Origin of the sequence: uncultured Slackia sp., from assembly GCF_934630525.1 — a bacterium.
Taxonomy (GTDB): Bacteria; Actinomycetota; Coriobacteriia; order Coriobacteriales; family Eggerthellaceae; genus Slackia.
Genome location: NZ_CAKTVX010000002.1, coordinates 1 through 57,671 on the forward strand (window position 1 = coordinate 1; position 57,671 = coordinate 57,671).

A 57,671-nucleotide genomic window follows, 5' to 3' on the forward strand; every position below is an offset into this window, starting at 1 on the left:
CGCAACCGCACTCGGGGCATGCGCGCTCTCCTGCGGGAATCTCATGGTCGATTACCAAGGTCTCGAACTTGGAGTAGCCGATGGTCGTCTTCCCGCCGCGCTTGCGGGGCTTTTTGGGAAGAGCCTCCTCGATGCCGGGCTCAACAGCGTCAGGCTTGGCTGGTGCCCGTCGCCAGCGCGACGCTGCCCGTGATGGCCGCCGCCCTGCCGTTCTGGCTCGCGGGCTTCTGGCGGCCCTTCGACATGAAGCTCGAGGAGTTCCTACCCCTGCTCGCCGACCACCGGCTCAACGCCCAGCACATGCAGTAGCGCCCCTGCGGCGCCGTCATCTGGCCTGCGCCGGCGGCGAAGAGTCCCAAACAGAAGTGCGGGCAGCGCAGGAGCTTCAAGAAGAAGGGAGGCGAGCTCTATGAGCCGAGCAAAGAACAAACGATAGCAAGGGCGACGCACCAGAAAGACATGTTCTCCGAAGACCTTGCCTCACTCGTACAGGGCATCCTGGAAAACGGGGTCCTTCACGGCAGCGTTGACAGGAAATAGACAAGACGGGATAGGCAAGACGCGAAATAGGCAGGAATTGATGCAAATCCATTCGGGGGCGACTCTTTTCCCCCGATCGTGCAATATATTAATGCTTACATATCGAGAAGAGTGAGGACCAACAGCAAAGAGATGCAGCACATGAAGGTGTTCTTCTTTACCGCGACGGTGGCCCTTGCTGCCATCGTCGCGCTTGCAATATCGGTTATTCGGAAGGCCTCGCAGGAGCTGCGCGGTTAGCGAAAGGTTCCGTCGATGTCTTGAGGGGTTTCGCAGCTAGCTAGGCAGACGGCCCTGCTTACGGCCTCGCGGGAGCCCCGTCGCAGGCCTCGCAGCTAGCGTCACAAGACCTCCGCCGCTAGCTGCCAGCCGCCTTGTGCCGTCTACTTGCGGTACACCCCGGGCACGATGTCGAGCTGAACCTGCTCATGGAAGTACTCCAAGATGCTGTCTCTCATGGGCATGGTCTGCTTGATGGAGATGGCGCCTTCCGGGCAACGTCCGCGGCAGTAGCCGCAGCCCTGGCAGGTCTCCTGGTTCACCACCATCTTGCCGTCGCTCTCGCGGAAGTGGATGGCGTCCTGTGGGCAGTAGGAATCGGTGCAGTGGCCGCAACCCGTACACAGGTCGTGGTTCACGGTGGCGGTCCAACCGCTTGGCATGAAGCCCCGCTTGATGTTGCGCGGCCCGTTCTTCGAAAGGTTCATGCCCACGCAGCAGCAGGGGCAGCAGAAGCATATTTCCAGGAACGAGTCCATCTGGTCGTTCCTGAAGCCCCAAATCAGCTGCTCGACCTGCACCCACAGCGATTGACAGGTAAGGCCCAGGGCAGCGGCGCGGTCCACGCGCTCGTAGGCTTCCTCCTTCGTCAGTTCCACCGCCATGCCGTGGTCCACCACCACATGCCCGCCAAGGTTCAGGAACAGGCAGGCCAGGTCGTGGGGGTACGTCTGACAGTCGCCGCCGGCCCGGCACAGGCACTCCTTCATGCCGCCGATGAACTCGGCTTCGTCGATGGCCTTCTTCACCAGGTCGATGGGCAGCGTGACAGTGGCCATGTCGTGGGCGACGTTCTTGCTGACCACCTTGTTCAACGTGATGGTCTTGGGCTTGTCGGCTGCATCGGCCGACGCAGCCTGGGTGCCCGTGGTCCCCGCAGCCCCTGCCGCGGCCGCCGCCTGACCCGATGCGCTTGCAGCCTGGCCCGACGCGACCTCAGCGCCGTCCGCGCCTTCGGCCTCAAGCTGCATATGCTTGCACGCGAACTCTTCCTGAGCATGGTGGGGGTTCTTATGCACGACGAAGTCGTTGTACTTCGCCGTTCCCGGAACGTCTTCGGGCACGTCCACGTTCAGGTTGAACGTGAAGCCGGCCGAATACGACTTCTCGGGCGGGTCAAACATCATGGCCTTGCGGTACAGGCGGTCGCCGAACGTCCCGGGCTTGCTCAGCACCTTCGAGGCGCTCAGAATGGCGGCGAACACCTTCAGGACCACCTTCCAATTCCACTGGCGCGCAGAGGTATGCACGACCAGGAAATTGAAGAAGCCCAGGCCGTTCGGCTTGTTCCTATACACGGGGCGCTTGCCTGGGAACGAAGACTTGCGCAGGGCGCGGTCCTCGTCAAGAAACAGGACGTTGCCCTGCTCGTCGATGTTCGTGAAGAAGGCAGGCTCCTCCCCTTCTGCCGGCAGCGTGCCATCGTAGTTGCGGGCGAACGCATTCCCCTCGTCGAACCCGTATGCCTTGAGGTACGCCTCCGTGGCGTCGGCCCCCATGATCTTCAGCAAACGCTCCTTGAAAGCCTTCTGGCTTTCTTCCTGGCTTTTCGTAGAAACGGCTGCATTCGTTTCTGCCATCGTCAATCCCCCTTCAATCGAAGTTATCCCAGCCCTCCGAGTTGCGCAACACGACCGTCGGCCCTGCCAGCACGGCGGTCTGCTGCAAACCTGCACTACGCGACCGCCGCCCTACCGGCTCTGCCGGCGCAGCGGCCTGCTGTAAATCCGTGGCCGCCAGCTTTACCGACGCGACCCGCGACGCTTGCGGGCGTCTGCCTCTGCCAAGTGCCCCATCTTGCGGGCCATCCCATGCATCATGAAGTTCGAGGGAAGGCCCCATTCCAGCGCAAGGCGGGCAACCGTCAGCTTGCTTGTGTTCTCAGGCCACCATGCCTGCAGGTAGCTGATGAAATGCGTGCCTTCGCCGCCGTTCGTCGGCTGCAGGACGAAGTTCCAGGTCCAGGCGAACCCGTTCATCCACTTGGGACACCAGGCGATGGCCAGATCCTGCGTGGGCTTGTAGCGCGTGTCCGAATAGGTGGTTATGTACTCGTTGCGCTTCACGTCCACCACGCCCGTGCCTGCGCCGTTCTGATGGTAGTACATCCAATCGCCCGGCTGGATGGTCTGCCATTCGGGCCTGATGGTGTAGTCGTTGCGAATGTGGAACCCGAAAAGGCGCTCCAGGTGCTGGAAGCTGTAGAAGCCGGCCTTCGTCAGGTTCATCTGGGCCAGGTAAGGAAAAAGGTCGGAGGGCGCGCAGTCGAAGTCGAACGACTGGCCGCCCGTCAGGCGGATGTCCTTCTTCGCAAAAATGTCGTGGCCGGGAAGCTCCTCCTCGCACAGGCGCACCTCCTCCTTGCCGCAGGCATGCTTCAGGCCGAAGCCCAAAAGGAACGCGATGCCCACGACGGCAACCACGATCACGCCGATAAGCGTGGGCATGCCGCCGAAATAGTTGGCGCACAGGGCGACAATCGCCACCACCAAGATGATGCAGGCCCAGGTGGCAGGCCAAACGCGGGCGCGGGACTCGTCGCGCTTCTTGGCATCGGCCGCCGTCGCTGGAACACGGAAGTTCACTTGTTTCATTGCAACCCCCTACGCCAACCCGAGGATTCTGTTCGCCGCATAGATGCCGGAGATGCAGGCGGGCTCCAGGCCAAGGCCGTTCATGTCGCCTGCAATCCAGCAGTGGTCGGCCCAGTCCTGCTTCAGCACGGTGTCGCCGTAGGTGTACAGGGCGCAGGGCCACACCTTGTATTTCAACACGTCGTATTCCGTGAAGAAATCGCCCAGGTCGATTTCCTTACGCGTGTACACGTTGTAAAGCCCGTCGGGACGCTTGCCGATGGCAATCACGTCGAACACGTCGTCGTAGTAATGCGCGCCCGATTTCGCGATGTCCGCGTTGGGCGTGGCCTTCACCAGATAGCTGACCAGCACGGTTGGCTGGCGGATCTGGGGGATGTCAAGCAGCTTCTGGGTGACGGTTGCCGTGGTGGCCACCACCAGGTTCTCGCACGTCAGATCTTCGCCGTCGGCCGTTTTCACGTGCCACACGCCCTTCGTCTGGTGCACCTGCTCCACCGTGGCAGTCTTCACGCGGCCGCCCAGCATCTTCGTGAATTTTTCGCCGTCAAACGTGAAGTCGCGCAGGGCAACCACGGCGCCTTGCGTCACGTTCAGGAAGTCCAGGGCGTTCAGCTGGTCCACGCGGCTTCCCGTGCAGGCGTAGGCGAACTTGTTGATGAAGTTGTCGGCCGCCTTCGCAATGCCAAGCTCGGCAATCGCGTCGCTGGCCTTCATGCGGTAATAGCGCTCGATGTTCGGGTACTTCTTGAACGCCTGAGCAACCGAATGGGTCTCGCAATACTTCTTGTATTCGGCGTATTCCGGCATGAAGGTCTTGTTCATGAAGCTGCGGAACTTCAGAAGCTGCGGAACGCCGCCAAGGAACGTGGGGCTTAGCACTTTGAATTCCTTCTGGGGAGAGGTATGCAGCATCAAGTCGCCCAGCGAAACGGGCAAGGGGCCGTTGTCGTCAAGAATCTCCAGGCTGTGCTTGTAGTTGGCCATGCAGAACACCGCCCCGAAGTTGCTCTTCAGCTTCGGGTCGTAGTACACCCGCCCGCCCAGGTGCTCCGTTACCAGCAAAACGTCCTGACCGTTTTCCCTCAGGCGTTTCGCGCAGCTCATGCCTGCCATGCCGCCGCCTACGACAATGGTTTTCGCGTCCATTCGAATCTCCTTCTCTAAGAATTCGACGAACATTGTAATTGGGCTGAAATGCGTGTTTGTACATTGGACCCCGTATCGTCTACCATGTATTCTTGCGAATATTTCTTCGCCGGTTCATCCGTTCCCAGAGAGGTGGTTGCATGGTCCGCGGCGACTATACGAAGCAACGTTTCGTCGACACGTTTTTACGCATGTGCGATACGCAGAAGCTGTCGGACATCACCGTGACTTCGCTTATTGCAGAGGCCCACACGGCGCGCCAGACCTTCTATAACCATTTCGAAGACATCAACGGCCTGGTAAGCTACATCCCCATCAACTTCATGGAGGAGTTCTGGCGCCCCGCTTACTACGTCGAAACCGTACGCGAGGCCTATTACTACGCCTACGAGCACAAAGGCTTCTTCTGCCAGCTGCCCCAGCATGCCGGGCAGAACAATTTCCGCGACACCTTCATCGAGCATTACCGCGAGATTCTGCACCGTACGTTCGTGACCGACGACCTAAGCCCCGAGGAGCAAATCTACCGGAGCGTTGCTATCGAGCAGCTGGTGATAGGCGTTGTGGACACGTTCCTGGAATGGTGCCGGCAACAGATGTCCTGGCCGATTGACGTGCTGGTACGCGTGCAGCACGATGCCACGCCGGCGTTCATCCGCCAGATGCAGCACGGCAATGCCGAGCCGCCTGCGATGCACCCAAGGCCGAGGGAGATTCGCTAGGCAAGCGTCCGCCGCCCCGACAGACACGTCGGCAAGCTCCGGCCGACGCGCCCGCGCGGTTCCAGCTTGCAAAGTAGATATTCGCCCGTGAATTGTCCACGCAGGCTAGAAAGCCCGCTCGCCCTGTCTGTTGGAACGAGACCGCATCTTCCTTACTGTTTTGTATGACTCGAAACATACTGAAACAGGAGGACGTAAGATGCGAACTGAACCAGCTCGACTTTGCACGACCGATGCAGACTACAAGAGATTCGGCATAGCTAAGGGAAATCCGCAGCCTTTCGAGGACGACATGCGCTCGCCGGGCGGCAAGGGGTCGTTCGAATGGTGGTACACCGACGCCAACTACGACGATGGAACCACGGTAGTGGCCATCTGGTTCACGAAGAACTACTTCGACGTCGAAGGCCCTGCGTGGCCCACGGTGGACATCGAGATCACCGAGAAAGACGGCACCCGCATCAACCACAGGATGCAGGGCCCCAAGGGCGTTCCGCTGAAGAAGTCGGGCGCCGCGTGCGATGTGAACATCGAAGGCAACACCATCCGCTACGTGGACGGCACGTACCAGCTGCACTACGACGACGGCTCCATCCAGTACGACGTGACCATGACCCCCACCATGCCCATGTGGCGCCCTGACTGCGGCATCTGGCTGTTCGGCGAAGGTTCGCGCGAGATCGAGTACGGATGGTTCGTGCCCTGCCCGACTGCACGCATCGAAGGCAGGCTTGTGGTGGACGGCGTTGAGCGCAAGCTTACCGGCAAGGGCTACCACGACCACAACTGGGGCTACACGGGCATCCAGAACATGCTCAACCATTGGTACTGGGGCCGCGCCCAGGTGGGAGACTACACTGTCATCGCCGTACAGAACGTCGCAGAGAAGAAGTACGGCTACAAGAGCCTGCCGGTGTTCATGATTGCCAAGGACGGCAAGATCCTGAACGACGACTCGTCCTCGGTGAAAATCGAACGTTTCGAGACTCACATCAACTCCTTCACAAAGAAGTTCATGGACGACGTGCTGGTGTACACACAGACCGTCAGCCCTGACGAGGAGTATGTGGTGAAATTCGTCCGCAAGCGCGACATCATGCCGCGCAGCCTTCTGGAGGTGGTGTCGCCGGCCAAGCGCTTCCTGGCGAAGCTGGCGCGCATGAACCCCACGTACATGCGGGTTATGGGAGACGTCACCGTGACCGTGAAGCGGAACGGCAAGACCGACACCGTGACGCGGGAAGGCCTGTGGGAGCAGTACTTCATGGGCAGCAACAAGCTGGCCACCATCGAAGGCGTCACCTACCCCTTGAGCAACTAACGGGAGCACGCGTTTACGAGGAAGGCGTTCGTGCACTCGATGCTGTCGGCCTTGAACCGCTCCTGCGCCGAGTTGCTGCGCGGCTCCCACGGTTCGTTCTCGCCGTAGCCCAGGAGTCGCCAATCGAGTATGAGGTCGATGTCCTCCGAGAAGCGCTCGATGAGCCCGAAGGCCTTCGACAGGCTCGTACCGCCTTTGAACACCATGGACTCGGCGAAGCCGCTTCTGTGGAAAAGGTGGTCCAGGGTGTAGCACACCCAGAAGTCCTTCTCGATGACGGCCGGCGCAAGCGCCATCCTCTGCGCGGCGGCCTCGAAGACCAGTCTGCGCTCGCCGGTCGAGGCCCTAGCGATTCTGTCCATGCTTCGCCTCCCATATCTTCTTCGCGGCGTCGGCGACCCAGGAGGTGAGCCCCGCCGACTCTTTCAGGAACGCGCCGGCCTGCTCTTCCGTGAGGTTGCGCGCGAGCGTTCCGATCTCCTCGTCGCCCACGTTCTCGCGTCCGAGCGCCTTGAGGGCCTGCACGATGGTGCAGGTGATCTGCGAGCAGTCGAGCAGGTCGCGGTTGGCGCGGTGCCGGAGCTCGATATCGTACGGCCCGTACTCGTAGCGCTTGTACGGGCCGCTGCTGACGTAGACGAGCTTTGCGGGCACCTGCGTGTCGAGGCCCAGCGCATTGAGCGCCGCGTCGCCGGACGGTGCGACGATCCACTTGTTGGCGCGGGCGACGGCGCGCACGACCTCGTCGGCGCTGGACGGCACCTCGGTGCCCATGAGCGCGCTGCGCTCCGGCACGTAGTAGACGCCGCGGATGGCGCGGGCGACCCCTCCCTTTGCATGCAAGCGCCCGAGCGCGTTGGCGGCATTGCGTCGGCCTGCGACGTCGGAGAAGTCGGCGGCCGTGAAGGCCCTGCCGGCGCCGAAGCTCTCTATGCGCTTAGCGATGGCCTCTGCCTCTGTCATACATTCCTCCTTTTTGATGAAAATAGTATATACCTTTTTCATCAAATTGCCTCTGATCGCCTTGGTCGCCCACGCATCGCGCCTGCGATCCCTCGCCGCGCCGGCACGCGCGCGTGCGCCCGGAAGCGGTTGCGCCTTGCAATCGCGGCCTGGGATCAGCGCCGCGACATCCCGAAGAGGTCGTCGCTGGGCCCTTTCTCGCGCGCTGAGCGCTTTCCCGATGGCGAGGCCTCGCCGAGCCCGTTGAATATCTCCATGACCAGGGCGAGCTGCCTTTGGAGGTCCCCGTCGAGCTCGTCGGCGTCGCACACGGCGAGGAGCCGCTCCGCCAGGCCCTTCATGGAGTCGCGCAGCGCCCGCTGCACCCGCGACGACGGCCTTACCGTTATCTCGGTCCCGGTCAGCCTCGCCATGATGTAGTCCTGCCTGCTCATGCCGCTCCAGGCGGCCATGTTGGCGATCAGCTCGTACTCCTCCGGGGTGCAGCGGAACGCCATCGTCTTGCTGCGCTTGCGGGCGCTGTTCTCGCACGGCATACTATTCGCCCCTCAGCTCGGAGAGCGCGTCGGCGATCTGCGCGCGCTTGGCGGGGAAAAGGTGCGCGTAGCGGTACGTGATGTCGATAGCCTCGTGTCCCACGCGCTCGGCGATGTCGAGGGCGGAGAAGCCCATGTTGATGAGCAGGCTCACGTGGCTGTGGCGAAGGTCGTGGATGCGTATCCGCTTGACGCCCGACGCCTTGCAGCCGCGGTCCATCTCGTGCACGAGGAAGTGCTTCGTGAAGCCGAAGAGCCGCTCGTCGGGCGCCACGTCGTCGCGCATCTCGATGAACTCCGCCATCTCGTCGCGGAGGAACGCGGGCATCTTGATCGTGCGCACCGACTTGCGCGTCTTCGGCTTCGTGACCACGTCCTCGCCGCGCAGCCGCTGGTAGGACTTGTTTATGCGCAGCTCCGACGTCTCCAGCAGGAAGTCCGAGGGCGTGAGCGCCATGAGCTCGCCGCAGCGTATGCCCATCCAGTAGAGCACCTCGAACGCGTAGAAGGCGAGCGGTTTGTCGGAGATTGCGTCTGAGAAGCGGAGGTACTCGTCCTTGGTCCAGAACTGCATCTCGCCGGCTTCCTTGCTGCCCATCTTGTCCACCTTGTGGACGGGGTTCTTCTCCAGGTTGTAGTAGCGCTCGGCGTGGTTGAAGATGGCGTTGAGCTGGTTGTTGATGATCCTCAGGTAAGTGGGCTTGAAGCCGTCTCCGTCCGCCCTTGTGGACCCCGTGAGGGAGTTCTGCCACCTGACGATGTCGACGGGCCGAATGTCGCACATGCGCATGTCGCCGAAGAACGGTAGCAGCTTGCTCTGGATGATGTTCTCCTTGGTGAGCCAGGTGTGCTCGCGGACCCTCGGCCTCACCTCCGCCTCGTAGACCTTGCAGAAGTCGGCGAAGGTCATGTCCATGGCGTCGTCCTTGAGGGCCTTGAAGTTCTTCTCCCACAGGAGCGCCTCGAGCTCGGTCTGGAAACCCTTCTTCGTCTTGTGCCGCTTGGCCCCGCGTACGTCGCGGTAGTAGAACTGCACGTAGAAGAGGCCCGTCTTCTTGTCCTTATAGGCTGGCATCGTTCACCTCCGGGAAGTAGCGGGACTCGAACAGGTCGCTGCGGACGCGCCCGCGGATCACCACGCGCCCGAGGGCCTCCTGCTCCTTGTTCATCTGGCGGATGACCTCGTAGGCGCTGCCTTTCTTGATCTTCAGGCGCTCCGCCACCTCGTCTGCGGTGAGCATGCTCGGCCTCGGCGTCCTCGCAACCGGTTGTTCCATCTTGAACCTCCTGTCTATCCGTACATATCCGTACGTTGATATTCCAGAGAATAATCGTACGAATCTGTGCTGTCAATAGAATTGCGTACAAACCCGTACGCTGATAGAATGGTCGCCGACGAAATCTATAGGAGGGCACATGGCGACAGGCGACAACATTCGGCGGCATCGCAAGGCGAAGGGCCTGACGCAGGCCCAGCTCGCCGATGCCGTGGGGCTCACCGAGGGCGCGATCAGGCACTACGAGAGCGGCATCCGCGCTGTTAAGCCGGAGCTGCTCGAGAAGATCGCGAAGGCGCTCGGGGTCTCCGAGGGCGCGCTCAAGGACTACGGCGTCGAGACGTCGCAAGACCTCATGGCCCTGCTGCTGCAGTTGGAGGGGGGCTACGGCCTCGTGCCCAGCGAGGACGGCATGGGCCTGACGGTCGACCCCAAGGCGCCGCATGCCCCCAAGCTCGCGCAGTCGATCAAATCCTGGGCGGAAAAGCGCGCAGAGCTAGAGCGCGGCGAAGTCGACGAGGACGCTTACGCCGGCTGGAAGGCCTCTTTCTGACATCTTCCCAGGTGAATTGATACTTCCTTGCGAACAGCCTCCGGTTCTCCGGAGGCTGTTCCATTATTCCCGTATGAAATCGGCGACGCAGAAGCCCCGTTCGAGGAATAATTGCGCGCTAAAATACAGCAGGATACACGGCGTTATTCGGCGGCATTCGGGGTTGTCGAAACTGCGGAAACCGATTTTCGCGTTTTATTATTCCCGTTTGTTGACCTGGGTAAATGCAATTGACGAGGGCTTGAATCCGCCTCGCAGTTTCAACTTAGTTTCGGCCGCGCGGAATCGCCCCTCGGGGGATCCGAATTGTGAATTATTCCCGCAGGACCCCATTATTCCCGTACCGCCGAGTACTCCGCCGTGCCGCCCAGTAGGGGCATGCGGGAATAATTGTGACGTTTTCCCAGGTAGGAATGCAAAAAGAAAGCCTCCAAACCAGAGGATTCGGAGGCCGTTATTCCCACTATTTCGCTGGTGGCTTTGTCCTGCGGCGATGCCGAAACAGTACCAGGCGGTACTCGGCAGCACCAAAATGCGAGTTCAGAAGCCAGTTCCTGCTATTCCCACTCAATCGTCGCGGGCGGCTTGGACGTGATGTCGTAGCACACGCGGTTGGCGCCAGGGACCTCGGCCACGATGCGGCCGGAAATTTTGGCCAGCACATCGTAAGGCAACTTGGCCCAATCGGCGGTCATGGCGTCGCTCGACTCAACAGCACGCAAAATAACGGGTCGCTGATACGTACGCTCGTCGCCCATAACGCCAACCGACTTAATGTCGGGCAGCACGGCGAAGTACTGCCAGCAGCTATGCTCGGAATTGCGGTCGCCCGTCTCTTCGAACAAACGCTGGTTATACGCATCGAGCTCTTCGCGCACAATCGCGTCAGCGTTCTTCAGAATCTCGAGCTTTTCCTTGTCGACCGCGCCGATGATGCGGATGGCCAGACCCGGGCCCGGGAAGGGCTGACGGAACACGATGTGACCCGGCAGGCCGAGCGCCAGACCAAGCGCGCGGACCTCGTCCTTAAAGAAGTGGTCGAGCGGCTCGATGAGGTCGAAGTGCACGCCCTCGGGGAACGGGATCAGGTTGTGATGACTCTTGATGGTGGCCGTCTTGCCGCCCGTCTTGCGTGCGCCCGACTCGATAATGTCAGGATAAATGGTGCCCTGCGCCAGGTACTTGACCGGCTTGCCATCGGTCTCGAGCTGCTGAGCCACAGCGAAGAATTCTTTCCAGAACTGCGTACCAATAATGCGACGCTTCTCCTCAGGCTCAACAACGCCAGCCAAAAGCTCGGCATAGCGGTCTTCGGCATGCACATGAATAAAATCGACGTCGAATTGCTTGGTGAAAACTTCTTCAACCTGCTCGGGCTCACCCTTGCGCAGCAGGCCATGGTTAATGAACACGCAGGTCATCTGCTTACCGATGGCGCGCGCGCCAAGAGCGGCAACCACGGAAGAGTCAACGCCGCCGGAAAGCGCCAGAATAACGCGATCCTCGCCCACCGTCTCGCGGAAATCGGCCGTCATGCTCTCGACCAGGTTATCCATGGTCCAGTTCTTCTCAAGACCGCAAATATTGAACAGGAAGTTCGAAAGAATCTGCTGGCCATACTCGGTGTGCTTCACCTCGGGGTGGAACTGCGTGGTGAAAATCTTCTTTTCCGCGTTCTCCATCGCGGCCACGGGGCACACGTCGGTCGACGCGACAACGGTAAAGCCCTCGGGCACATCGTTCACAGCGTCGAAGTGGCTCATCCACACGGTTTGGTCGGCGGGAGTGCCCTCGAAAAGAGCACCGCCGCTTACGTGCAGCTCAGCCGCGCCATACTCGCCCACCTCGGGATGGAAAACGCTGCCGCCAAGCGTCACGGCAGTAATCTGGTGGCCATAGCAAAAACCGAGCACAGGCACGCCAAGCTCGTAAATCGCAGGATCGACGCGCGGTGCATCCTCAGCGTTCACAGACGCGGGGCCGCCCGAAAGAATAATGGCGGAAGGCGCCATTTCGCGAACCTCGTCGGCCGTGATGTCGCACGGCACGATTTCGGAATACACGTTCAAATCGCGCACGCGGCGAGCGATAAGCTGCCCGTACTGGGCGCCGAAATCGAATACGAGAACTTTCTGGCTAGAAGACGTTGCCTGGGTCACGGCTTGCTCCTTCGTGTGATCTGTCAACCGCGCGCGGCACAGGCCAGCGACCTTTCCGCAACGCGTTTTTACATGTCTAACTGGCTATCTTACACGAAACATCGCACACGCGCGCGAACGCATCCTCAAACGCGCAATGCCCACACGACAAAACGCGCGAACTTACTGCAAAACTCGAGGAAGAGGAATCGCCGAGCCAATTGCGGCCGCAGCGAGCATGCAAACAACGCCAGACGGCGGAAAGCACATGAACAGCAGCAGCACAACCATCACGGGCTGCCGCATAACCGCGCCCATAAGCGACGCAATGCATACCGCCACGCAGAAAACCGCATCGACGCCCGCGATGAGCGCGAAGCCATAGCCCAAACACACCCCCGAGAAAATAACGGGGAAGAAATGCCCGCCGCGCCAGCCGAAATTGATGCACGCCGGCGTGAGCGCCGCCTTCACAAACGCCGTCGCGATGAGCGCCGCGGCCCCGAGCGTCGCATAAGACCCCATGACCATCTGCGTCTGCGATTCACCGGCGAACAGGGAAAACGGCAGAATCGTTCCGCATACAGAAAGCATGAGCCCCGCGAGCAGCGCCTTAGCCACGGGGCGATCGCCCATCGAGCAAGACACCGCAGCGCTCGCTTTGTCGCTCGCACGAAAGGCCCATCCGCACGCGACGCCCGCTATCACAAGGGGAATGAACCACGTAAGCTCCGCCCCGCCAACGACAGCCGCTTCGAAACGAGGCATGCCCATGCCTCCGCCAAAAAGCGCACCCAAGCCAAGAAATGCGCCGAGCGCACCCACGATAGCGCACGCGTACACAAACGCCTTCTGCGCTTTCGGCAGCTCAATCGTCACGGCCTCAGCATCGCTATCGCCATGCTTCCCATCGCTCGAAAGGGGCGCGGCGAAGCCATACAAAGGAGCTGTGAACAGCGCCGTGAGCGCCGCTTGACAACCCAGAACCGTTAACTCGCGAAAATCCGAGCCGAAGCGCCTCATGCGGTCGCCCACCCAGGTGCACAACCCTGCTATCACCCCAGTCAAACCAGCTTCGGGACCCACGCTGCCACCAAACAGCAGCGGCAAAAGCGCGGCGATGGACAATTTGCCCAAGTGATCATATTCATATCGACCGGTGCTTTTTACCTTGGCCATAACGTCAGGGAGGTCTTCGGTGGCAATGCCGGTCTTCTTTTCATAGAGCCCAATTACCACACCGCCGAGCATGCAAATAAGGAAAGGAAACAACGCCACGCCAAAGGGACCGCGAGAAAGCCCTGGCGCAACGTTATCGAGCCAACCAGAAAGCGCGAGACGGCCATCGTTCCACAACAAGCCGAGCCCGGCATCCATCAAAAAGAAGAACGCCCAGACGAAAGCGCCCGCAAGCGCCCCCGTCAGCACTACGCACGCCACAAAGAGCACGCGGTTCGCAGGCTTCACCAGGTTTGCCACTTCGATCCCTTTCCATTCATCCAAGGCGCATCGCACGAATCATGCTCCGATATGCATATACGCTTTTATATGCGGCGTGACGCCATGCTCGTTCAAAAGCCAAAACAGCCCCTTGTCCCACATGCAGTCGCCGCAAAATGAGATACATAAAGAATGCGCGCGGGCATGTTGCAATACAACCCGCCCACACACTGGCGAAAGCCGCACGTGCGCAAGCCCGCAGCGTTACGAAAGAATCTGCCAATCGGGAGGCGTCTCCCCTGCCCCAAGCAGCAAAGCGTTTGCCTTCGAGAAAGGATGCGATCCTATAAACGCAGGCATCCCACCCGCAGCTCGCGATGCGGAAAGCGGCGAAGGGTGCGTGGACGCGAGCACGAACTTGTCAGTGCCAAAAACAGACAAGCCGCACAACGCCGAGCTATTTCCATCGTCAGAACCCTCGCAAGACGAGCAGCCCTCGCGCAACGGGAAGGCATCCAAAACGTCGCTCGAAGCACGCAGCGCGGCTTCCTCCGCGAAATCGCGATTCGCACCAGCCGAAACAGCTGCCTTTTCTATAAGCTGCTGAGCATGGCGCCCCCACGCGAAAAATACAATGGGCTGGGGCATTTCGAAACATGCCTTCACCACGTGGCTCGTAAGCACGTCCCAGCCGAGTTTGGCATGGCTGGCCGCCGCATGCTCTCGAACGGTGAGCGTGGTGTTCAGCAGCAGCACACCTTGTTTCGCCCATGGCGTGAGGTCGCCCGATTTCGGCATATCGCACCCCAAATCGGCGGCCATCTCTTTATATATGTTGCGCAAGCTCGGCGGCAGTTTTTCGCCGACGGGCACGGAAAACGAGAGGCCCATTGCCTGATTGGGCCCATGGTAAGGGTCCTGACCCAAAATCACCACGCGAACATCGCTCGGGGCACAAGACGCAAGCGCGTTCAGAATATCGCCTTGTGGTGGATAAATCACCTGTTCAGCGCGCATTTCTTCAACACGCGCGAGTAACTCTTCCGACTTCTGCACAACTTCGCTCGGCAACACCGAACGCCATCCGTCGATTCCATCCTTGCTTTTCACATGCGACCCTTCAGCTTGTTTGCAAACGAAACGCATTGTATCGAAACCGAGACGCAATAACGATGACACGCCCACACGAAAGCCCCAACGGGCGAAAGAGTGCTCTTGGAGAGCTATTCCGAGGCGTCATTGCGCGCTTCCATTTTGGCTCGCTTCTCGGCTCGCCGGCGCAGCTTCAGCGCCACATAGGCTGTCCCAATCGCGGCATACGTCAACGCGTTCACCACGTAGCCCGCAAACCCATCGCCGCCCGGTTGCGCATACACGGCATGGCCGACCGAAAGCAGAATGCCTTGGGCCACCAAAAGCGCCATAAACGGATACGCGAGCTTTTGCACCTTTTTCCACGTCGAGTGCTCCATAATGCCGCGCACCGTGCGAAACGAGGTAATCCAAGGCACGAAGAAGCACACCGTGAGCGGCACGCCCACAACGCTCGCCGCGATGAACATGATGACGGACGTGGCGCCGTCGCCCCAGGCTTTATCCCAAATCGGAGTAAACGAAAGCGGCACCATTACGATCACCTGAATGACATGCGCAAAAATGATGAAGCCGCCGATAATCGACATCTCGGTGCGAACGGAAAGCAGCCGCTTGGTAAACCACCACTTCTTCGGGAGCGCACCCGCGAACATCACGAGCACATAAAATGCCACGCCCGTATAGCAGCTCGCGAAAATCTGCACCACATAATAGAGCCACGGAATCCAACGGACGATGTCGACGAATGTGGCCATGCAGGCGGCGACCCACACCGCGTAAAACACAACGGGGCATTTGCGCAACGCCGGAGCGAAAGCCACCACGAAAGCGGTGACAATCACGAGCGCAATAACAATATTCGGAACAACGTCTGGGATATATGGCAGCATAGGCTTCCCTTCTTCAGAGGTACGGCGATTCAGTATAGCCGCTCACGGCGCAATTGCTACCATTTACAACACATATAAGCCGTATAGCGTACGCCCGCACAAAACAAGGAGCACCCGCATGGGGCACCCCTTGAAACACAACGCCGTGACGCCCCTTGATACACGACGCCAAACGTACCTTGATGCGCGACGCGATGACGCGCCGAAATGAAAGGCGCCAACGTGTGCGCGATGACGCGCTGATTCGAAACACGATCGAGCGGTGCGGCCACTTCCGCGCCACACGATTCAAAAAAACGTTTAAACAGCCATAACGAAGCCCGCACCCAGGAACAGCACGCAGGTCACACCGGCGACAATGCCAATGTAAGGCAGCTGCGCCACAGCATAATCGACGTTGTTGATTTTGCACGCCGACGCACTCATAAGCGTGACATCGGAATAGAAGCACGCCTGCGCGCCGAAGCATGCCGCAGAAATAATCGCACCAAGCGTCAGCGGAATGGACGCGCCGCACGCCGCAGCCAGCGGCAGAATAATCGGCGTGCACACGGCGGGAATGCTCCAAATATTCGCGGTGGCGAAGCACACCAAGCCGACCAGCACAAACGTAATCACAGGCAACCACGCGGCGCTCATAAACGGCGTAGCAACCGAAATAAGGTAGTCGGGCAGGCCAATAAGATTGATGGCATTGCGGAAGAACAACGACGCAATGAGCACGGCGGCGATGAACAGCATGTCCTCAAGGCCCTTGTAGCACGCGTCACAGAACTTGCCCAGGCTCATGATCTTCGTAGGCACATACAGCACAAAGCACACCACGATGGCGCAAATCACGCCGTACAGAATGTCGTCCATAGCGATAGTCACCGCAATAACCACAGCCATCGGCACGAGGAACGCCCACAAATGCGGCGTCGCCTCCTTCTCGTCTTTCGCGGAGCCGTCGCTAATGGCGCCAAGCACCTCGCCCATTTCATCCTGGTTCATCACGTCGGAGGAATCGGGCCACAGCTTGCCGGTTTTCTCAACACGCTCGTATGCCTTCTTGATACCGCCCATTTTCGGCACTATGCCGAAAATCACGAGCAGCACGAACAGCACGCACAAAAACGGGTAGAAGAAATACGGCATGATGGAATAATAAATGCCCATTGCCGAATCGCCCAGCACGGCAGCTTCAGGCTGCTCGGCAAAGATGCCGCTGAAAAACACGACCCACGCAGAAATGGGAATAATCAAACACACGGGCGCAGACGTGGTGTTGATGATGTAGCACAGCATCTCGCGCGGCGTTTTCTTCTCGTCGGCAATTGGCATGATGGTATTCGCCGTAACCAAAATGGACAGGTAATCATCGATGAAGATGATCACGCCGCACAGCCAGGTAAGAAAAAGCACCTGACGCTCGCTTTTCACGTATTTGCGCGCCCAGTTCGCCATAGCCGTAGCACCGTTGCTTTGACGCAGCAACTGTACGAAGCACCCGAACAACAGGCAAATAATCACGATATAGTTGTTGTCGGCATCGCACGCCGCGTCGAGCAGGCCCTGGACCGTGGGTTCGAAGAAGTCGGCCCCGTAGTAGAACAAGAAGCCCAAAATGCCCGAAAGCAGAATGCTGAAAACGCATCGGCGCGTGATGAACGCGAACACGAAGAAGCTCAGCATGGGAATCAACGTGATGATTCCTAGATTGCCACCATCCACTGTTTTCCTTCTATGTATTGATGGTTGGTTCTATCATTCAAAGAAAACCTTAGAGTCTCCCGAGCACTTCCGTCCTCACTCCGATGTCATCTTCGAAATACCGTTTAATCTCGGCGACCCGCTCGTCACTCGGCGCAGTGAATTCTTGCTGCTGCGAACCGATGTTGCGAGCTTTAGCGATGCCGAGCGCGTGATAAGGGAGCAGTGCGACGCGGCGAATGCCGCATTCGCGAACGATATCGCCCGCCGCTTGAATGGCTGTTTCGCCATCATTCACTCCGGCGATAAGCGGCATGCGCGCCGTAATCTTTGGCAGGATCGCCTCGTCGGCCGAAAGCAACCGCACATTCGCGAGAATCGGCTCAACCGAAACGCCCACGAATTCGCGATGAATCTCATCGTCGACGGCCTTGATGTCGAACAGCACATCGGTCACACCGGGACGAGAAACAAGGTCGAGCAACGCGCGCGACGAGCCAAAACCTGACGTGTCCACGCAACTCGAAATACCTCGAGCCGCAGCGGCATCAATGAGCGCGCCGGCGAATTCCGCGTGAGCGAGCACTTCCCCACCGCTCACCGTGAGGCCGCCGCCCGTGTTGTCGTAGAAACCCTTGTCCTTCTCGACCTCGGCAAGCACCTCGCCGACAGTCATGCGGCGCGCAACGGGACGCAGCGCATTCGCAAAACAGCCATCGGCGCAGGCCAAACACATCGTGCACCGCGAGCGATCGATCGAGATGCCAGCTTCGCCGAGAGAAATAGCATGAGTCGGGCACATTTCAACGCAATGCCCGCAGCCAATGCAATTCGAGGGGCTCACGATGAGCTGCTGCTCATTCTCGATGAGCTCAGGATTGTGACACCATGCGCACTTCAGCGGGCAGCCCTTCAAAAACACCGTCGTGCGGATGCCCGGCCCATCTTCAGTCGAAAACTTTTGAATGCTGCCGACAAGAGCCGAAAGCCCCCCTTCTCTATTCAATTTCGCATCGATACCGTCGAAACCCACGAGCCGGCCTTCGTCTCAGGCCGACAGATGCGCGGTACGCGCGATAATCGCATCTTGCGCAGGGCGGTCGAGTTCGGTGAAGTACGCCATGTATCCAGCGACGCGCACCATAAGGCCACGATAATGCTCCGGGTTTTCCTGAGCCGCAAGCAGTGTCTTATTGTCGACGACGTTGATTTGAATATGCTCGCCGCCATGCTGGAAGAACGTGCGAATCACGCCTTCGATGATGCGGCGACCGCCTTCGCCCTGCACGCCCTTGGGATCAAAGCGCAGATTGAACAGCGCGCCCTCCTGCAAATCGGGCTGGTCGATCGCGGCAACCGACTTCACCGTAGCCGTGGGTCCGCAAACATCGCGGCCCATCATGGGGCTCGATGCGTCGCAGAAAGCCTCGCCCGCCAAGCGGCCATCGGGCAGCGCGCCAGTCACTTCGCCATGCGGGATGTTCATCGTTTGCGAGTCAATGCCAAACGCGTAATGGCCGCCGCGCGCATCGGGCCAGCTTTGAACTTCGTCGGCCACGAAGTGCATCATTTCGCGATAGATGCCATCGACATGGGGCGAATCGTTGCCGTATTTCTCGGGCTTGTTGAGCAGCAGCTGGCGCAGGCGCTCATGGCCCTCGAAATTCGCGTCGCAAGCTGCGATGAGCTCATCCATCGTCACGTCGCCGTCTTCGAACACGCACTTTTCAACGGCAGCGATGCAGTCGGCCAAATTCGCCGCACCGGTCACATACATGCCGCAGGTCGAAACGCGTGCGCCGCCCTGCTGCACCGACTTGCCGCTTTCCACGCAGCCCGCCGTGACCATGCTCGCAAAAATCACCGGATAGCGATTCATGTGAATCGACTGCATGAGGTTGTAGCCAATGCGAATTTGGTCATACGCATGAATGATTTGCTTCTTCAAAGCGTCTTTGAACTGCTCGATATTGGTGAATTCGCGCGGGTCGCCCGTGCGCAAGCCCATGAGCTTGCCCGTGCGCGGGTCGACACCATCGTGCAGCACGAACTCGACCATCTTGCCCATGTTCACGTATCCCGCATCGGGGCTGCCGTCGGTTCCGCCGCCGCCAGGGCCCGCCTGAATGCAGCCGACAATGGTCCAATCGCGCGCGTCTTCGAGCGTGCCGCCTTTGCCAAGCGCCATTTTCATAGCGGTTTCGTCATTGAAGAAACCAGGGTTGGCCTGGCCTTCCTGAATCATTTTGCACCCGAAGTCGATGAGCTCGTGCGGCGTGGTATCGCATACGCGCAGCGCCATGACGGGCTGCGTGGTTTGCAAATCGTCGGCCGCTTGCAGGCACAGAAGCGACAAATCGTTGCTCGCATCGCTTCCGTCGCGCTTCATACCGCCCACCACGAGAATCTGCCACATGGGATAGCCCGCGAACGCCGTGACGTACCACGTATCGCGCACTTCATACACCTCGCACGCCTTCAAATACAGACATTCAACGAGCTCGAGCGCCTCATCGCGCGTGAGAACACCCTCGTCGATAACGTCTTTTTTGTAGAAGGGCCACATGTACTGGTCGAAACGCCCAAAACCGCATGCCGTGGTGCATACCTCAATATGGAACATCACGTGCACGAACCATACCATTTGCACCGCCTGGGCAAAGGTTTGCGGTGGGTTTTCGGGGACGACGCGGCAATTCTCGGCAATGCGGCGCAGCTCAGCAGCGCGCGCTTCGTCAGAACATGCCGCAGCCTGGCGCTCCGCCTCGTCGGCCATACGGTGCGCATACGTCACAAGGCCCTGCGCCTGGATAATGCATGCGCGCCAGAAATCGACCTTCGCAGCATCTTCTTGGGTTTGCGGCACGCACGAATCGATATTACGCTGACATTCCTCGATATATCCGCGCATGCCCACACGCAGCACCTTTTCATGGTCGCATGTGGTTTCGCCCGATACGCCGTTTTCCAAACCCACGCAAAGGATATCGTCGGCCTCGAGCTGTTGAATATATTCAGGCATCACCGCATCGGAAATGTCTTCCATCGATTTGCCCTGCCAATATGGCAGCGTTTCCAGAATAGTTGCCTTGTCCTCGGCAGAAATGCGATAAGGATCTTTCGGGCGCGTGCTGAACTCGTCAATATCGCGCACGTACCAACTGCTGCTCTGGAAATCGGGATGCAGGTTCGCGCCGCGATAGGCATTCGTCGGCGTGCCCACAATGAGTTCATCGTCGAAAATCATACAGCTCATGCGCTCGAGGATATGGTTCACGACCTTCGCGCGGAACACAGGCACCGCATCGCCGGCAAACTGCTTATAAGCCTGCGTTTGCAATACCAAATGCTCGGCCGTAATGCACGGCGTGGTGCTGAAATGACGTTCCCTCATGCGATCGATACGCGGCGTACGCATTGCATTCCTCCATATAACGAAAAAGGCGGCCGTGGACGAAATGCCACAAGCCGCCGGACGCATGCGCAATGCGCCAGCCTCGATAGCACTCCGCGTTTCCGCGACAGTGCGACAGGTATTCCCCGCCGCCCCAAGACGCCGCACGCGAACCCGCGCGGTCCCTTCGGCTTTCGGCCTTCGCCCTCACGGCAAGCTGGTTCGGCTTACCACCGTGATCGAATGCTCGAAAGCGGCCTCTATCAAAGCGATAAAATTGCAGATGACAGGGTAACGCACTTGCTGAAGCTTTCGTTTCAAAAACGTTAACAAATTCGTTTTTTCATATCGAAGGCTGGCTCAAAACCCTGTAGATGAAGCTAGGCGAACATCATGAAGATTTTCGCAAGCAAAAAGCCAATAAAGCCGCATGCCGGGAACGTGATGATCCACGCCATGAGCATGTTCTTCGCAATGGACCAATTCACGCGCTTGATTGATTTCGCGGCGCCCACGCCCATGATGGCGGACGTGTTGCAGTGGCCCGTCGACACCGGCATGCCGGTAAGGCTCGCGACCAGAAGCGTAAACGTCGTGGAGAAGTTCGCCGCACAGCCCTGATACTTCTCGAGTTTCACCATATCCATGCCGACCGACTTGATGATGCGCTTGCCGCCCAAAATTGTGCCAAGCGAAATTGCGGCGGAGCAGATAATCATGATCCACAGCGGAAAGCCGCTCGAGTCGGGCGTAGAACTACCGAACGAAAGCGCGATACCCAGCATGGCGATAGACATGAATTTCTGCCCATCTTGAGCGCCATGCAAGAAGGAAAGCGCCACCGCTGCGATGTCTTGAATGACGGTGAAAAGCTTATTGGCCGCCTGGCGTTGCACGAATTTGAAAATCCACTCGATGAGACGCGTGAAAAGCCAGCCGAGTATGAAACCGGCGACCAGGGAGAAAACCATGCCGTAAATGACCTTCGCCCATTCAGCGGGAACGACGCCCGCCCAGCCGTTCATGGCGATGGCGCCACCGGTAATGCCGGCGATCAAGGAGTGCGATTTCGAGCACGGAATGCCGAAATACCAGCACGCGATGCCCCACAAAATGGCGCCTATCATAGCCGCAACCAGAGCATATAACGCTGAATTTGTATCGCCTGAAAAGTCGACCATACCAAACATGGTCTTCGCCACGGCGGTCGAGATGTAGGTCATGCCCACAAGGCCTACGAAATTAAACACTGCAGCAAGCGCAATTGCGACATTCGGGGAAAGACAACGAGTGGAAACGACCGTCGCGATAGCGTTCGGGGCATCGGTGGCGCCAGAAACTGCAGTTACGCCAATGACCAAAATCAAAATGACGAACAAAATGGGCTGGGCCATTGCGTGCGACAAAAAATCAAAAAACGTGAGAGCCACGAAGCACCTCGTATGTAAAAGCGGCCAAATGCATGACGCGGCTTATTGTACCGAAGTTTTACCAATGTTTTACGAACACGGTCAATCTGGGGAAAAGTCACGAATGCGGCACAATTTCCTTCTTGGCACGACTCACTAAAAAGTTGCTATACGCGCATATGGCATTTCAACGGTTCTAGGCCTCGCTTTTTGACGCGAACGCATCGTTGCGCGCCTGCGGCAACGTTAATGCGATACGATGCAACCAAAACAAGAACCGAGCCAATGGCACGTTCTTTGATACAGCGAAATGGAAGGAACGAAATGGCCCCTCAATCTACCATGGGCATTATTGGCGCAATGGATGTCGAAGTCGCACTCCTCAAGGAACATATGCAGAAATGCGGCGAAGTGCGCACGACCGCGATTTCCGGCATGGAATTCGTCGAAGGCACCATTGGCCAGACGAGCGTCGTCGTGGTGAAGTGCGGTGTAGGCATGGTCAACGCAGCCACCTGCACGCAAATCCTCATCGACCGTTTCGGCGTGGAAGCAGTGCTCAACACCGGCATCGCCGGCTCGCTCGACGCGACCATCGAAATCGGCGATGTGGTTGTGGCGACCGATGCCGTGAACCATATCATGGATGTAAGCAACCTGGGTTATGCCCTGGGCCAAACGCCGGGCACCGACACGCTCGCCTTCCCCATGGACGAGAACCTCTGCCACGCCGTCGTCAACGCTGCGGCCGAAATCGGCGTGACGACGCATAGGGGCCGCGTCGCGTCGGGCGATCGTTTCGTATGCAGTGATTCCGAAAAGCAGCGCATCACGGAAGCCTTCGACGCCAAGTGCTGCGAGATGGAAGGCGCCGCCATCGCGAACGTGTGCTACCTTTCGAGCATCCCCTGCGCAATCGTGCGCGCAATTTCCGACAAGGCCGACGGGTCGTCGAGCGTCGACTACCCCACCTTCGAAGCCCAGGCGGCGCGTCATTGCGCCGAACTTGTGATTCACGCAATCTCGAGCCTCGCATAAAAACAGGTTCGCTCTATCAAGAAGGCCGGACGAGCATGAAGCGCGTCCGGCCTTTTCATTTCACGTCTAGGATTCCCGCACGCCCACTACAGCAATTAAAGAGCGAATACCTGGATGGGAGAAAACGATCCTACGACTTTTTCCGCTCGGGAATGTCGCCGTGGCGAAACGCCGCAAGCAGACGCTCCAAATCGGCAACGTGCGCCTTGAGCTTCGTGCCCGTATCGGTGTCGGCAACAAGCGTGCGCACGCCTACGCGTTCCACCACGCGACGCGAAGAATGAATATCGAGCTCGCGTTCAACCGCGGCTTGGGCCGATTCGAGAGGCTCGTGCGCGGCGAGCACGAAGCCGTGCGAATTCGAGATGAGCGTATAGCCCGCAATGCCCGTCGTAGGCTGGTACGCTTTCGAGAAACCGCCGTCGATCATGATGACCTTGCCATTGCACTTCACGGGATCTTCGCCGTCTTTCACCTTCACGGGCACATGTCCACAAATGATATGAGAGGTTTCGGGGTCAAGGCCAAAATCGCGGAAGATATTGACGAACACGTCTTCGTTATCGAGAAGCGTATAGAAGGGGTTCTTCACTTCCTTGCGCGCAGCCTTGTCGGCAATAAGATAAAGCTCGAAGGTCGCCATCTTGCTCTTTGCAAACAAGGGAGACCCCTCGCCCAGCCACAAATACCACAGCATATCGGCGCCGCGCTTGCGCATTTCGGCGTCCTCGTCGAAGAACGCAATGCGCACCCAGCGCTCCATTTCGTCATAGAGCGCGCGGCCTTTAAGCTTCTTGCCGAAAACATCGACTTCTTTCAAACTGCCATCGGCATTCAAGGGGACGCACGCATGGAACAACAGGTTGCCGTTATCGATCTTATAAAGACTGCCCGCCTTCAGGAAGAAACGCATATGGCGCTGCAGCTTTTCGCACCCCGTGAACGCGGAAACCAAACGGTCCATGACATCCTGCTCGCCGGGCGTGAGCTTATAGGGATCGCAAGGATCGATGGTCGGGAACACCTTGTCGGTCAGTTCGTATTCGACGCCATCGCATACCACGGTACCGCGCTCGTAATCGATCTTATCGAGCAACTTGCGACTTTGAAGGCCAAATGCCGGGTTCTCATCGATAAGCGCGCCCTCGACTTTGAATTGGATGATAGCCATCGCCTTTTGGATTTTCACGTTCATCAGAATCTCGGCTTCTGACATGGTGTCGGGGTGCCCCTTCAGCGCGAAGCCAACGCAGGGGTCGTCCCTATACGCATCAAGCGCGAATCGAGCCAAAGGCAGAATATTGATTCCGTAGGCATCCTCGAGAATCGAAAGGTTTCCGTAACGTGCACAATTTCGCACAACATGGGCGATGCAACCGCGTTGGCCAAGCGAAGCGCCCATCCACACGATGTCATGATTGCCCCACTGGATATCGACCGAATGATGATCGATAAGGGCTTCCATGATCGCATCGGGATGAGGGCCGCGGTCGTAAATGTCGCCAATGATATGCAATCGCTCAATAGCCAAACGCTGAATCAACCCGCACAACGCCTCAACGAATGCAGGCCCCCTACCAGTTCTCACAACAGCGTCGACGATGGCGGCGTAATATGCCTCTTTATCAAAGTTACGCGCATCGGCGTACATAAGCTCTTCGATGATGTACGCGAAGTCTTCAGGCAAGGCTTTGCGAACGCGGGAACGAGTGTATTTACGCGCGGCGCGTTTACAAACGGCAATCAAACGCGGCAGCATTTTTCCGTACCACGCAGCCTCATTAGAAACCTTCGAAAGCTCCAAACGGGTTTTCTCCCGGGGGTAATAAATCAGCGTTGCGAGCGTGCGCTTTTCTTCCTTCGAAAGCTCATCGCCAAACACGTCATCGATCTTCAGGCGAATCGAGCCCGAACCATTTCGAAGGATATGGGAGAACGCCTCATATTCGCCATGAATATCGGAAGCGAAGAATTCCGTGCCCTTCGGCAAATTAAGAATCGCGCTCAGATTTATAACCTCGGCGGACGCTTTTGCGACCGTGGGAAACGAGCGAGAAAGAAGTTCGAGATAGCGCTTTTCAGCAGCATCCATACACAGGCCTCCTTGACTAATCGCCTGCAACAGCAGCTCGATTTTCAAACAGTTGGTTTCATGGTACCGCGAGAAAAGGAATCCCGCCCTTATCGAATACCAAACGGCATTTTTCATCGACGAAAAGGCGAGACGGCACACGGAACATATGGCCTTATCTGTTCGAGAGGAACGCGGAAGCCGCCATTCGGCGCATTGATGTTACAGACCATTCTTTTCGTATCATGCCTAACGGCAGCGTAAAGTTACTGATATGCTTACGCATTATCAATTTCAATTTACCTTGTAAAGCTCCGCCGTTCACACATTGTTCTTTTCTACAGTGGAGCAATTCAAGGCAAAAGGGCTTTTCCTGAACGAACCGCACGGAATCGCCCGATTCAGGTACGCTGTCCTCATGAAAGAAAATGGCAAACATGCATGAGGGAGAAGACATGGCACCGAAATCGGTCGAGCTACGCGAAACAGATGCAGGACTAACCCTCGTAGGCGACAACATGGAACTGCGCTGCGATTTCGAAGAGATGCTTCCTCGTATAAAACCTGGACGGCTTCAGCAAGAGCTGCTTGTAAAGGCAGCCAAAATCAAGGGCGCGCAATCCCCTACCGCCATCGATTGCACAGCTGGCCTTGGCCAAGACTCCTTCTTGCTCGCCGCAGCTGGCTTTACGGTACGCATGTTTGAACGCGACGAAACTATCGCGGCGCTTCTGGAAGATGGCCTTATGAGGGCCGGTAATAACCCGATGATTTCTAGCGTGGCGAAAAGAATGTCCCTCGATCACAGCGACAGCCTTCAGTACCTCGAATCGCTTGCTCAGTCGAGCGAGCAGGCGCCTGATGTGATTTATCTTGATCCGATGTTTCCCGCACGCCAGAAGAGCGCTGCGGTAAAGAAGAAATTCCAACTTCTACATGTGCTCGAAAAGCCATGCGATGAAGCTGAGGAGGACGCACTCATCCGAGCCGCGTTCACGGCTGGTTCGCGCAAAGTCGTTATTAAGCGTCCCGTGAAGGGGGGCCACCTTGCCGGCATAAAGCCAAGTTATTCGATTACGGGCAAAGCCGTGCGTTACGACGTGCTCGTTCCGCCAAGCACGAAGCTGCAATAAAAAAGCGATGCGCTCCATGCCGCGCATCGCTTTTCAACCGATAGAGAGTAGACACAACTGAGACCGCGTTATTCATCCCAGGGGTGCGACGTCAGATGCCAACCATCACAGTAGGGGCACTGATAGACAGACAACCCGCGCTTGCCGTTATGTTCACACCATGCGAGATTTTCTTCAGCTTCTGCGCGCGAAGCATAGCGGTTCTTCGACTCACAAGCCTTGCGGCGACGCGCCGCCTCGTGATCGGCACTGGCCTTTTCCCGATGTGCCTCTTCCCGCGCGAAAATATCATCCATGCCCGAAAAATCATCCAATCCAGCAGCAAACTCCGCTTTCTGTTTCGACCATGATGAACGTTTTTTGCTGCCCATGACGCCCTCCTCGAATGCGACCGATGATTCCGTCTATCCCATTTTCCCGCAAAGCGCGATACGTTCTATATTTCCGACGCAATACCACGCACAGCGCTTCTCGCGATTCAACCTACCACTATAATAGCTAACCGCTCCGAAACAGCGACAGAAAGACCACCGTGCAAAGCATTGTCCCAAACCACAATAACCAGAAAAAGATCGCCCTCATCAACGACATCACCGGCTTCGGCAGGTGTTCCGTCGCTGTGCAATTGCCCATTATTTCGCAGCTGGGCGTGCAATGCTGCGTGCTGCCAACATCGATCCTGAGCAATCACACGGGCTTTCCGAGCTACAGTTTCCAAGATTTCACACCCCATATGCAAGAGCATATTGACGAGTGGCGCAAACTCAATCTGCGATTCCGCGGCATATGCACGGGATTTCTCGGTTCGGCCGAGCAAATTTCGATCGTGCGCGACTTCATTGATGAATTTGGCGGTGACGACTGCGTAACGCTCGTCGACCCCGTTATGGGCGATGAGGGAAAGGCATACGGCACCTACACATCCGAAATGTGCGAGCGCATGGCGGAACTCGTTGCCCATGCCGACATCATCACGCCCAACATCACCGAGGCGTGCATCCTCGCCAACGTCGATTACGACCCGCACATGAGCTTCGACGATGCGTTCTCGCTCGCCCAAAAGCTGTGCGATATGGGCCCATCCAAAGTCGTTGTGACAGGAGTCGAACACGGATCAAGCATGTCGAACGCATGCCTTGAACGAGGGCGGGAGCCCTTTACCGTCACGGGTGAGAAACTCGGCGAGCAGCGTTCGGGAACGGGCGATATTTTCTCGGCAATCATCGCGGCCGACGCCGTAAATGGGATTCCGTTCAAGGAGTCAATCGAAAAAGCAACGAAGTTTGCCCATGACTGCGTGCAAGCGAGCATCGATTTGGGCATTCCGCGCACTGATGGCCTCGCATTCGAGGAGAAGCTGCACACACTCGCCCGCTAGCACCACACCATCACGACAAGGAAAGAGTAAGGTTGTTCGCGTCGGGGCGGCCCGACGGAGATGTTCGGTTTCTCAATTTCCTCAAAAACCGAAAACTGCGGCGGCGCATAGCGAGCAAAGCAAGTAGTTGCGCCGCGGGCATCTCTGCCAGGCGGCCCCGACGCGAACAAACGCAAGGTCGAAAGAAGCTATCATGCAAAAAGCCGAAACCATCGTCTATCCCGTCCACAATGGGCTCTACGTCAACCTCACGAATCGTTGCAGCTGCGCGTGCGCGTTCTGCATTCGCCAAACCGCAACGGGCGTCGGCAAAAACGGCGAAGGAGCCAATAACGTGCTCTGGCTCGAACATGAGCCGTCTTTCGAGGAAGTCATGGCAGCCTTCGACAAGCAAGACATGGGCGCTTACGAAGAAGTCGTTTTCTGCGGGTTCGGCGAGCCCACATGCGCATTCGAAACGCTCAAACAGGTCGCAGCCGAGGTGAAACGCCGCTACGATGTACCGATTCGAGTAAACACCAACGGCCAGGGCAGCCTCATCAACGGGCGAGATATCGCGCCCGAGTTCGAGGGCATCGTTGACACGGTCTCCATTTCGCTCAATACGCCCAACGCCGACGAATATCACGAACTCGTTCGCAGCCAATTCGGCGACGCCGCATTCCAGGGCATGCTCGATTTCGCGCGCGAAGTTCGCAAATACGTGCCAAACGTGATCATGACGACCGTCGATACCACCATTTCGCACGAGGACGAGGCGAAATGCCAGGCCATCTGCGACGACCTCGGCGTGCGCTATCGCATTCGCGCCTGGGTCGACTAGTCCAAACAGCATCGCGCATTCCGACCTGTGCATCAAAGTCCCCAAAAATGAAAGCTCTCCCATGGCCGCCGCTCGAAAAGAAGACAAACTCGTCAATTACCTCTGCATGACTGGGCATATTTGCTCAGACATCAACCAAGGCGCGCTTTCGGCAACGCTGCCGTTTTTGGTCATGTACGATGGCTATTCCTACACCGCGGTCGCCGGGCTCATATTCGCCGCGAATATCGCATCGGCAATTATTCAGCCCCTCTTTGGCACCATCGGCGATCACAAGGCATGTCCTTGGTTCATGGCACTCGGCGTATTCCTCGCCGGCCTTGGCATGTGCGGCATCGGCTTCTTAAACAACTATTGGGCGGTGCTTGCCTCGGCCATGGTTTCGGGCATTGGCGTCGCGATGTTCCACCCCGAAGGCGGGCGCCTGTCGAACCTCGCCGCGGGCGCCCGCAAAGCGAACGGCATGTCGATTTTCGCCGTAGGCGGCAACATCGGCTTTTTCGTGGGCCCGCTTATGGCCGCCATTTTCCTTACCAGCTTCGGCATGCATGGAACGCTCGCGTTCCTCTTCCCCACGACCATCTGCGCAATCGTGCTGCTCGCGTTCAACAAACGCTTTCTTTCGCTGGGAATCGCCAAGAACTCAGCCGCGAGCGATTCCGACAAACCCGAACGTTGGGGGAATTTCACGCTCGCGATGGGCGTGCTTTCCTGCCGCTCGATCGTCGAATACGGCCTTATGGCGTTCATCCCGCTGTTCTTCGTGAACGTGCTCGGCCAAGGAGAAACGTTCGGTTCGCTCATGCTTTCGGTATTCGCGATTGCAGGCGCCGTTGCCACGGCGATTTCAGGCCGCGTCACCGAGCGCGCAGGCGTGTTCAAAATCGCCTATCTCTGCTTCAGAGTGCTCGCGATATGCCTCATCGCATTCGCATTCAATCGCTCGCTCGCACTGGCCGTGGTGCTTGTATGCCTGCTCACGTGCGCGGCGAACCTGTTCTACCCCTCGTTCGTGGCACTCGGCATGAGCTACGTGCCACGCCACCTGGGAACGGCATCAGGCATTTCATACGGCGTGGTCATTTGCGTGGGAGGCATCGTCGAGCCGCTCTTGGGCATGGCCGGCGACGCCTACGGCCTACCGCTCGTGATGCTCATAATCGCGGGCGTCACCGCAGTCGGCCTTGGCATGGTCGCCGTTGTGAAACGACACAACTAAGAAGCGCGGACAAAAACGCCGACCGCAAAAAGAAGGGACGCCGCATAACCAGCGCCCCTTTGCGTATCCCAAGGCCCGTGGAAACCCGCAAGCGTCTTTGCTCCGTTGTTTGCACACGAGGCTGTTGGCGTTATTGCTCAACAGCAGGCTGCGCAGGTGCGCACGCCTTCATTTCATGCGGCTCGATTTCCGGCACGACGTCGGTCTTTTCCGCACGCTTCTTCAGCATGAAGGCGACAGCCAAACCGCACACGGCAAGCACGAGGGTGAAAGCGAAGCCCCAGTGGCAGCCGTTCGCGAATGCGTCCGCCGCAGAGGCGCCATGTGCCGCGTAGTAGCTCGCCTGGCCCAAACCGAGCATGCTCGTGGCAACTGCAGTTGCGATGGCGCCAAGCACCTGCTGCAACGTGTTCAAAGCCGTGGAACCGTCGGCCGAAAGACGCGGCGGAAGCGAGTTGAGCGCGCTCGTTTGGCACGGGGACATAGCCAAAGGCACGCCGACCATAAGCACGATATGCGCCGCAATCACATACGCGACGGAGCACGTTACCGGCGCAACCAGCAGCATGAGGGCGCCCACGATAGACAACGCGAAGCCCACGCGAGCAGGAATGCGCGCACCCACGCGATCATACAATCGACCCGCAGCCATCGAAACGACCGCGTTCACGATGCCGCCGGGAAGCATGATGATGCCCGTCATGGCAACGGGAATACCCATCGCATTCTGAATGAACTGCGGCAACAAAAACATGGCCGAAAGCGTGATGCCGAAATTGAGCATCACGCCGGCGGCGCCCACGCGAAAGCCGCGAAGCGAAAACACACAAACATCGACAACGGGCACCTCGATGGAAAGCTGGCGGCGCGCATACAGCGCAAGCGCCACGATGCCGCACGCCAAAGGAACAATGACTTGCGCCGAAGCCCAGCCACACAGGCTCGCCATGCCCGCACCCAGCACGAGTCCGCCAAAACCGATGCATGAAAGTACGCACGAGAGGCCGTCAACTGCGGGACGCGTGAGCTCGTAGGGGTTCACGAGCGTTTTTGCCGCAAAAACCATGGCGATCGCAAGCACAAAAGCGAACGAGAAGAAAATAGCGCGCCACGAGAACACTCCCAGCATAATGCCCGAAAGCGTAGGACCTACCGCCGGCGCGAACATGATGATAAGCGCGGCAATGCCCATAGCGGCGCCGATTTTGCAGGGCGGAAACACCTCGAGCACAACGGCGAACATGACAGGCAAAATAAGGCCCGTGCCAATGCCTTGGATAAGGCGGCCAACAAGCAGCACGTCAAACGTCGACGCAAAACCGCTAATAAGCGAGCCCACGAAAAACGCGCCGAGAGCGCCGAGCGTAATTTTGCGAACCGAGAACCACTTCATAAGAATACCGGCGAAAGGCATGACCAAACCGATGACGAGCATATAGCCCACAACGAGCCACTGCGTGATGGCCGTATCAACCCCAAAAGCGGCGCCGAGCTGCGGAATTGCGATATTCAGGGACGTTTCGCTGAACATGCCAGTGAACGCACCCAAAAACAAGCCCATCATCGTGAGATACGGATGCGCAACCTTCACGCGCGCTTCGTTAAAACCATGAGACATAAATTCGCGACCAATTCCTTTCTGTAGAAACCAACATGCGTGGCAACCAAGCAATGGCGACGGCATCGCAAAATTCGCCGCCTACCTTTTCGAGGCAACAAAAAAGCCCCGCAAGGAAGCTAAGCTTTCATCCTTGCGGGGCTTTTGAACCCGTGACTACCACTAATTGATTCTTTTATAGCAGAAAAGCGCGCTGCTTCGTAAGCGTTGAAATTGTGAATTTAACCCCTTGGCACGAGGATGAAATATACGGGGTCAAGGAAATCCATTTGCTCACCTGGGAAAACAATGCTTCCCACCCCGAGAGAGCACAGAATGCGCACGGTGAAATGAGCATCGGCCACTTTCCAATGCAGCAGAGGTGGCCCGAACTCGAAAGGAAGCCCCACTCAAAACATCACGAATACCCAACGCGATTCAACGGTCGAGCAACGGGCGCCGAACAATGCCCCAACCGCCCTTGCTCACCCCAATATGTCGTCGCATGATGAATGGGTCAAAAGCAAACGGAAGGAGATTCACATGTGCACAGCAGTTCGTTTTTCAAACGAGGAAGGCTCCCCTTTTCTAGGTCGTAATCTTGACTGGAGCTGCGGTTATGGCGAAAAAGTCCGCATTATGCCAAAGGGCTTCATGGTGCCTTGGGCATTTAAAGAATCGACCCCGGCGCGCCATGCCGTCATCGGAATGTGCGTCGAATTCCAGAACTACCCCCTGTTCTTCGACTGCGGCAACGACGCAGGACTTGCCGTGGCCGGCCTGAACCACCCGGGGTGCGCCGAATACGCCCCGAATCCCACCGAGGGCAAAACGAACATCGCGGCATACGAATTCCCCACCTGGGTAGCAGCCAATTTCGAAACCGTCGATGAAGTTGAAGCCGCGCTCGCAGATTCGATCATCATCGAAAAGCCCTTTAACGAGCACTTCCCCGTTTCGTATCTTCATTGGATCATTGGCGACGCCACACGCTCAATCGTTGTAGAGTCGCGCGCCGACGGCCTGCATGTGTTCGATAACCCCGTCGATGTGTTGGCGAATCACCCGAACTTCGAATGGCACCTCACCAACCTTCGCACCTACATCACCGCAACGCCCGACATGCCCGCGCCCGCTACATGGGGCCGCGCCGAGCTTGCGCCCTTCGGTGCGGGCGCGGGAATGAGAGGCATTCCCGGCGACGTGTACTCGCCCTCGCGCTTCGTGAAGGTCGCTTACCTCAACGCCAACTATCCCGCGAAATCGGGCGAACACGACAACGTGGTACGAATGTTTCACACGCTGAGCAACGTTTCGATGGTCGAAGGCGCATCGGCGATGTCGAACGGCGAATTCGAGAAAACCGTCTATACGAGCTGCTTCTCTGGCGCGACAGGTCGCTACTATTTCAATACCTACGACGACTTCACCATTCGCTACGCCAGCCTTGAAGATGCCGAGCGCGCCGACGCCAGCGCGCTTATCGAATGCGAGATGAAGGAATTCGCTTAAACAAGCGCCTTCGATAAGCACGTTCACAACCAGCACGGAAACCGCGCTCACGAATCGCATCGCAACCTGGTAGAATGCAAGGGTTGAAACCAATCCGAAAGGCACATCATGATTAAAGAGCTCGTTTTTGACGATGCCATTCTGAGCACGCCCTGCGAAGCGGCCACCGCCGAAGACGCCTCCGTGGCGCAAGACCTCATCGACACGCTCGCATCTATCGAAGGCGCAGCATGTCTGGCCGCAAACCAGATCGGCGTGACTAAAGCGCTGTGCGTTTACCTGGACGAATCCGACAAGCCCCACGTGATTTACAATCCCAAAATCATGTTGGGCCTTGCCGCGTTCAAAACCGAAGAAGGCTGCCTCACGCGCCCCGAAGACCAGCTGAGCAAGGTCACCCGCTACGACCACATGAAGCTCGCTTTTGACGAGCTCGTCGATGGCGAACTCAAGCATCGCAAGCGCGACTTCGCCGGCTGGGAAGCGCAAATGATCCAGCACATGGTCGACCACTGCAAGGGCAAGCTCGTTTAAGCGATTCCGCAGCAAGCTCTTGAAGCGCGCCGGCTTTCCCCGCATGAACGAGCGGGAATCCAAACGCGCTGCTTTAAAACGAAAAGGCCTGTCGAACGACAGGCCTTTTTCTGTGAGAAATCCCGTTTCGCTAGTCTTGAGGAACAATCACGGTCGGAATCGTGAGGTTCAACAGCGTCGAGTGCGTTACCGACCCGAAGAGCGCACGACCAAGCGCCGCGCGCGAACGCGTTCCCAAAACAAGCACGCCGCGGGTTTTTGCATATCCCTGCAGAACACGCGTAGGAGACGAGCCTTCTACAGCATGCCCACGAACGTCAAGGCCCTCATGCTCCTCACGCAGAACCGCCGCAAGCGAATCGAGGCGAGCCTGATACTGTTCGCCAACCGGCCCAAGGCCGCCGCCCATCGCTTCTGCGGGCTTCGAGATCCAGGCAGGCAGGCCCCAGCCTGTAATTAATCGAAGCGGCTGCTCGGTGGCAATCGCTTCGGCAATCGCGAAATCGAGCGCCTGATTCGTGGATCCATCAGGGTCGATTCCGACTACAACGCCTTCCCCATCGTAATCCTCTGCCCAGTCGGCCGGAATAACCGCCGTGGGAACAGCTGCCGAAACAGCAACGCGCAAAGGCTTCGCACCGCCGATGGTGTCGCCGACGCTCATGCCATGATGCGAGCCAAGCACGATAAGGTCGCAGCCAACAGAGGCGTCGACGATGTTCTCGACAACCTCGCCTTCCGCGATGCGCATCTCAACCTGAACGTTGGAATAACGCTCGGCAACGAAATCGCGCGCCTTGTCCAAGTTCGCCTCAACAGCCTCTTGAACGTCTTCGATCGAAACGCCCGCTTCTTTCACTTTCCTCGAATCGATAACCGAGAGCAGCTCGAGCTTAGCGCCCTCGCGGCCCGCGCGACGCGCCGCCCAATGAAGGGCCCTCGTACCGCGCGCGGTTCCATCGATACCGACAAGAATCTTTTTCATCATTTGAGCCTCTCAAAAAAGAATCGCGAGCATTGCCTAGTGGAAAATCGGAATCATGAGCCACAGCGCGAACAGCACGATGAACACGCAGCCGGCGAAGCAAATCACAGATCCCACGCGCGGCATAATGCGCGCATAGCCTTCTCGGTCAAGCCCGCCGGCGGCCCATAGGCGCAGGCCCGATGCGTACAGCGTCGATATCATGCCGGCCACGCACACGGCGACCACAAGCACGGTTGCGAAATTAATAAACTCTTGCATCTTCGCATCCTTTCCTTAAGCAGCGGTCGCGACTTTGGTCGAAGTGGAGGCCTTGATCTTCACTTCGGAAGCTTCATTGACATTGCCCGAATTCACGGGATTGCGCTTCGACAGACGGAAAATGACCAGCGCGGCAGCCACCGCGATAAAGGCGACGGCAATCGTTCCGCCAAGGCCAGTTTTCGCGAGCGCGCACGCCGCAGCGCCCACGAGGCCGGCGGCCGGGAACGTAACGAGCCATGCGACGAGCATGCGAGCCGCAACGCCCCAGTTCACCTTGTTGCCATGCTTGCCAAGGCCGGTACCAATGATGGAGCCGGAGCACACCTGCGTGGTGGAAAGCGCGAAGCCCATATGCGAAGAAACGAGAATTGTGGTTGCAGAAGCAGCCTCGGCGGCAAAACCCTGCGGAGTGGAAATCTCGGTAAGGCCCTTGCCGAGGGTGCGAATAACGCGCCAACCGCCCATGTACGTGCCCGCAGCGATCGCCAAACCGCACACAGCAACGACCCAAAGCTGGGGACCGGTGCCAGCGCCCTGAGCGCCAACGGCGATAAGAGTCAGCGTGATAATGCCCATGGTTTTCTGGGCGTCGTTAGTGCCGTGGGAAAGCGCCACCAGGCACGCTGTAACCGTTTGGCCATGGCGGAAGCCATTAACGATTTGGTCTTCACTCATCTTCTTCACGATGAAATATATGAGTTTCACCGCGACGAACGCCGCCAAACCGGCAACGATCGGCGAAACGAGCGCAGGAATGAGCACCTTGGCAAGCACCGCGCCGAAGTTCACGCCTTCAACGCCCGCGCCGATAATAACGGCGCCCACAAGGCCGCCGAACAACGCATGGGACGAGCTTGAAGGAAGGCCGACGAGCCACGTGAGCAGGTTCCAAATGATCGCGCCAACGAGACCCGCGAAAATATATTCAGGCCCAATTGTCACCGCCTGCTCATTGATGATGCCGCCAGAAATGGTTTTCGCCACCTCGGTCGAAAGAAATGCACCAACCAAGTTCAACGTACCGGCAGCGATAACCGCAGTTTTCGGCTTAAGCGCTCCGGTTGCGATCGACGTAGCCATGGCGTTGGCCGTGTCGTGAAAGCCGTTCGTGAAGTCAAACGTGAGCGCCGTTATAATCACGAGCCCCACAACGACCAAAGTTGCGATGTCCATAGACAGCTGATTCCTCCTCAAAATCCTTCGCGAGCTTCGCTTACCACACAAACTCGCATCCTGAGGTAACAAGATAGAAACCAGCTGCACAAACCATGTCAGGCGTATGTCAAATCAAAGTAAAGCGGCCATGGCGCGCGAATGCGCGAGAAAACTCGGAAGAGACTCTCTGACAAGAGGCCACATTCGACCTTATTTTGAACGAAAATGTCTAAATCTACCCTAGCGTCGCATGCGCCAGTTAATGAGAGAGCCGGCCACTACGGCGATAGTGCCACACCAGAACAGCGGCGTAAGGCTTACGCCAAGAATGATGGTGCTCGCCACAACAGAAAGCAAGGGAGCGGCATAAGACCCAATGCTCATTTTCGCCATATCGCCCTTGAGCATGCCATGACCCCAGCAAGCATAACCCGTAGCAATGCAACCGGCAGCGCCCGCAAGGGCGAAGAACGCTTGCGGGCCTGGCGCCACCGCGGGAGCGGGCACGCCCTCGACGAGGAAGATCGTCCACAAGACCGCGGCAACACCCACCATGAAAAAGGCGGTCGCATCGCAGCCCTGCGAAAACCTGTTTGAATACACCGAATATACCGCCCAAGCAGCCGCGGCGGCAAAGGTGAGCGCAAAAGGAAGCGGGTTAGACGAAACGTCGGCAACAACCGCGCCCCAATCAAGATTATTGTTGCCGCCAACCGCAAGCACAACGCCCGCAGTCGCAACAACGGCGCCGGGCAAAGCGCGAACGAGGGAGGCGCGCGAGCCCGAGTCGAAGGCAGAAAGCAGAACGAGCATCGTCGGCCAAAGGTAATTCACGAGGCTCAATTCGAGCGTTTGCTCAGAACTCGCCGCCAAACCAATCGAGACAGTGATCGCCGTTTCGTAGAACACGAACAACCCACCCGAAAACAAAACGTATTTCAAGGGCAGACGGCGCAATGGCGTAGGGCGATACCCAATATACGTAAACACGGCAGCGCATGAATAAATGAGCGCCGAACCCAAAGCAGGACCAAAAGATTGCGTAGTCAAGCGGACGAAGCCGAACATCATCGACCACAGCACAACAGCGCACAAGCCAATCGACGTCGCCCTCTTCGTTGAATCGCCCACCGTCTTCCTTTCATGCAGCGCCAAAATAGCGATTATTCCGCTGCCGGAAATTTTCGCACAAGCGTGCCTCCATGCAATAACAAGTTCCTAATACAAAGCATGACCAAACAACACCGGTCGCAACGAAACGACCGTTCGCGAGAAAACAAGTATTGCTATTCGCGCAATAGCATATACCCTATAACCATAAGGAAATAAGGGTTGAAATGAATCAAAGACATATGCTGCGCCCTTGCGAAAAGAACGCTCCACGTGCCCCATTTCAACCACATAACAGACAAGGAGCGCACCATGAAAATCGCGGCCACCTACGCCAACGGAGAAATCTTCCAGCACTTCGGCCACACGCAACAATTCAAAGTCTACGAAGTTGAAGACGGAAAAGTTGTCGCGTCGGAAATCATTGGCAGCAACGGCGCCGGCCATGGCGCACTCGCCGGCCTGCTTTCACAGGGCGGCATCGATGTACTCATTTGCGGCGGCATCGGCGGCGGCGCGATTAACGCGCTCGGTCAGGCGGGCATCGAGGTGTACGCAGGCGCCGCAGGCTCCCCTGACGCTGCAGTTGAGGCGCTGCTCGCAGGAACCCTACCCAAAGTTGGCGAGGCAACCTGCCACAGCGACCACACCCATTCACACAGCTGCGCCAACCACAGCGGCACCTGCCACCAATAACGAATTCTCTTTCACAATCCGACCTGTTAAATGCTCGTAGCGTTTAACATGCGCCGTCCGCAGGTTCAATTTTGCCGCATAAGTGAATCGCATAATTCTTTGGAAGTTCAATTTCGAGCCGTGCTATAGTGTTCGAAATTGAACTTCTTCTTTTTTGAACGCATTGAGTTCAATTTCAAACGTCAAGGAGATGCGATGTCATCGAATGAATTCTCGACACGGCTCAAACAAGCTATGTCGGAAGCCGGAATGAACCAGGCCGATGTGATACACTCAGCCGCCCAGTACGATAAAAAGCTTGGGAAAAGCCAGGTGAGCCAGTATGTCAGCGGGAAAACCACGCCGCGCCGCGACATCATGGAACTGCTCGCGAGCATTCTAAGCGTAGATGCCGCTTGGCTTTCGGGGGAAACCCAAGCTCGGTCAGCGCAGACGCACTCCCCTACGCGAGCTCCCGAGCGGCTTGAGACCGCATCTTCTACGAAATTTGAGACCGCATCTTCTACGAAATTGAACCAAAACGACTCAACAACCACGGGCCAGACGCCGATCAGCGAAGCACCAGCGCCCGAACTAACACCGAGGAGTGCAACCATGCGTGAATTCAAGAAATCATCCAAGCTCGAGAACGTGCTCTACGACGTACGAGGCCCCGTTGTCGACGAAGCCGCTCGATTGGAAAAAGAAGGCCAACGAATCTCAAAGCTCAACATCGGAAACCCCGCTCCGTTCGGCTTCCGCACGCCCGACGAGGTCATTCAGGATATGCGCCACCAGCTGCCCGAATGCGAAGGCTATTCCGATTCTCGCGGCCTATTTTCGGCACGCAAGGCAATCATGCAGTATGCCCAGCTCAAGCACATTCCCAACGTCGACATGGACGGTATTTACACCGGCAACGGCGTGAGCGAGCTCATCCAACTCTGCATGCAGGCGCTCCTCGACAACGACGACGAGATTCTTATTCCAGCGCCCGATTATCCGCTGTGGACCGCATGCGCCACACTCGCGGGCGGTACACCGGTTCATTATATTTGCGACGAGCAATCCGACTGGTTCCCCGACCTTGCCGACATGGAGTCGAAAATCACGCCGCGAACCAAGGCGCTCGTCATAATCAACCCGAACAACCCTACAGGCGCGCTGTACCCACGCGAAGTGCTCGAGCAAATCGTCGAATTGGCCCGACGTCACGACCTGATGATTTTCAGCGACGAAATCTACGATCGCCTCGTCATGGACGGCCTGGAGCATATTTCCATCGCATCGCTCGCGCCTGATTTGCCCTGCGTAACATTCTCGGGCCTCTCGAAATCGCACATGATCGCAGGATATCGCATTGGCTGGATGATTTTCTCGGGCAACATGTCTTGCGCGAAAGACTTCCTGCTTGGCATCAATATGCTCTCAAACATGCGTTTGTGCTCGAACGTTCCCGCACAGTCCATCGTGCAAACGGCGCTCGGCGGACACCAGAGCGTGAATAATTACATCGTCCCCGGCGGGCGAATTTACGAACAACGCGAATACATCTACAACGCGCTGAACAGCATCGACGGCATTACCGCAGTGAAGCCGAAGGCCGCATTCTATATCTTCCCAAAGATTGACGTGAAGAAGTTCAACATCACCAACGACGAGCAGTTCGCTCTCGACCTGCTGCATCAAAAGAAGATTCTCATCACACGCGGCGGTGGCTTCAATTGGGGCGAGCCCGACCACTTCCGCATCGTATACCTGCCGCGCATCGAAGTGCTGAGCGAAGCTATGCGCGACCTGGAAGAATTCCTGTCAACGTATAGGCAGTAACACAGTCTAAAGGGCGAAACGCTGAAGCGGCACCGGCGCTTCGCCCTAAGCCGTCGACGTTCAATTCGCGCGCTTCATTTCAAACGAAGCGCCGCCAAGCGATTGAAGAACGAACGAAGCCCGTACGATCGTGCCACGGCTTCGCGAAGGCCGTCTGAGCTCATGCTAGCTCTTCCTTCAAAAGCTAAGCGAAGCCAGCTGAGCGCATAGCGTAGCCCAAGGAGCGAAGCGCAGAGGCGGTTCCGGCGCTTCGCCCTCGACCGTCGGCGTTCAATTAACGAACTTCAATTAAAAATGAAACGCCGCCAGGCGAGCGCATAGCGAACGAAGTGAGCGGTAGCGAGCCGTGGTCGTAGGCGAAGCACCGGAACCGCCTCTGCGCCGCCCATGCGCGCAAGATAAACGATTCTACAAGTCCACTGACTTCAAAATCGCCCAATCATAACCTTCGCCCGACACGATATCCATGGCAATCGAAGAATCAAGCGGCGTTGTGCATTCGGCATCAAACTTCGCAATCGCATCCGCATCGTCGGCGGCCTCAATTTCCTTTTCCTCAAACACATATCGAACCGCCGTGACTTCCGACGTGGTGATATAGCGAACCTTATACATCGAACTCTCCCATCATCAAAGTGGGGCGGAAGCACGAACCTCCACCCCGCTTCATCTATTCCTTTGGAATTTCGCTTTGCTTCGTACGGAGAATCGACGCAGCGCGAAGGCCCGAATCGGCGAGCATATGCTCGAGCAACACATCGGGGCGCAAGCTGCCCGACGCCTTCGATTCGAGCGTGAAGCGGACAAGCGCACGGCTCTGCCCTTCTTCTCCTGGTTCCGCAGGTTCAACCTCAAGTTCACCAACGACGAACTCGGAAGGAACCAACACACGCTCCTTCTTCTTGCGAACAACCGTAATCTCGGAAGGAACCGAAAGCGCACGCGCCGCCGCAAGCACATCCATCTCGCAATCGCCCGAACGCGATGCCTCCAGAAGCGCCTCGTACGTCGAACGCGGATACGCCGCCGAAGCCGCCGTCTCGTCCTTGGTGATATAGCGTGCCGCATGTGGCATAAGGTCGGGCGCGCTCGACGCCTGAAGACGGGCCAAGGCCTCTTCGGGCGGCACGTAGTCGGTGAGCGATACGTCGAAAATCTCTTCCAAACCACCCACGCCCACAGGCAGCGCAGAGCCGAACGCCTGCTTCATATGCGGAGAAAAGCCCTGGCTAACGGCATAGGGCAACCCGGCGCGGCGCACTGCACGCTCCAAGGCGCGCGCAATCTCGAGATGCGAAAGCATGACCAAGCGACCGGTTTCAGCGTAGGTCACGCGCAAACGGAAATCAGCCATGACGCTCCTCCTGGCATTGGATGTCGATATCGAGCTTCGGACAGACGCCGCACGCCGAGCAGCGCTCGTAGCTGCAATCGGGCGTCGTGCGCTCCTCCTGCGCCAAACGGCGTTCACGACGGAAGAAGCGCGTGGTCACACCGACCGAAAGGTGGTCCCATGGCGTAACCCAGCTCGTTTCGTATTGGCCCTGAGCGATGCCTTCCATATCGACACCGCATTCCTCGCACGCGTCGCGCCACGTATCGAGCGAGAAAAACTCGGTCCAGGCATCAAAGCGCGCGCCGTGGCGCCAGGCGGTTTCGACGACGTCGCACACCTCTCGTCCGCCACGGCTCATCATGGCCTCGACAAGCGAAACGTCGGGCTCGTGCCAATGCACGTCAACCGCGCGATATTTCACGCTCGATCGCAGCAGATTAATGCGCCTATGGGCCTCTTCGGTCGTGATTTGGCCATCCCATTGGAAAGGCGTTTGAGCCTTCGGCACGAACAGCGCGCACGAGATGGAGACCTTCACGCTGCCGCGCGCCTCGGGCGGCGTAGCCTTCTTCGCGCGGTCGTACGCACGCTGGGCAAGGCTCGCGATGCCCTTGATATCATCATCGGTCTCGGTAGGAAGGCCAATCATAAAATAGAGCTTGCAGCGACGCCAGCCGGCGGCAAATGCCGCGTCAATAGCGCCAAACAAGTCTTCCTCGCACACGCCCTTGTTAATGACGTCGCGCAGCCGCTGCGTGCCGGCTTCCGGCGCAAACGTCAGGCCGCCGCGCTTTCCGCCCGCGACCAACTCGGCCATTTCAACACCAAACGAATCCAAGCGTTGGCTTGGAATCGATACCGAAATGCCCTTTCCATCGAGGCCGCGATTCAAGCGACGCAGAATTTCCTCGATCTGGCTATGGTCGGTCGAAGAAAGCGACGTAAGGCTCACTTCGTCGTAGCCAGTTTCAGCAAGTCCGCGTTGAACAGCGGAAACGATGTTGTCGGCGGAACGCTCGCGCACGGGACGATACATCATGCCCGCTTGGCAGAAACGGCATCCACGCGTACAACCGCGCAGAATCTCAACGTTCAAGCGGTCATGCACGAGTTCCGCGAACGGCACCACAGTCGGCTCCCAGGCAGGAGAGGTCGCGAAATCTTTCCAAATGCGCTTTACGATATTCGCGGGCACATCCTCGTATTTCGGGCGCACCCATGCGCCTGTTTGCTGTGCCTCGTCCTCATCAAGCACATCGTAGAGCGACGGCACATAGCAGCCCTCCAAATGCGAAGCAGCGCGCAAAAACTCAGCGCGCGACGCGCCCGCTTGCTTCATTTCCCGATGAAGAACGAGCAGTTCGGGAAGCGATTCTTCGCCTTCGCCCAACAAAAACACGTCGAAAAACGCTGAAAAAGGCTCAGCATTGAACGCGCAGGGGCCGCCCGCCACGATAAGCGGGTTCGACTCGTCTCGATCGGCGGCACGCAGCGGAATGCGTCCCAAATCGAGCATTTCAAGCACGTTGGTGGCGACGAGCTCGTGAGACAACGAGAAACCCACCGCGTCAAACTCATGCAGCGGCGCACAGCTTTCCAGTGAAAATGCAGGAACGCCCTCGCGACGCATGAGGTCAATCATGTCGGCCGCAGGAAGATAGCCGCGCTCGGCATACATACCGTCGACAGCATTCACAACATTACACAGAATGCGCACGGCCTGGTTCGGCTGCCCAAGCTCGTAGGTATCGGGGTAGATCATGCAGAAGTGATAGTCGGCGTCGTCTTTGTACGTGCAACCCCATTCGTGGTTCAAATAGCGTGCCGGACGGCTGATGTCGCGCCCCGCGTCGCGCAAAAGCCCCTCAATGCGAGGCCAAAGATTTTGCATATGAAATCCCTCATGTCGAAGAAAGCGATGGCAAATACAGAAAGCGTGCGCGCCCGCCAACCAAAGCGAACGCGCGTCATGTTATTCGGAATCGTGCGCCGAAGCCTCCACGGCATCGGCGGCGGCGCCCGCTCGGGCCGCACCAGTGGCCGCAGCCTGCGCGGCAGATGCTGCGGCGTTCGCAACGGCACGCATGGCTCCCGCGGCCACTCCAGGCGCCTGCGCAACCGCGGCACGAACACGGCCCGTGGCAGCATTTTTCGCCTGAAGTCCAAGCGATGCTACAAAGCCCTTTGCCGCTCGTCCGGCAGCCGTCTCGTCGGCAGCGCGAGACGCCGCAGCGCGCGCCTCGTCAACCACGGCGCCTACGCCGGCCATATTGCCGCCGTGCTCGAAATACTCGGCGGCAGCCATGCCCATGGCCCACGTGCCCGCATAGCCTACACCGGCCTTCACCGCCCAACCGACAGCAGGCACAAGACCCGCCACCTGACGCGCAACCGTGCGACACGCAAGTCCGCCGCCTACAACGGCTGCAAGCTCCTTCACGCGCTCGGCGGAAAGCGGCTGCCCATACGCAGCGGCGATTTGGATGACCATTTTCGTCTGGTTCAGCGTCATAATGGGGAAATCGGCGCCGGGAACGAATATCACAAGGCCAATGCCCGCATTCTGAAACGCCGTCGCACGCACCGATTCCATCGAAAGCGGCTTTCGCACGAAATCGAACGCCTGCGCGAACGCAAGGCGCTTCTCGCGGAACGCAGCCACTACCCACTCGCCCATCTTCGTGCGAAGTTGCTCGTCATAAGCGGCGCACATCGGCAACGGCTCAAGCGAGAACGGGTCTTCGGGGTCGACCTCGCGACCCGAAATCGCGCCTTCCTTCGTAACAACGAGCGGCTCATGGAGCGTGACCACGCCGTCGATTTCCGGGTCGGGCGCAATCACGTCAGCCGCGTCGATGGGATACCCCGCCGCTTCAGCAGCGCCATTCACGCATTCAGGAAGCGTGGTAACAACCATGACGGGAATGCCCTCGCCGCGAAGGCGAGACACGATTTCGCCGATTTCGGGCGTGAAACCGGCAGCGATAACCGCCATGTCGCTGCGAGCGTCGAACGCGATATGGGCGTCTTCGAAGTAGTTCACCGACACGCGCGCTTGCGGGCTCGCGCTCGCGAAACTCGAACGCACGAAAGCCGTAAGGTCGTCAGGCGCGGTATCGTCGAGCAAAACAGACACGCACAAAGGCACCGAACGAGCCGCCTCAACATCAGTGGCCTCTTGCAATACGGCCATCACATCAATAGGCATCTTGGGCATTTTCGGCATATCAATTGCCTCCTCGAACAGCGACCACGCGGCCATCATGCTTGCATTCTTGCCTATTATAGCGTGGGACCGCCATTGATTCCTAAATCCCATAACCCGAAGGAAATCGGCACGAATACCCAACGCAACGTACGCCCACTAACATAGAGCGTACCGTCGACAAGGCCGCTGAAGCTCTTACGTTAACTTCAAGGCAACAAAGCCAAACCTCACAGCCAACGCAATAAAAGACCCCCAATCGCAAAATGCGCCTAGAAAGTGAAAAAGCATATCCGCGTTAACGAACATGCACAATCCATTGCTCCCCATAATGCAAAGAGGGCTAGGATGCCCTAGCCCAGCCTGTCCCTATTTTTCAATCTGTCGCACGTGCCACGAGAGTGCCGCTTCCGCAAGCCCCAGCATCCGGACAAAATACCCGTCAGGCGCCTCCGTAGAAACACGTGCCCTCATTTTGCCGATCCAACGCAACGGATGCTCGTTTACGTATTCCGCAAAACGAGCTGCGTCCATTACGTCGTCCTCACTCGAATCGCCACATTGCGGGGTTGCGTCGATTTCTTCCACAACGCTGCAAGCGACACCGCAAGACAGCCCATTGGCAATCCGTCGACACATTTCGGAGGCAATAAGCAGCTCGATTCCAATATGGTCTTCGTATTGGTTGCTCTCGTTCTGCAATGACAATCCCATGTCACGCATAATGTCGCGCATCTCATGCGTGGCCACTCCAAATCCAACATGGGATTCCACGTTGCCATACGCACTTTCCCAAGGCGCCGCAGCCGGCTTCGGAGGACCGACGAACAAATGCGTGAATTCAACTGAAACATCCCGCACGACGTGCTCGCGACTTTCATGCTCATGGCCATTCGCCCACGATGCGAGCGCCTTCGCTTCATTTTCGAGCGACCCATTGAACATTTTTGAAATCGCAATCCAGAATTCAACATCAAGACCTACGACTTCCGTTCGATTCATGGGGTCAAGAAGGGAATTACCCAAGAATGCATAGAGTTCGGAGGCCGACCGCCAATCGTCGTTAGAAAAAGTCTGCATGAGATGTCGCCTTTCAATGATGCCGCCCGCCTTTCGTGGCGAACGGCATCCCGGAGAGAAGATCAATATACGTGTCTATGCGTTTTCGTGCCCAACGAGCTTTTTAGACAGGAGCGCGATAGCGAAAACGCAGAAGCTCACGACGGCGGCTACGATAAGCGCCTCAACAATAGTGGGCGTATACGAGCCCGCGAGTGACCACATATCGGCACCAGTCGAATTGCGAGCAATCGTGGAGCCAGAAGAAATACCCGGCGCACCATACATATTCGTCATCGCAAAGCTCGTGAAAAGGAGCCAAACACGCTTGCAGAATACACCGAACATCACGAGCGCACTCGCGAGCACGACCAGCACGGTATTCTTGTGGCGCTTTGCAGACGCAAGCAACAGGAACGGAATCAGAAGGCCACCAATGATTTCGAACCAGAAGAACGGCGCAGTCGCACCCGACGTCATAATGCCCAGAAGCTCGGTCGCACCTTCGGTGCCTGGGTAAAAGACGGTCAAGAGCTCGCAGCCAATGAAGAACGCGTCGACCGCGATAAACGTTGCAAGAAGGCGCGCCAAATCGGCAAACAGCTTTTCACCCGCATCGAAAATGCCTGCCTTCTTCGATGCAGCAAGCACGCACATCAGCAGGGCCAAACCGGAATCCATCGCGGAAGCAACGAAAATCGGAGCCATAATCGCGCTATACCAGCCTTCTTTGGCGATTTCCAATCCGAAAATCCACGCAGTAACGCTGTGAACCAGAATTGCAACAGGCAGCGCGACATACGAGAGAATCTGAACCTTGCGCTCATCGCCCTTACGCAACCACACGATATCGAGGATGTTGATGACGAGATACGTAGTAATGACGCACATATCCCACGCAAGCGGCGATGTGAAATTCAAGCTTACAAACATGTTCCAAATGCGTTGAATGCCACCCAAATCAATCAAGATGAATGCGCCGGCGCACAGGATGCATACCGTCGAGGTAATAACGGCAGGCATCGAAACCTTTTTGAATGACTCAATATGGAACACATGAGCCGAGCTTGCCACGATCAGACCGCCGGCAGACAAACCGACAAAGAACATGAAGCACGTGATGTAGAGGCCCCATGACACGCCATTGGACATGCCAGTCACGCCCAAACCGCCCATCAGCTGATACGCATACGCGCAAAAGCCCACCACCATCACAGCCAGAAGAATGCCGAGACCGGCTTTCGCCTTAGAAGAGAATTGCATAGTGGCACCCCCTAGTTGTTGTAGTAGAAGACCTGGGGCTTCGTGCCCTTTTCTTCCAGAAGAATACGGACTTTTTTCATGGCATGCAGTTTGGAAATCTCAGACTCGGGATCGTCCAAGTCCCCATAGACGCGAGCATGCGTCGGGCAGCACACCACACACATCGGCTTTTCTCCGTCATCGGTGCGCTCTTTGCACAGCGTGCACTTTTCCATTACGCCACGGGTGCGAACAGGCACGCGAGCATCGCCGTAATTGAAGTCGGGCTCGCGGAGCGGATCTTCCCAGTTGAATACACGCGCGTTATACGGACATGCTGCCATGCACATTCGACAACCGATGCACTTGTCGTAATCAATCTCAACACGGCCCTTGTCATCTTTGTACGTGGCTCCAGTCGGGCATACTTTCTTGCATGCGGCATTTTCGCAATGTTGGCACGCGAGCGCGATATAGGTGCGACTCAAATTCGGGTATTCGCCCACTGCGCCGTCAATCACGTCGCAGCCCTCGGTAATTACGCGATTCCAGAGCATGTTCATAGGAACGTTGTTTTGCATTTTGCACGCATTAGCACAGGTATGGCAGCCAATGCAGCGATCAAGGTTAATGCCAATGGCAAGTTTCGTCATTGATTGTCACCTACGCTTTCTTCACTTCGATGAGCGTGTCGTTAAAGGGAATGGGCGCACCAGTGGGCAAATATTCGTCGCGCTCATTGACGTGGTCATTCGTCACATTTTGAGTGTTGCCCTCTTCGATAAATTTGCTCCAACCTGCCTCAAACGTGCGAGACGACCCCGGACGCACTGCGTTATTTGCGCGCGCAACGCATTTGAACGACCCACGATCATTGAATGCCTCGATCAAGTCGCCGTCGGCAATGCCCCTCGATTCCATATCTCTCGGATTAAGCTCGAGCACCGGCTTGACAAACTGTTGAAGCCATGCGGCGGCCTTGAAGTGCGAGTGATTCGAGAAACGCGTGCGCGTCTGTGTAAACTGCAGCGGATACTTCTCGGCGAGCGGATTGCCTGCATACGCCTCGTTGTTCTCTTCCCAGTTCGGCCAGCCCTGGCCGACTTCGGCTTGTGACTGGTAATACACTTCCATGCGCTCGGTCGGCGTCTTAAATTTCAGATCCGTGTAACCGCGACGAGGCTCATCAGTATTGGCCATCTTGATGCTGCCGTGATTTTTAATCAGGGCATCGAGCGTAATGCCTTGGTCGGCCAAATCTTTCGAGTTCTCGATTTGATAGCGTACAAGCTCCTCGGCGTCCTTAGGCAAGTAATCTCCCAAGCCAACCGATTCGGCAATCAGGCGCATCACGTCGAAGTCGGGCTTGCTGTCGAACAGCGGGTCAATGCATTTCGTCTGCAGGTTCACGTGGTTATAATCGCTGCGGACGATGGAATGCTCGACCGTATCCTCGAATTTGCTGCATACCGGCAAAACTATGTCAGCGTACTTCACGGTATCTTCGTAGTACATTCCGATATGCACAATGAAATCAAGCGAATCAATCCATTCGCGAGTCTTGTTCATGTTCGCCCAATACTGCTGGAAGGTATTGCCAAGCGAGATAATCACATGCACATCGTTTTCGCGAGTGGGGAAGCGATCGGCGCGAACATCGAGCTCGGCGGGCTTAAACTGCTCGGGAAGCTTCCATTCGCCAAGCGCCACGCCATAGCCCGCACCACCGATGGTATGGCCAATGCCACTGCCTGGTTTGCCAATATTTCCCGTGAGAGCCGTGAGCACCATGCCGGCATGGCCAATAATGTCTGGATTGGAATACTTGTCCGACCCACCCTGGCCAAATACCAAATAAGCAGGACCATTCGTCGCGTACTTGCGAGCGACTTCCTCAATCGTGGCTGCATCGATTCCGGTAACGCCTGCGGCCCATTCGGTGGTGTACTGCGCCTGATTCTTTTTCAAATTCGAAAAAGCGGTCGTTGCCTGCACTCCATCAAGATCGAATTCACCTTCAAGCGCAGCAGTCAAAATCGCAGACGAATACGGAACGGCTTTGCCAGCCGTCGCATCCCATACCATGAAATCGCCCGGATCAACCGGATCACCGGTCTCTTCGTCAATGCCCCACTCTTTGCCCTCGCGCAGCATCTCGCCAGTTTCAGCATTCATCAAAAATGGCAGAGAAGTATGCTCGAGCACGAATTTTTCGTCGTACAACTTATTCTCAAGGATATACGTCGTCATACCCAAGTAAAACGCCGCATCGCATCCAGGTTGAATGGGAATCCACTGGTCAGCTTTGCTCGCCGTGGTAGAAAAATGAGGATCGAGTACGATAATCTCGCACCCTGCTTCTTTGGCGTCCATGAAGGTATTCGCCTGCATCATTGAAGTTTCCAGCAGGTTTGTACCAGCGATAACCAAGGTCTTCGTATTCACCCAATCGCGCGATTCAGCCGTACCACCGCCGAAAACGTCGCCGCCAATGGCGGGCGCCTCGCCATTGCCCGTTCCGCGATCAATACCCGGCTCAACGCCAGTCGCGCAGCCCAAGAGCGCTGGCAGGAAGGAAAAACGCGGTTCATTAGAGGCGGACATGTATACGGAAGACTTACCGTACTTATTCCACGCTTTATTCAGCTCCTCGCCAATCGTAGCAAGAGCCTCATCCCACGTAATCGCCTCGAACTCATTGCTTCCACGCTCGCCAACACGACGCATAGGCGTCTGAAGGCGCTCGTCGGAATACACGTGTTGAATCTCAGAGATGCCCTTCATGCATACATGGCGATAATATTCGTCAACTGTATCATTGGGCTGGATCATAGCCAAACGACCATCGCGAACCGTGCACTTCAATGAGCAGCGGCCCGTGCACATGAACTGGTGCAACGTATAGACGGTTTTCTCTTCGGCGGCTTCGGGCGCCGTCGAACCGAGCCATCCAGAACAACCGGTCATCGAACCGGCGGCAGCCAGGCCCATAGCCGATACGGCACCAGCTTTGAGAAAGCCTCTGCGGGTTAGGTCGAATTTCGAACCTTGTGCTCCCGTCATGTTTCCTCCTCGAATTAATCCCGAAAGCGCCACCCTAGGCACATACTCCGCATGTTTGCAACCAAAACGAAATTGGACCTAGGATTGCGCTCCCCCCTTGCATGAATCAAAAAAGGCAGGCCAACCTAATGCCCAATATAATACTCTTTTATTGAACTAGTTCAATAGTTCAATAGTTATTTTATTTGAGGATAGCTACATTATTTCGAGGTCGCCACGTCAACAAAACCATCAGCCAGGCTGCTCGGCGCAATGAGCACACCTTTGCCATCGCGAGCGCTTTCGTAGGATAGATTCATCGCACGAAGTTGCATGGCGCCAGGCTCCTGGTTATAGGTGCGCGCCGCATCAACATACATTTCCGAAATGTCCCGTTCAACATCGGCAAGCAGTATGCGAGCGTCTCGCTCCCGCTCAGCCTGAGCCTCGCGTGCAAGCGAATCTTGCAGCTCATTCGGAATCTTAATATTGCGAATCTCAACCGAAATAACGCTAATGCCCCATTCCTCGCATTTCTCGGCCATGAATTCTTGCAACTCGTGATCGAGCTGGCGACGACGCAGCGACAGATCTGCCAGACTCACCTGACCTATAGCGTCGCGAATGGCAGTTTGCGCAGCTCTGCGCACAGCTTGGGGGAAATTCGCAACCTCGAGGCAGGCTTTTTCCGAGTCAAATACAGCCCAAAACAGAATCGCATCAACATCGACGCTCACCAAATCACTCGTAAGCGCCTGCTCCGCATAGAACGCCGTCGTAATGACTCGTTGATCTATGCGCATGGCAACTGAGTCAACAAAAGGAATCACCACATAAATACCAGGCTGCGCAATTCTCCGAAAACGGCCAAAGCGCAGAAGGGCCACATGCTCCCATTGGGTCGCTACGCGAAACGTCGATGAAAGCGCAAAGCCGGCTATGGCCGATGCAAGCACGGTGTATGGCGACAAGACGGGCAGCGTAAGTGCGAAAACAACGCAGAAGCCGAGAGCAAACATAAGAATCGCAAAACCATAGACGCCAGCACGCGACGCATCTTTCTCGGAGACGATATTATCCGGAGATTCATGAGAAGCGCTCGTAAACGCCTGTTCAGACGCGGCGCTATCATTTACGCAATGATTCTTTCCAAGCTTCATACGAACATTCCTCCTGCGCGATTCGCAACCGCCGCCGCAGCGTCGGACTCAGAAAGACCGAGCTCTTTCGCCTGCTCTAGAAAAGTATCGACGAGCAAATCGATCGCAGCTTTCGCATCGGCAGCTTCAAATCCTTCAGAATTGACCTCCGCCACAAACGTTCCCTTGCCGCGCCGCGTTATGACGTACCCGTCTTTTTCGATGTCGCGATAAACCTTGCTAACCGTGTTGTAATTTACGCTAAGGAACGAGGACAAATCGCGCACAGTGGGCAATTTGGAACCGGGTGCCACAGTTCCCGACACGACCAAATACACCAAACGATTTCGTAACTGCATCCAAATGGGAACACCGCTATTCTCATCGAGCGTAATGAGGTTTTTATCTACCATGGTTGGCGAAAATGCCGTATTTGTTTTCACTGCGGGATTCATAACCCACCCCGATCGAATCTTCGCTTACAACGCGAGCATAATTGCATATTGAACTATTACATTATGACACAACAAAACATGGAGCAGAATAAAGAGCCACGCCGATGATACAAAATCGAAGGCACGCACCGCCTACGAGCACCGAGCACCCATCCACCAATCGAAGAGCGGGCGCAAAACCATGTCGCTCGAAACATGCAAGCACAAGAGGGACGACGATGCCACATAGCACAAGGCCAACCCAAAAAACGTCCGCCCATTCTCCAAACAGCAGCATGGAGCACGACTGACGCGAAGCTTCACTATACAGCCAACGCCCAATCAGCAAGGCAACGAGCGAAACCGCCTCAATTACGCACAGAACCACCCCCACCCAACGCAGGCAAGAAAAGCCCCGAGCACTTCCCTGGATACAGAAAGCCACGGCGGAAAGAAAGCCGCACCCACAGCTCAAAGCTGAAAAAACGAACAACGCCACAAGCAGCGGAGTATTCCAAAAGTCAACGGAATTCATAGAAGCGAGCAGAACACCCGTATAGCACATGAGCCCCACGGCGATTACAGAACCAATGACTTCAAGAAGACGAAAGCAACGGCAGCGAACTCGCAAGAGCAGCAACGCGACAACCATTAAAAAAACGACAAGGGCAAGGGCGATAAGCCACGCGCCAATCGAAACAAGCGAACGAACCGGATTCGAGAACGCAAAGCCAATCGCGGCGGGATTTCCTAAATCGAGGAACAACATGAGCGCAGCAATGCCCAACAGCACTGGCGCACCACAAAAGCCCACGCGGGATGCAAGCGAAACCAAGCGCATGTCCGCGAAAGAGTTCCCCCGAAAATCAAGAGTCGCGGCAATCACGAACGACCCAGCCGCAGTTCCAGCAAAAAACAAATACCACACTGCAAAATCGCTGAACATAGGTTCACCTCGGCAAAGAGTAAAGATGCGACACCCCCTGTCGCATCTCGAATTCTACCCTATCCCTTATGCGCATACACGCTGCCGATAAGGCCGAGCAACGCGAAGTTCACCATCATGAACGACGATCCGTAGCTCATGAACGGCAACGGAATGCCCGTAATGGGCATAAGCCCAATGTCCATGCCGATGTTCTCGAGAATCTGGAAGAGCCACATGCCCACAATGCCCATCACGATGAGCGTTCCGAACAAATCGCTCGACTCACGCGCAATGCGAATCGCCACCAGAATGAGCGTCAAATACAGCGCAAGAAGCACGAGAGCGCCCAAAAAGCCAAACTGCTCGGCAAGCACGCAGAAAATGAAGTCGGTCGCCGATTCCGGAACGAAGCCCAAGCTCGACTGCGAGCCATTGAGCAGGCCCTTTCCGAAGAACCCGCCCGAGCCAATAGCGATCATGGCCTGGTTGAGGTTAAAGCCCGTGCCCGTCACGTCGGCGCTCGGATCCAAGAACACGAGCAAGCGGTTGCGCTGGTATTGCTTGAGCAGCACATAATCGCCCGTCGCGTTCTTCAGCACCTCGTCAACCGCGAACACCGCGACGATCAGCCCCACGAACACGCCAAGCAGCACGATTAAATACTTCCAGCGCGCGCCGCCCATAATGAGCGTCACGGCGCCAATCACCAAGTACACCAAGCCCGTGCCCAAGTCGGGCTGCGTCATAATGCACAAAAACGGAATCGCGATATACGCGAGCGCCCTGATGAACTCGCGTGGGTCATCAAGCCTGCCGCCGAACTTCGACATAACGGCCGCATCGAGCAGAATCACCGTGATTTTCGCGAACTCGCCCGGCTGCAGCTGAATACCAACCTTGATCCAGCTTTGCGCGCCTTTGCTCTCAACGCCAATGACGGGCAAATGCGGCGACAAAATGAGCACCACGTTCACAATAAGCAAAAGCGTCGTATAGTTCGCCAAGCGCCGATAATCGAAGAAATAGAACGCGAGCATTGCGACAACGCCCATTGCAACGCCCATGAGCTGGCGCGAGAACGAATAATTCTCGTTCGTTTGAATCGCCGACCATACCACAAGCAGGCCATAGCCCAGAAGCGCTGCAACCACGAGTACCAAAGGAACGGGCACGGCGTCAATAGCGCGTTTCGGACGGCCCGATCCGCCCAACGGCGACGCGCTGACATACTGCCCTTCCGGCGTGCGCACGCGGTCAATTTCGTTGAAGCCAGCCATTTAATCCACCCGTCCAGCGCCCGTTCCGGCGTACTCGATAATCTCGGTCACTTCTTCGATAACGGCGGGGTCGCCCGAAATCGCGCCGTCGCCAAGCTTGATGCAGCCATCCATGACGGCAGCGGCAATAGGCGCCGCAGCATCGGCGCCCGCGCCGCCTTCGGTAATGACGCACGTCACAACATACTTCGGGTTGTCGTAAGGCGCATACATCGCAAACCACGCGTAACCATCGTGGTCGGCCCATTCGCCCGTGCCCGTTTTGCAAGCGCATTGGTAATCGTATTGCTTGAGCATGGCGGGCAGGCCGCCATCTTCTTCGGCAACGCCGCGAAGCGCATCGCGCATGATTTCGAGATGCGTTTTCTCGACATCGGGCATCGTGCCCTTCTTCGGCTCGCGCGAAACCACCGTCTCACCCGAAGAATTGCGCACTTCCTTCAGCAGATTCGGCACGGGAAGCGTTCCGGTGGCGATGCCCGCGTAGCCCACGGCCATCTGCAGAGGCGTCACGAGCACGTTGCCCTGGCCAATCACCATGTTGGTCATATCACCCGGCTGCCACTGACCTTCCTCGGGCGCATTGCGGAAGTATTCCTTCTTCCATTCGGGCGTCGGAATAACGCCCTGCGCCTCGTCGGGAAGCTCGATGCCCGTCTTCGAGCCTAAGCCGAATTCCTTGATGTAGTTCTGCATGGCGTCATCGCCGATTTTGGAGCTCGCGTCATAGAAGTTCTTCGCGATTTCGTAGAACACAACGTCGCACGACACCACAATGCCGTGTCGAAGGTCAATCGCGCCATGGCCCGTAGTAAGCCAGCATTTCTGGGCATACGCCTCGCCGAAGCCCGTCCATGTGCCCGAGCAATTCCACGAAGTCGAAGAAGTAGCGAAGCCGTAATTGAGCGCTGCGAGGCCTGTGAACGCTTTGAACGTCGATGCGGCCGGGTACTGGCCCGCGATGCAGCGGTTCATAAGGGGTGCATACGAGCTGCCCGAATCGTTATAGCGGTCCCAATTCTCCTGCGAGACGCCCCCGACGAAATTCGTGGGGTCGAACGTGGGGAAATTGGCCATGCAAATCACATTGCCGGTGTCGACTTCCATGGCGACGACCGCGCCCGCCGTGCCCGTGCCACCGCCGATAACGCCGTTCGGCGCGATAAGCTCTTTGAGCTTCTGCTCGGCGATCGATTGCACGCGCGCAGAAATCGTGAGATACACGTCGTTGCCCTGGCTGGCAGGCGTTTCGCTTTTCACCTCATGCACCACGCCATCGGCATCGGTCACGACCACGCGTTCGCCGTGCGCGCCAGAAAGGTAACCGTCGTATACCGATTCGACGCCAGATTGGCCGACCTCGTCGCCGCTTTCGTAATCGGTGCCTGCGGGCGGGTTGTTCAAAACGCTATCGGAAACCGTGCCCACGTAGCCAAGCACCTGGCTCGCCAGGGCCTTGTACGGGTATACGCGATGCGTGCGCTCCTGCACATCGACGCCAGGGAATGCATCGGGATGCTCGGCGATGAACGCCACGTCGCGGCTTCGAGGCGACGACGACACCTCGCGCTGCGCCTGGGCACCTCCCGACGTATCTTTGATGCGCTGGCGCACAACGGCATAGGGCAAGCCAAGCAAGGCGGACAGGCGCAAAAGCGTCGTGCGATCGTCAGCAACATCGGCATCGGCCAGCACGGCGGGACGCGTTTTGTTGTCGACCATCACGATGCCCTGCGTATCGAAAATACGACCGCGCGCGGCAGGCGTCTTAATGGTTGTGTACTGATTCTCGTTGGCGGCTTCCACATACTGCTCGCTCGAGAGCACCTGCATGCTCCACAACTTCGCCGTAAGGCTGCCAAACACGGCCGCAATGAGCACGCCAATTGCCATGAAGCGCGATTTCAATCGCTCGCGCACACCGCCGGTCGCAGCACCCATGGGAGAGCTCGTGCCCACCGAAGACGAGCTCGTGCGGGTCTGGAATGGCGTGGCCGAGCCGATCGACGTCACCGATTTCGGCACGGAGCTGCCCGGTTTGATGTTCCGAGCCCTGAAGAAAACGAAAAGCGCCACGCCTGCAACGACAATAACGACAAGCGCGGCCATGATAGCGTAAACCATGCAATACCCTTAGCGAAGACGAACGGTCGAGGAAGTTGGCGCCTTATGAGAAGGCGCTGCCGCCGCAAACATGTGCGTCGTGATGGGCAGCACGATAAGGGCCATCGCGCAATCGTAGAGCGCACAAGGGAGCGCGCGCTGGCCGAGCGCTTCGATAATCGACACATCAACCGACGAAATATAAAAACCTGCATAGAGCACTTCCACCAGAAGAAAACACCCCATGGAAATAGCAAGCGAAGCGCCCAGCGTATCGTTGCCGAAGAAGCCCGCCGCCCGGCTCGTAAGGAAAGCGGTAAGCGTATAGAGCCCGGCGCACAAGCCAACCGTCGACGTTCCCACAAGGTCCATGGCAAGGCCGGCGAAAAATGCCATCACGAGCACCGAATCGCGTCGCAGAAGCATGGCGGCGATGCCCACGTAGACCAGCACGAAATCGGGCATGGACCCCAGGATGACCAGATTGGGCGCCAGCACGATTTGCAGCACGACAGCGACTACGGCACCTACCACAAGCAGCACCGACTCACGCATGTCTACGCACCGCCTTCAGAGGAATCGTTATCGGAAGAGGCGCTCTTGGAAGACGAGGCATCGCTCGTGCCCGAAAGGTCGCCCTCAGACCCCATGTTCACAACGACTGTGAGCTCCTCCAGCGGATCGGCAGAGCTGAACGGCTCCACCACGATGGTTCGATCCGACGTGCCCGCCGCGTTAATGACGTTCACGACCGTACCGAGCGCCACACCGCGGAAATACGAGCCGCCGAGGCCCGAGGTAATGACGGTATCGCCCACATTCACCTCGGTCGAGGTATCGAGGTCTTCCAAATACAGAAGGCCCGCGATGGAGCCGCGCACCACGCCTTCGGCGCGATTCGACTGCAGCACGACCGAAACGCCCGATTGCGGGTCGGAAATCAAACGAACGCGGCACGTAAGCGGCGAAACCTCGATAACTTGGCCCACCAAACCGCTGCCGCCAATAACGGGAAGGCCGCACTCGACGCCGGAAGCGGAGCCCACATTAAGCGTAACCACGCGATTCCAGGCATCGGTCCCTTTACCGATTACGCGACCCGTGACGCCCGAAAAATCGTATTTATCGGACAGGTCGAGCAAACCCTGCAGTCGCTGAGCCTCGCCGCGGTATTCCTCGAGCTCGGCGAGCTGGGCTTTGAGCTGCGCGTTCTCGTCGCGAAGCTGCGTGTATGAGGAATCGGAAGCCGTGGTGTTTTGAATTGCATCGCTCGCGGCGTCTTCGGCATAGGCAACGCCCACACCCACGAACTGCAAAGGCGCTGCAACCATGCCCGCCCCCGCCTGCACGCTGTGCACAGGGCCGGAAGACGTTTCGTTGGAATAGACGCCCGACAGCACAGCGGAAACAATAAGCAGCACAACAAGAAGCGCAGCGCCGCCGATCGTCTTCGATGAGTCATTGAGCATTTGTTGTTTTCGGGCCATAGGTGTCTAAAGCTCGCTTCCTTCTATAAAACGATGCGCCGAGCCTGTTGCAGCCCGGCGCAAAGTGAATCCTATTTCTTGCGCCGCCGTGCGCGGACGCCAATTATTTCGAGCGCATCAGCGTTTGCTTGAGCGCCGTCGGAGTCTCAAGAACCTTCAGGCAGCCCATGGCAACGTTCGTAAGCGCCGTTTCGCTCGTCCAAACGGGAATCTCGAGACGCGACGTGAGGTAGCGATCGAGACCAGAGAGCAAGCCGCCGCCGCCCGTGAGCAAAATGCCATTCGAAATGATATCGCTCGCAAGGTCGGGGTTGGTCTTCTTGAACGTTTCTTTAATGTGCACAACCATTTCTTCAATGGGAGGCTGAAGCGCAGCGCGAACGTCTTCCGACTGAATGGTAACCTCGCGAGGCTGTTCGGTAACGACGTCCTGGCCAGAAATGATCATGTCTTTCTCGCGGCCGTCTTCGAAGGGAAGAATAGAGCCGATTTTGATCTTGATGATTTCGGCCGTGCGCTCGCCCACCTTGATGCCGAGCAAATCGCGCAGATACATGGCGATTGCTTCGTCCATCTTGTTGCCCGCCAAGCGAAGCGAAGAAGACGTCACAATGCCGCCGAGGGAAATAACGGCGACTTCGGTGGTACCGCCACCGATATCGACCACCATGGAGCCGGTAGGTTCGGTCACGGGCAAGTCGGCGCCCATAGCGGCAGCCATGGGTTCCTCGATGAGGTACGCCTGACGAGCGCCCGACTGAATGGCGGCCTCGAACACGGCGCGCTTCTCGACCGAAGTGGCGCCGCATGGAATGCAGATAACGATGCGCGGCTTCGCCTGCCACGGATAGCGGCGCTCAATGGCCTTGTTGATAAAGGCCGAAAGCATAGCCTCGGTCACGTCGTAATCGGCGATAACGCCATCGCGCAGCGGATGCTCCGCCGAAAATGCGTCGGGCGTGTGGTTGATCATTTGCTTGGCTTCATGGCCCACGGCGAGCACGCGATGCGTGCTGCGCTCAATGGCAACGACGCTGGGCTCGTTGAGCACGACGCCCTCGCCGGTTATAGCAACAAGCGTGTTCGCCGTGCCCAGGTCGATT

At 57.4% G+C, this 57,671-nt stretch carries 52 protein-coding genes and 1 riboswitch (1 of these 53 running past the window's edge); of the genes, 13 read left to right on the plus strand and 39 right to left on the minus strand.

Annotated features, from left to right (window positions below; genetic code table 11):
- Positions 1-193, plus strand: a 193-nt coding sequence (locus Q0D41_RS02025; RefSeq protein ID WP_294374487.1) for a hypothetical protein, incomplete at its 5' end; no start/stop codon positions are given.
- A 730-nt stretch (positions 194-923) separates the two neighbouring features.
- On the opposite strand, the gene Q0D41_RS02030 is transcribed toward Q0D41_RS02025, so the two are convergent.
- From Q0D41_RS02030 to Q0D41_RS02040, 3 genes are all read right to left on the minus strand, one after another.
- On the minus strand, positions 924-2,399 hold the full coding sequence (locus tag Q0D41_RS02030; RefSeq protein WP_294374490.1) for a 4Fe-4S binding protein: 1,476 nt from the start codon (positions 2,397-2,399) through the stop codon (positions 924-926).
- Positions 2,400-2,561: 162 nt separating this feature from the next.
- The gene (locus Q0D41_RS02035; protein ID WP_294374493.1) at positions 2,562-3,413 is read right to left on the minus strand and encodes a hypothetical protein; all 852 of its coding nucleotides are present in this window, start codon (positions 3,411-3,413) and stop codon (positions 2,562-2,564) included.
- A 9-nt stretch (positions 3,414-3,422) separates the two neighbouring features.
- Positions 3,423-4,562 carry an NAD(P)/FAD-dependent oxidoreductase gene (locus tag Q0D41_RS02040; protein ID WP_294374497.1) on the minus strand — a complete coding sequence of 380 codons (1,140 nt, stop codon included), beginning with the start codon at positions 4,560-4,562 and terminating at the stop codon, positions 3,423-3,425.
- 140 nt (positions 4,563-4,702) lie between these two features.
- Between Q0D41_RS02040 and Q0D41_RS02045 the strand changes: the two genes are divergently transcribed.
- Positions 4,703-5,284 carry a hypothetical protein gene (locus Q0D41_RS02045; protein WP_294374499.1) on the plus strand — a complete coding sequence of 194 codons (582 nt, stop codon included), beginning with the start codon at positions 4,703-4,705 and terminating at the stop codon, positions 5,282-5,284.
- Positions 5,285-5,483: 199 nt separating this feature from the next.
- Positions 5,484-6,605, plus strand: a complete 1,122-nt coding sequence (locus tag Q0D41_RS02050) for a hypothetical protein (protein WP_294374502.1) — start codon at positions 5,484-5,486, stop codon at positions 6,603-6,605.
- On the opposite strand, the gene Q0D41_RS02055 is transcribed toward Q0D41_RS02050, so the two are convergent.
- The 5 genes from Q0D41_RS02055 to Q0D41_RS02075 all read right to left on the minus strand — a co-directional run bounded on the left by Q0D41_RS02055 (position 6,602) and on the right by Q0D41_RS02075 (position 9,345).
- Complete coding sequence (locus Q0D41_RS02055; protein ID WP_294374505.1) at positions 6,602-6,967, minus strand: nucleotidyl transferase AbiEii/AbiGii toxin family protein; 366 nt, start codon at positions 6,965-6,967, stop codon at positions 6,602-6,604. The genes Q0D41_RS02050 and Q0D41_RS02055 overlap by 4 nt on opposite strands.
- Complete coding sequence (locus Q0D41_RS02060; RefSeq protein WP_294374508.1) at positions 6,951-7,568, minus strand: DUF6088 family protein; 618 nt, start codon at positions 7,566-7,568, stop codon at positions 6,951-6,953. The genes Q0D41_RS02055 and Q0D41_RS02060 overlap by 17 nt, the downstream gene beginning before the upstream one ends.
- 155 nt (positions 7,569-7,723) lie before the next feature.
- Positions 7,724-8,104, minus strand: coding sequence for a plasmid mobilization protein (locus tag Q0D41_RS02065; RefSeq protein ID WP_294374511.1), 381 nt, complete (start codon positions 8,102-8,104; stop codon positions 7,724-7,726).
- 1 nt (position 8,105) lies between these two features.
- Positions 8,106-9,179 carry a site-specific integrase gene (locus Q0D41_RS02070; RefSeq protein ID WP_294374513.1) on the minus strand — a complete coding sequence of 358 codons (1,074 nt, stop codon included), beginning with the start codon at positions 9,177-9,179 and terminating at the stop codon, positions 8,106-8,108.
- On the minus strand, positions 9,166-9,345 hold the full coding sequence (locus Q0D41_RS02075; protein ID WP_294374516.1) for a hypothetical protein: 180 nt from the start codon (positions 9,343-9,345) through the stop codon (positions 9,166-9,168). Before Q0D41_RS02075 ends, Q0D41_RS02070 begins: the two co-directional genes overlap by 14 nt.
- A 175-nt stretch (positions 9,346-9,520) precedes the next feature.
- On the opposite strand from Q0D41_RS02075, the gene Q0D41_RS02080 reads away from it, so the two are divergent.
- Entirely contained in the window at positions 9,521-9,934 is a 414-nt protein-coding gene (locus tag Q0D41_RS02080) for a helix-turn-helix domain-containing protein (protein WP_294374518.1), read from the plus strand.
- A 557-nt stretch (positions 9,935-10,491) separates the two neighbouring features.
- Here Q0D41_RS02080 and guaA read toward each other — a convergent pair.
- From guaA to Q0D41_RS02120, 8 genes are all read right to left on the minus strand, one after another.
- A complete protein-coding gene (gene guaA / locus Q0D41_RS02085; RefSeq protein ID WP_294374521.1) occupies positions 10,492-12,093 on the minus strand; it encodes a glutamine-hydrolyzing GMP synthase in 1,602 nt (533 codons plus the stop codon).
- 162 nt (positions 12,094-12,255) lie between these two features.
- Positions 12,256-13,551 carry a chloride channel protein gene (locus tag Q0D41_RS02090; RefSeq protein WP_294374524.1) on the minus strand — a complete coding sequence of 432 codons (1,296 nt, stop codon included), beginning with the start codon at positions 13,549-13,551 and terminating at the stop codon, positions 12,256-12,258.
- Positions 13,552-13,776: 225 nt separating this feature from the next.
- On the minus strand, positions 13,777-14,622 hold the full coding sequence (locus Q0D41_RS02095) for a uracil-DNA glycosylase (RefSeq protein ID WP_294374527.1): 846 nt from the start codon (positions 14,620-14,622) through the stop codon (positions 13,777-13,779).
- A 113-nt stretch (positions 14,623-14,735) separates the two neighbouring features.
- Positions 14,736-15,497, minus strand: coding sequence for a hypothetical protein (locus Q0D41_RS02100; RefSeq protein ID WP_294374531.1), 762 nt, complete (start codon positions 15,495-15,497; stop codon positions 14,736-14,738).
- Between the two features lie 300 nt (positions 15,498-15,797).
- Entirely contained in the window at positions 15,798-17,210 is a 1,413-nt protein-coding gene (locus Q0D41_RS02105; RefSeq protein WP_294374534.1) for a Na+/H+ antiporter NhaC family protein, read from the minus strand.
- 49 nt (positions 17,211-17,259) lie between these two features.
- Positions 17,260-18,222 carry a glycyl-radical enzyme activating protein gene (locus tag Q0D41_RS02110; protein ID WP_294374537.1) on the minus strand — a complete coding sequence of 321 codons (963 nt, stop codon included), beginning with the start codon at positions 18,220-18,222 and terminating at the stop codon, positions 17,260-17,262.
- Between the two features lie 15 nt (positions 18,223-18,237).
- Complete coding sequence (locus tag Q0D41_RS02115; protein WP_294374541.1) at positions 18,238-20,607, minus strand: pyruvate formate lyase family protein; 2,370 nt, start codon at positions 20,605-20,607, stop codon at positions 18,238-18,240.
- A 75-nt stretch (positions 20,608-20,682) separates the two neighbouring features.
- Positions 20,683-20,854: riboswitch (Lysine riboswitch) on the minus strand.
- A 109-nt stretch (positions 20,855-20,963) separates the two neighbouring features.
- Complete coding sequence (locus Q0D41_RS02120) at positions 20,964-22,013, minus strand: inorganic phosphate transporter (protein WP_353935203.1); 1,050 nt, start codon at positions 22,011-22,013, stop codon at positions 20,964-20,966.
- A 303-nt stretch (positions 22,014-22,316) separates the two neighbouring features.
- On the opposite strand from Q0D41_RS02120, the gene Q0D41_RS02125 reads away from it, so the two are divergent.
- The gene (locus tag Q0D41_RS02125; protein ID WP_294374543.1) at positions 22,317-23,030 is read left to right on the plus strand and encodes a 5'-methylthioadenosine/adenosylhomocysteine nucleosidase; all 714 of its coding nucleotides are present in this window, start codon (positions 22,317-22,319) and stop codon (positions 23,028-23,030) included.
- Between the two features lie 130 nt (positions 23,031-23,160).
- Here the strand turns inward: Q0D41_RS02125 and Q0D41_RS02130 are convergent, their stop codons facing one another.
- The gene (locus Q0D41_RS02130) at positions 23,161-25,122 is read right to left on the minus strand and encodes a fructose-1,6-bisphosphatase (RefSeq protein ID WP_294374544.1); all 1,962 of its coding nucleotides are present in this window, start codon (positions 25,120-25,122) and stop codon (positions 23,161-23,163) included.
- Between the two features lie 416 nt (positions 25,123-25,538).
- On the opposite strand from Q0D41_RS02130, the gene Q0D41_RS02135 reads away from it, so the two are divergent.
- Entirely contained in the window at positions 25,539-26,234 is a 696-nt protein-coding gene (locus Q0D41_RS02135) for a class I SAM-dependent methyltransferase (RefSeq protein WP_294374547.1), read from the plus strand.
- A gap of 68 nt (positions 26,235-26,302) precedes the next feature.
- Here the strand turns inward: Q0D41_RS02135 and Q0D41_RS02140 are convergent, their stop codons facing one another.
- Positions 26,303-26,605 carry a hypothetical protein gene (locus Q0D41_RS02140; protein ID WP_114615823.1) on the minus strand — a complete coding sequence of 101 codons (303 nt, stop codon included), beginning with the start codon at positions 26,603-26,605 and terminating at the stop codon, positions 26,303-26,305.
- Between the two features lie 161 nt (positions 26,606-26,766).
- Here Q0D41_RS02140 and Q0D41_RS02145 point away from each other — a divergent pair, with 161 nt between their 5' ends.
- From Q0D41_RS02145 to Q0D41_RS02155, 3 genes are all read left to right on the plus strand, one after another.
- Entirely contained in the window at positions 26,767-27,612 is an 846-nt protein-coding gene (locus Q0D41_RS02145) for a pyridoxamine kinase (protein WP_294374560.1), read from the plus strand.
- 193 nt (positions 27,613-27,805) lie between these two features.
- Complete coding sequence (locus tag Q0D41_RS02150) at positions 27,806-28,435, plus strand: TatD family nuclease-associated radical SAM protein (RefSeq protein WP_294374563.1); 630 nt, start codon at positions 27,806-27,808, stop codon at positions 28,433-28,435.
- 61 nt (positions 28,436-28,496) lie between these two features.
- Positions 28,497-29,654, plus strand: coding sequence for an MFS transporter (locus tag Q0D41_RS02155; RefSeq protein ID WP_294374565.1), 1,158 nt, complete (start codon positions 28,497-28,499; stop codon positions 29,652-29,654).
- Between the two features lie 130 nt (positions 29,655-29,784).
- On the opposite strand, the gene Q0D41_RS02160 is transcribed toward Q0D41_RS02155, so the two are convergent.
- A complete protein-coding gene (locus Q0D41_RS02160) occupies positions 29,785-31,272 on the minus strand; it encodes a DHA2 family efflux MFS transporter permease subunit (protein ID WP_294374567.1) in 1,488 nt (495 codons plus the stop codon).
- Between the two features lie 522 nt (positions 31,273-31,794).
- Between Q0D41_RS02160 and bsh the strand changes: the two genes are divergently transcribed.
- Together bsh and Q0D41_RS02170 are read left to right on the plus strand one after the other, a co-directional pair.
- On the plus strand, positions 31,795-32,763 hold the full coding sequence (gene bsh, locus Q0D41_RS02165) for a choloylglycine hydrolase (protein ID WP_294374570.1): 969 nt from the start codon (positions 31,795-31,797) through the stop codon (positions 32,761-32,763).
- A gap of 108 nt (positions 32,764-32,871) precedes the next feature.
- A complete protein-coding gene (locus Q0D41_RS02170; protein ID WP_294374575.1) occupies positions 32,872-33,297 on the plus strand; it encodes a peptide deformylase in 426 nt (141 codons plus the stop codon).
- A gap of 130 nt (positions 33,298-33,427) precedes the next feature.
- On the opposite strand, the gene Q0D41_RS02175 is transcribed toward Q0D41_RS02170, so the two are convergent.
- The 4 genes from Q0D41_RS02175 to yddG form a co-directional block, all read right to left on the minus strand.
- A complete protein-coding gene (locus tag Q0D41_RS02175; protein WP_294374577.1) occupies positions 33,428-34,285 on the minus strand; it encodes a universal stress protein in 858 nt (285 codons plus the stop codon).
- 33 nt (positions 34,286-34,318) lie between these two features.
- Positions 34,319-34,543 carry a hypothetical protein gene (locus Q0D41_RS02180; protein ID WP_114615788.1) on the minus strand — a complete coding sequence of 75 codons (225 nt, stop codon included), beginning with the start codon at positions 34,541-34,543 and terminating at the stop codon, positions 34,319-34,321.
- A gap of 15 nt (positions 34,544-34,558) precedes the next feature.
- Positions 34,559-35,719 (minus strand): inorganic phosphate transporter, encoded by a 1,161-nt coding sequence (locus Q0D41_RS02185; RefSeq protein WP_294374580.1) that lies wholly within the window; start codon positions 35,717-35,719, stop codon positions 34,559-34,561.
- A 222-nt stretch (positions 35,720-35,941) separates the two neighbouring features.
- A complete protein-coding gene (gene yddG / locus Q0D41_RS02190) occupies positions 35,942-36,832 on the minus strand; it encodes an aromatic amino acid DMT transporter YddG (RefSeq protein ID WP_294374584.1) in 891 nt (296 codons plus the stop codon).
- A 291-nt stretch (positions 36,833-37,123) separates the two neighbouring features.
- Here yddG and Q0D41_RS02195 point away from each other — a divergent pair, with 291 nt between their 5' ends.
- Positions 37,124-37,507 carry a NifB/NifX family molybdenum-iron cluster-binding protein gene (locus Q0D41_RS02195; RefSeq protein WP_294374587.1) on the plus strand — a complete coding sequence of 128 codons (384 nt, stop codon included), beginning with the start codon at positions 37,124-37,126 and terminating at the stop codon, positions 37,505-37,507.
- 249 nt (positions 37,508-37,756) lie between these two features.
- Entirely contained in the window at positions 37,757-39,316 is a 1,560-nt protein-coding gene (locus tag Q0D41_RS02200; protein WP_294374588.1) for an aminotransferase class I/II-fold pyridoxal phosphate-dependent enzyme, read from the plus strand.
- 408 nt (positions 39,317-39,724) lie between these two features.
- Here the strand turns inward: Q0D41_RS02200 and Q0D41_RS02205 are convergent, their stop codons facing one another.
- The 16 genes from Q0D41_RS02205 to Q0D41_RS02275 form a co-directional block, all read right to left on the minus strand.
- Positions 39,725-39,931 carry a hypothetical protein gene (locus Q0D41_RS02205; RefSeq protein WP_114615793.1) on the minus strand — a complete coding sequence of 69 codons (207 nt, stop codon included), beginning with the start codon at positions 39,929-39,931 and terminating at the stop codon, positions 39,725-39,727.
- 55 nt (positions 39,932-39,986) lie between these two features.
- Positions 39,987-40,670 carry a TIGR03936 family radical SAM-associated protein gene (locus tag Q0D41_RS02210; RefSeq protein ID WP_294374592.1) on the minus strand — a complete coding sequence of 228 codons (684 nt, stop codon included), beginning with the start codon at positions 40,668-40,670 and terminating at the stop codon, positions 39,987-39,989.
- The gene (locus Q0D41_RS02215; protein WP_294374595.1) at positions 40,663-42,543 is read right to left on the minus strand and encodes a TIGR03960 family B12-binding radical SAM protein; all 1,881 of its coding nucleotides are present in this window, start codon (positions 42,541-42,543) and stop codon (positions 40,663-40,665) included. Before Q0D41_RS02215 ends, Q0D41_RS02210 begins: the two co-directional genes overlap by 8 nt.
- An 81-nt stretch (positions 42,544-42,624) precedes the next feature.
- The gene (locus tag Q0D41_RS02220; RefSeq protein ID WP_294374597.1) at positions 42,625-43,917 is read right to left on the minus strand and encodes a YcjF family protein; all 1,293 of its coding nucleotides are present in this window, start codon (positions 43,915-43,917) and stop codon (positions 42,625-42,627) included.
- Between the two features lie 309 nt (positions 43,918-44,226).
- Positions 44,227-44,937, minus strand: a complete 711-nt coding sequence (locus tag Q0D41_RS02225) for a molecular chaperone (protein WP_294374599.1) — start codon at positions 44,935-44,937, stop codon at positions 44,227-44,229.
- Positions 44,938-45,012: 75 nt separating this feature from the next.
- Positions 45,013-46,179 (minus strand): NrfD/PsrC family molybdoenzyme membrane anchor subunit, encoded by a 1,167-nt coding sequence (gene nrfD, locus Q0D41_RS02230; protein WP_294374603.1) that lies wholly within the window; start codon positions 46,177-46,179, stop codon positions 45,013-45,015.
- Between the two features lie 11 nt (positions 46,180-46,190).
- The gene (locus Q0D41_RS02235) at positions 46,191-46,811 is read right to left on the minus strand and encodes a 4Fe-4S dicluster domain-containing protein (protein ID WP_294374605.1); all 621 of its coding nucleotides are present in this window, start codon (positions 46,809-46,811) and stop codon (positions 46,191-46,193) included.
- 10 nt (positions 46,812-46,821) lie between these two features.
- Positions 46,822-49,221, minus strand: coding sequence for a molybdopterin-dependent oxidoreductase (locus Q0D41_RS02240; RefSeq protein WP_294374607.1), 2,400 nt, complete (start codon positions 49,219-49,221; stop codon positions 46,822-46,824).
- Positions 49,222-49,421: 200 nt separating this feature from the next.
- Positions 49,422-50,360 (minus strand): slipin family protein, encoded by a 939-nt coding sequence (locus Q0D41_RS02245; RefSeq protein WP_294374609.1) that lies wholly within the window; start codon positions 50,358-50,360, stop codon positions 49,422-49,424.
- Positions 50,357-50,794, minus strand: a complete 438-nt coding sequence (locus Q0D41_RS02250) for a GntR family transcriptional regulator (protein WP_294374611.1) — start codon at positions 50,792-50,794, stop codon at positions 50,357-50,359. The genes Q0D41_RS02245 and Q0D41_RS02250 overlap by 4 nt, the downstream gene beginning before the upstream one ends.
- Before the next feature lie 61 nt (positions 50,795-50,855).
- Positions 50,856-51,719, minus strand: coding sequence for an NrfD/PsrC family molybdoenzyme membrane anchor subunit (gene nrfD, locus Q0D41_RS10030; protein WP_367113799.1), 864 nt, complete (start codon positions 51,717-51,719; stop codon positions 50,856-50,858).
- Positions 51,720-51,778: 59 nt separating this feature from the next.
- Positions 51,779-52,978, minus strand: a complete 1,200-nt coding sequence (gene rodA, locus Q0D41_RS02255) for a rod shape-determining protein RodA (protein ID WP_294374614.1) — start codon at positions 52,976-52,978, stop codon at positions 51,779-51,781.
- Complete coding sequence (gene mrdA / locus Q0D41_RS02260) at positions 52,979-55,102, minus strand: penicillin-binding protein 2 (RefSeq protein ID WP_294374615.1); 2,124 nt, start codon at positions 55,100-55,102, stop codon at positions 52,979-52,981.
- 9 nt (positions 55,103-55,111) lie between these two features.
- The gene (mreD, locus tag Q0D41_RS02265; RefSeq protein ID WP_294374617.1) at positions 55,112-55,636 is read right to left on the minus strand and encodes a rod shape-determining protein MreD; all 525 of its coding nucleotides are present in this window, start codon (positions 55,634-55,636) and stop codon (positions 55,112-55,114) included.
- Between the two features lie 2 nt (positions 55,637-55,638).
- A complete protein-coding gene (gene mreC / locus Q0D41_RS02270) occupies positions 55,639-56,568 on the minus strand; it encodes a rod shape-determining protein MreC (protein WP_294374618.1) in 930 nt (309 codons plus the stop codon).
- A 103-nt stretch (positions 56,569-56,671) separates the two neighbouring features.
- Positions 56,672-57,671, minus strand: the 3' portion of a protein-coding gene (locus Q0D41_RS02275) for a rod shape-determining protein (protein ID WP_114615806.1). The gene runs 68 nt beyond the window's last position; 1,000 of the gene's 1,068 nt are visible here — the last part of the coding sequence; its start codon lies off the right edge, out of view; it ends in the stop codon at positions 56,672-56,674.

Coding starts and splice junctions, on each gene's coding strand:
- Q0D41_RS02170 (WP_294374575.1), top strand. CDS start 32,872: ATGATTAAAGAGCTCGTTTTTGACGATGCCATTCTGAGCACGCCCTGC.
- Q0D41_RS02055 (WP_294374505.1), bottom strand. CDS start 6,967: ATGGACAGAATCGCTAGGGCCTCGACCGGCGAGCGCAGACTGGTCTTC.
- Q0D41_RS02075 (WP_294374516.1), bottom strand. CDS start 9,345: ATGCTCACCGCAGACGAGGTGGCGGAGCGCCTGAAGATCAAGAAAGGC.
- Q0D41_RS02035 (WP_294374493.1), bottom strand. CDS start 3,413: ATGAAACAAGTGAACTTCCGTGTTCCAGCGACGGCGGCCGATGCCAAG.
- Q0D41_RS02240 (WP_294374607.1), bottom strand. CDS start 49,221: ATGACGGGAGCACAAGGTTCGAAATTCGACCTAACCCGCAGAGGCTTT.
- Q0D41_RS02125 (WP_294374543.1), top strand. CDS start 22,317: ATGGCCCCTCAATCTACCATGGGCATTATTGGCGCAATGGATGTCGAA.
- Q0D41_RS02045 (WP_294374499.1), top strand. CDS start 4,703: ATGGTCCGCGGCGACTATACGAAGCAACGTTTCGTCGACACGTTTTTA.
- mreC (WP_294374618.1), bottom strand. CDS start 56,568: ATGGCCCGAAAACAACAAATGCTCAATGACTCATCGAAGACGATCGGC.
- Q0D41_RS02225 (WP_294374599.1), bottom strand. CDS start 44,937: ATGCAGACTTTTTCTAACGACGATTGGCGGTCGGCCTCCGAACTCTAT.
- Q0D41_RS02140 (WP_114615823.1), bottom strand. CDS start 26,605: ATGGGCAGCAAAAAACGTTCATCATGGTCGAAACAGAAAGCGGAGTTT.
- Q0D41_RS02220 (WP_294374597.1), bottom strand. CDS start 43,917: ATGATGGCCGCGTGGTCGCTGTTCGAGGAGGCAATTGATATGCCGAAA.
- Q0D41_RS02245 (WP_294374609.1), bottom strand. CDS start 50,360: ATGAAGCTTGGAAAGAATCATTGCGTAAATGATAGCGCCGCGTCTGAA.
- Q0D41_RS02235 (WP_294374605.1), bottom strand. CDS start 46,811: ATGACGAAACTTGCCATTGGCATTAACCTTGATCGCTGCATTGGCTGC.
- Q0D41_RS02050 (WP_294374502.1), top strand. CDS start 5,484: ATGCGAACTGAACCAGCTCGACTTTGCACGACCGATGCAGACTACAAG.
- bsh (WP_294374570.1), top strand. CDS start 31,795: ATGTGCACAGCAGTTCGTTTTTCAAACGAGGAAGGCTCCCCTTTTCTA.
- Q0D41_RS02160 (WP_294374567.1), bottom strand. CDS start 31,272: ATGTCTCATGGTTTTAACGAAGCGCGCGTGAAGGTTGCGCATCCGTAT.
- Q0D41_RS02155 (WP_294374565.1), top strand. CDS start 28,497: ATGGCCGCCGCTCGAAAAGAAGACAAACTCGTCAATTACCTCTGCATG.
- nrfD (WP_294374603.1), bottom strand. CDS start 46,179: ATGCAATTCTCTTCTAAGGCGAAAGCCGGTCTCGGCATTCTTCTGGCT.
- Q0D41_RS02135 (WP_294374547.1), top strand. CDS start 25,539: ATGCATGAGGGAGAAGACATGGCACCGAAATCGGTCGAGCTACGCGAA.
- Q0D41_RS02115 (WP_294374541.1), bottom strand. CDS start 20,607: ATGCGTACGCCGCGTATCGATCGCATGAGGGAACGTCATTTCAGCACC.
- Q0D41_RS02215 (WP_294374595.1), bottom strand. CDS start 42,543: ATGCAAAATCTTTGGCCTCGCATTGAGGGGCTTTTGCGCGACGCGGGG.
- Q0D41_RS02150 (WP_294374563.1), top strand. CDS start 27,806: ATGCAAAAAGCCGAAACCATCGTCTATCCCGTCCACAATGGGCTCTAC.
- rodA (WP_294374614.1), bottom strand. CDS start 52,978: ATGGCTGGCTTCAACGAAATTGACCGCGTGCGCACGCCGGAAGGGCAG.
- mrdA (WP_294374615.1), bottom strand. CDS start 55,102: ATGGTTTACGCTATCATGGCCGCGCTTGTCGTTATTGTCGTTGCAGGC.
- Q0D41_RS02250 (WP_294374611.1), bottom strand. CDS start 50,794: ATGAATCCCGCAGTGAAAACAAATACGGCATTTTCGCCAACCATGGTA.
- Q0D41_RS02180 (WP_114615788.1), bottom strand. CDS start 34,543: ATGCAAGAGTTTATTAATTTCGCAACCGTGCTTGTGGTCGCCGTGTGC.
- Q0D41_RS02185 (WP_294374580.1), bottom strand. CDS start 35,719: ATGGACATCGCAACTTTGGTCGTTGTGGGGCTCGTGATTATAACGGCG.
- Q0D41_RS02175 (WP_294374577.1), bottom strand. CDS start 34,285: ATGATGAAAAAGATTCTTGTCGGTATCGATGGAACCGCGCGCGGTACG.
- Q0D41_RS02070 (WP_294374513.1), bottom strand. CDS start 9,179: ATGCCAGCCTATAAGGACAAGAAGACGGGCCTCTTCTACGTGCAGTTC.
- Q0D41_RS02210 (WP_294374592.1), bottom strand. CDS start 40,670: ATGGCTGATTTCCGTTTGCGCGTGACCTACGCTGAAACCGGTCGCTTG.
- Q0D41_RS02030 (WP_294374490.1), bottom strand. CDS start 2,399: ATGGCAGAAACGAATGCAGCCGTTTCTACGAAAAGCCAGGAAGAAAGC.
- Q0D41_RS02040 (WP_294374497.1), bottom strand. CDS start 4,562: ATGGACGCGAAAACCATTGTCGTAGGCGGCGGCATGGCAGGCATGAGC.
- Q0D41_RS02195 (WP_294374587.1), top strand. CDS start 37,124: ATGAAAATCGCGGCCACCTACGCCAACGGAGAAATCTTCCAGCACTTC.
- mreD (WP_294374617.1), bottom strand. CDS start 55,636: ATGCGTGAGTCGGTGCTGCTTGTGGTAGGTGCCGTAGTCGCTGTCGTG.
- Q0D41_RS02080 (WP_294374518.1), top strand. CDS start 9,521: ATGGCGACAGGCGACAACATTCGGCGGCATCGCAAGGCGAAGGGCCTG.
- Q0D41_RS02205 (WP_114615793.1), bottom strand. CDS start 39,931: ATGTATAAGGTTCGCTATATCACCACGTCGGAAGTCACGGCGGTTCGA.
- Q0D41_RS02200 (WP_294374588.1), top strand. CDS start 37,757: ATGAACCAGGCCGATGTGATACACTCAGCCGCCCAGTACGATAAAAAG.
- Q0D41_RS02065 (WP_294374511.1), bottom strand. CDS start 8,104: ATGCCGTGCGAGAACAGCGCCCGCAAGCGCAGCAAGACGATGGCGTTC.
- Q0D41_RS02060 (WP_294374508.1), bottom strand. CDS start 7,568: ATGACAGAGGCAGAGGCCATCGCTAAGCGCATAGAGAGCTTCGGCGCC.
- Q0D41_RS02100 (WP_294374531.1), bottom strand. CDS start 15,497: ATGCTGCCATATATCCCAGACGTTGTTCCGAATATTGTTATTGCGCTC.
- nrfD (WP_367113799.1), bottom strand. CDS start 51,719: ATGTTCAGCGATTTTGCAGTGTGGTATTTGTTTTTTGCTGGAACTGCG.
- Q0D41_RS02130 (WP_294374544.1), bottom strand. CDS start 25,122: ATGGATGCTGCTGAAAAGCGCTATCTCGAACTTCTTTCTCGCTCGTTT.